General features: G+C 47.3%; 44 protein-coding genes, 1 tRNA gene, 1 pseudogene and 1 riboswitch (1 of these 47 running past the window's edge). Of the genes and pseudogenes, 23 read left to right on the top strand and 23 right to left on the bottom strand.

The features are described 5' to 3' along the window. A protein-coding gene (locus tag QUB39_RS21135; protein ID WP_333210653.1) for a hypothetical protein crosses the window boundary here: on the bottom strand, positions 1-142 show its 5' portion. The gene continues 2 nt to the left of window position 1, outside the view; 142 of the gene's 144 nt are visible here — the first part of the coding sequence; it begins with the start codon at positions 140-142; the stop codon is cut by the window's left edge — 1 of its three bases falls inside, at position 1. 270 nt (positions 143-412) lie between these two features. Between QUB39_RS21135 and QUB39_RS21130 the strand changes: the two genes are divergently transcribed. Both QUB39_RS21130 and QUB39_RS21125 read left to right on the top strand, forming a co-directional pair. Further along, the gene (locus tag QUB39_RS21130; protein WP_333055150.1) at positions 413-1,138 is read left to right on the top strand and encodes a hypothetical protein; all 726 of its coding nucleotides are present in this window, start codon (positions 413-415) and stop codon (positions 1,136-1,138) included. Then, the gene (locus QUB39_RS21125; protein ID WP_333055147.1) at positions 1,135-1,566 is read left to right on the top strand and encodes a type II toxin-antitoxin system VapC family toxin; all 432 of its coding nucleotides are present in this window, start codon (positions 1,135-1,137) and stop codon (positions 1,564-1,566) included. Before QUB39_RS21130 ends, QUB39_RS21125 begins: the two co-directional genes overlap by 4 nt. A 209-nt stretch (positions 1,567-1,775) precedes the next feature. On the opposite strand, the gene QUB39_RS21120 is transcribed toward QUB39_RS21125, so the two are convergent. Next, positions 1,776-3,059, bottom strand: a complete 1,284-nt coding sequence (locus tag QUB39_RS21120; RefSeq protein WP_333055143.1) for a sugar ABC transporter substrate-binding protein — start codon at positions 3,057-3,059, stop codon at positions 1,776-1,778. A 145-nt stretch (positions 3,060-3,204) separates the two neighbouring features. Then, positions 3,205-3,441: a hypothetical protein gene (locus QUB39_RS21115; protein ID WP_333055142.1), complete on the bottom strand. Its 237-nt coding sequence runs from the start codon at positions 3,439-3,441 to the stop codon at positions 3,205-3,207. Positions 3,442-3,615: 174 nt separating this feature from the next. Between QUB39_RS21115 and pilM the strand changes: the two genes are divergently transcribed. From pilM to QUB39_RS21080, 7 genes are all read left to right on the top strand, one after another. Next, positions 3,616-4,710, top strand: a complete 1,095-nt coding sequence (pilM, locus tag QUB39_RS21110; protein ID WP_333055140.1) for a type IV pilus assembly protein PilM — start codon at positions 3,616-3,618, stop codon at positions 4,708-4,710. Between the two features lie 413 nt (positions 4,711-5,123). Beyond that, on the top strand, positions 5,124-6,023 hold the full coding sequence (locus QUB39_RS21105) for a PilN domain-containing protein (RefSeq protein ID WP_333210656.1): 900 nt from the start codon (positions 5,124-5,126) through the stop codon (positions 6,021-6,023). Next, positions 6,020-6,814, top strand: coding sequence for a pilus assembly protein PilO (locus QUB39_RS21100; RefSeq protein WP_333055137.1), 795 nt, complete (start codon positions 6,020-6,022; stop codon positions 6,812-6,814). The genes QUB39_RS21105 and QUB39_RS21100 overlap by 4 nt, the downstream gene beginning before the upstream one ends. A 475-nt stretch (positions 6,815-7,289) precedes the next feature. Continuing rightward, positions 7,290-9,692 (top strand): AMIN domain-containing protein, encoded by a 2,403-nt coding sequence (locus QUB39_RS21095; RefSeq protein WP_333210658.1) that lies wholly within the window; start codon positions 7,290-7,292, stop codon positions 9,690-9,692. A 730-nt stretch (positions 9,693-10,422) separates the two neighbouring features. Next, positions 10,423-10,713, top strand: coding sequence for an HU family DNA-binding protein (locus tag QUB39_RS21090; protein WP_006634837.1), 291 nt, complete (start codon positions 10,423-10,425; stop codon positions 10,711-10,713). A gap of 15 nt (positions 10,714-10,728) precedes the next feature. After that, complete coding sequence (locus QUB39_RS21085; RefSeq protein WP_333210660.1) at positions 10,729-11,997, top strand: aminotransferase class I/II-fold pyridoxal phosphate-dependent enzyme; 1,269 nt, start codon at positions 10,729-10,731, stop codon at positions 11,995-11,997. 341 nt (positions 11,998-12,338) lie between these two features. Continuing rightward, complete coding sequence (locus QUB39_RS21080; RefSeq protein WP_333210662.1) at positions 12,339-13,832, top strand: NAD(P)/FAD-dependent oxidoreductase; 1,494 nt, start codon at positions 12,339-12,341, stop codon at positions 13,830-13,832. Between the two features lie 218 nt (positions 13,833-14,050). Here QUB39_RS21080 and QUB39_RS21075 read toward each other — a convergent pair whose 3' ends face one another. Next, entirely contained in the window at positions 14,051-15,316 is a 1,266-nt protein-coding gene (locus tag QUB39_RS21075) for an FAD/NAD(P)-binding protein (protein WP_445243126.1), read from the bottom strand. A gap of 367 nt (positions 15,317-15,683) precedes the next feature. Beyond that, entirely contained in the window at positions 15,684-15,812 is a 129-nt protein-coding gene (locus QUB39_RS21070; RefSeq protein WP_333055130.1) for a hypothetical protein, read from the bottom strand. A 428-nt stretch (positions 15,813-16,240) separates the two neighbouring features. Between QUB39_RS21070 and QUB39_RS21065 the strand changes: the two genes are divergently transcribed. Further along, positions 16,241-21,709 carry an AAA family ATPase gene (locus tag QUB39_RS21065; RefSeq protein ID WP_333210667.1) on the top strand — a complete coding sequence of 1,823 codons (5,469 nt, stop codon included), beginning with the start codon at positions 16,241-16,243 and terminating at the stop codon, positions 21,707-21,709. Positions 21,710-22,064: 355 nt separating this feature from the next. On the opposite strand, the gene QUB39_RS21060 is transcribed toward QUB39_RS21065, so the two are convergent. From QUB39_RS21060 to QUB39_RS21045, 4 genes are all read right to left on the bottom strand, one after another. Continuing rightward, positions 22,065-23,498, bottom strand: coding sequence for a transposase (locus QUB39_RS21060; protein WP_333055127.1), 1,434 nt, complete (start codon positions 23,496-23,498; stop codon positions 22,065-22,067). 456 nt (positions 23,499-23,954) lie between these two features. Further along, a tRNA-Ser gene (locus QUB39_RS21055) sits at positions 23,955-24,041 on the bottom strand. A gap of 60 nt (positions 24,042-24,101) precedes the next feature. Then, positions 24,102-26,732, bottom strand: coding sequence for a ComEC/Rec2 family competence protein (locus tag QUB39_RS21050; protein WP_333055126.1), 2,631 nt, complete (start codon positions 26,730-26,732; stop codon positions 24,102-24,104). Between the two features lie 238 nt (positions 26,733-26,970). Beyond that, positions 26,971-27,450 carry a DUF4079 domain-containing protein gene (locus tag QUB39_RS21045; protein WP_333055125.1) on the bottom strand — a complete coding sequence of 160 codons (480 nt, stop codon included), beginning with the start codon at positions 27,448-27,450 and terminating at the stop codon, positions 26,971-26,973. A gap of 373 nt (positions 27,451-27,823) precedes the next feature. Between QUB39_RS21045 and QUB39_RS21040 the strand changes: the two genes are divergently transcribed. Next, a complete protein-coding gene (locus tag QUB39_RS21040; protein ID WP_333055123.1) occupies positions 27,824-28,057 on the top strand; it encodes a hypothetical protein in 234 nt (77 codons plus the stop codon). Between the two features lie 96 nt (positions 28,058-28,153). Here the strand turns inward: QUB39_RS21040 and QUB39_RS21035 are convergent, their stop codons facing one another. The 9 genes and pseudogenes from QUB39_RS21035 to QUB39_RS20995 all read right to left on the bottom strand — a co-directional run bounded on the left by QUB39_RS21035 (position 28,154) and on the right by QUB39_RS20995 (position 39,150). Next, positions 28,154-28,492 carry a DUF1815 family protein gene (locus QUB39_RS21035; protein WP_015176985.1) on the bottom strand — a complete coding sequence of 113 codons (339 nt, stop codon included), beginning with the start codon at positions 28,490-28,492 and terminating at the stop codon, positions 28,154-28,156. A gap of 317 nt (positions 28,493-28,809) precedes the next feature. Then, complete coding sequence (gene radC, locus QUB39_RS21030) at positions 28,810-29,541, bottom strand: RadC family protein (RefSeq protein ID WP_333055122.1); 732 nt, start codon at positions 29,539-29,541, stop codon at positions 28,810-28,812. Positions 29,542-30,017: 476 nt separating this feature from the next. After that, positions 30,018-30,243: pseudogene (locus QUB39_RS21025) on the bottom strand (IS66 family transposase); the annotation flags it as partial. A gap of 335 nt (positions 30,244-30,578) precedes the next feature. After that, on the bottom strand, positions 30,579-34,196 hold the full coding sequence (gene uca / locus QUB39_RS21020; protein ID WP_333210671.1) for an urea carboxylase: 3,618 nt from the start codon (positions 34,194-34,196) through the stop codon (positions 30,579-30,581). A 313-nt stretch (positions 34,197-34,509) separates the two neighbouring features. Further along, entirely contained in the window at positions 34,510-35,151 is a 642-nt protein-coding gene (locus tag QUB39_RS21015; RefSeq protein WP_333055120.1) for an urea amidolyase associated protein UAAP2, read from the bottom strand. Positions 35,152-35,228: 77 nt separating this feature from the next. Further along, entirely contained in the window at positions 35,229-35,960 is a 732-nt protein-coding gene (locus QUB39_RS21010) for an urea amidolyase associated protein UAAP1 (RefSeq protein WP_333210675.1), read from the bottom strand. Positions 35,961-36,175: 215 nt separating this feature from the next. Continuing rightward, complete coding sequence (locus tag QUB39_RS21005; RefSeq protein ID WP_333055118.1) at positions 36,176-36,952, bottom strand: ABC transporter ATP-binding protein; 777 nt, start codon at positions 36,950-36,952, stop codon at positions 36,176-36,178. A gap of 176 nt (positions 36,953-37,128) precedes the next feature. Continuing rightward, the gene (locus QUB39_RS21000) at positions 37,129-37,980 is read right to left on the bottom strand and encodes an ABC transporter permease (protein WP_333055117.1); all 852 of its coding nucleotides are present in this window, start codon (positions 37,978-37,980) and stop codon (positions 37,129-37,131) included. Between the two features lie 102 nt (positions 37,981-38,082). Beyond that, complete coding sequence (locus QUB39_RS20995) at positions 38,083-39,150, bottom strand: ABC transporter substrate-binding protein (RefSeq protein ID WP_333210678.1); 1,068 nt, start codon at positions 39,148-39,150, stop codon at positions 38,083-38,085. Between the two features lie 144 nt (positions 39,151-39,294). After that, a riboswitch (guanidine-I (ykkC/yxkD leader) is annotated at positions 39,295-39,446 on the bottom strand. Positions 39,447-39,878: 432 nt separating this feature from the next. Between QUB39_RS20995 and QUB39_RS20990 the strand changes: the two genes are divergently transcribed. From QUB39_RS20990 to QUB39_RS20960, 7 genes are all read left to right on the top strand, one after another. Beyond that, positions 39,879-40,016, top strand: coding sequence for a hypothetical protein (locus QUB39_RS20990; RefSeq protein ID WP_333055115.1), 138 nt, complete (start codon positions 39,879-39,881; stop codon positions 40,014-40,016). 208 nt (positions 40,017-40,224) lie between these two features. Beyond that, complete coding sequence (atzF, locus tag QUB39_RS20985; RefSeq protein ID WP_333210681.1) at positions 40,225-42,039, top strand: allophanate hydrolase; 1,815 nt, start codon at positions 40,225-40,227, stop codon at positions 42,037-42,039. Between the two features lie 40 nt (positions 42,040-42,079). Continuing rightward, positions 42,080-42,826 (top strand): calcium-binding protein, encoded by a 747-nt coding sequence (locus QUB39_RS20980; RefSeq protein ID WP_333055113.1) that lies wholly within the window; start codon positions 42,080-42,082, stop codon positions 42,824-42,826. 227 nt (positions 42,827-43,053) lie between these two features. Further along, a complete protein-coding gene (gene truB / locus QUB39_RS20975; protein WP_333055112.1) occupies positions 43,054-43,995 on the top strand; it encodes a tRNA pseudouridine(55) synthase TruB in 942 nt (313 codons plus the stop codon). A 149-nt stretch (positions 43,996-44,144) separates the two neighbouring features. Further along, positions 44,145-44,375: a membrane protein insertion efficiency factor YidD gene (gene yidD, locus QUB39_RS20970; protein WP_333055111.1), complete on the top strand. Its 231-nt coding sequence runs from the start codon at positions 44,145-44,147 to the stop codon at positions 44,373-44,375. 216 nt (positions 44,376-44,591) lie between these two features. Further along, positions 44,592-45,806 carry a response regulator gene (locus QUB39_RS20965; protein ID WP_333055110.1) on the top strand — a complete coding sequence of 405 codons (1,215 nt, stop codon included), beginning with the start codon at positions 44,592-44,594 and terminating at the stop codon, positions 45,804-45,806. Between the two features lie 105 nt (positions 45,807-45,911). Beyond that, positions 45,912-46,910 carry a glycosyltransferase gene (locus QUB39_RS20960; RefSeq protein ID WP_333210684.1) on the top strand — a complete coding sequence of 333 codons (999 nt, stop codon included), beginning with the start codon at positions 45,912-45,914 and terminating at the stop codon, positions 46,908-46,910. 136 nt (positions 46,911-47,046) lie between these two features. On the opposite strand, the gene QUB39_RS20955 is transcribed toward QUB39_RS20960, so the two are convergent. From QUB39_RS20955 to QUB39_RS20940, 4 genes are all read right to left on the bottom strand, one after another. Then, entirely contained in the window at positions 47,047-47,619 is a 573-nt protein-coding gene (locus QUB39_RS20955; protein WP_333055231.1) for a Uma2 family endonuclease, read from the bottom strand. A 324-nt stretch (positions 47,620-47,943) separates the two neighbouring features. Beyond that, positions 47,944-48,273 carry a HesB/IscA family protein gene (locus tag QUB39_RS20950; protein WP_006630924.1) on the bottom strand — a complete coding sequence of 110 codons (330 nt, stop codon included), beginning with the start codon at positions 48,271-48,273 and terminating at the stop codon, positions 47,944-47,946. 145 nt (positions 48,274-48,418) lie between these two features. After that, positions 48,419-48,838, bottom strand: a complete 420-nt coding sequence (locus QUB39_RS20945) for a phosphomannose isomerase type II C-terminal cupin domain (RefSeq protein WP_333055108.1) — start codon at positions 48,836-48,838, stop codon at positions 48,419-48,421. Positions 48,839-49,162: 324 nt separating this feature from the next. Beyond that, on the bottom strand, positions 49,163-49,423 hold the full coding sequence (locus QUB39_RS20940; RefSeq protein WP_333055107.1) for a hypothetical protein: 261 nt from the start codon (positions 49,421-49,423) through the stop codon (positions 49,163-49,165). 412 nt (positions 49,424-49,835) lie between these two features. On the opposite strand from QUB39_RS20940, the gene gltB reads away from it, so the two are divergent. The 5 genes from gltB to QUB39_RS20915 all read left to right on the top strand — a co-directional run bounded on the left by gltB (position 49,836) and on the right by QUB39_RS20915 (position 57,389). After that, entirely contained in the window at positions 49,836-54,422 is a 4,587-nt protein-coding gene (gene gltB / locus QUB39_RS20935) for a glutamate synthase large subunit (RefSeq protein ID WP_333055106.1), read from the top strand. A 285-nt stretch (positions 54,423-54,707) separates the two neighbouring features. Further along, complete coding sequence (locus QUB39_RS20930; RefSeq protein ID WP_333055105.1) at positions 54,708-55,274, top strand: transposase; 567 nt, start codon at positions 54,708-54,710, stop codon at positions 55,272-55,274. A gap of 270 nt (positions 55,275-55,544) precedes the next feature. Beyond that, positions 55,545-55,775, top strand: a complete 231-nt coding sequence (locus tag QUB39_RS20925; RefSeq protein WP_333055104.1) for a type II toxin-antitoxin system RelN family antitoxin — start codon at positions 55,545-55,547, stop codon at positions 55,773-55,775. A gap of 28 nt (positions 55,776-55,803) precedes the next feature. Further along, positions 55,804-56,661 (top strand): hypothetical protein, encoded by an 858-nt coding sequence (locus tag QUB39_RS20920; protein WP_333055103.1) that lies wholly within the window; start codon positions 55,804-55,806, stop codon positions 56,659-56,661. A gap of 173 nt (positions 56,662-56,834) precedes the next feature. After that, positions 56,835-57,389 carry a GNAT family N-acetyltransferase gene (locus QUB39_RS20915; protein WP_333374808.1) on the top strand — a complete coding sequence of 185 codons (555 nt, stop codon included), beginning with the start codon at positions 56,835-56,837 and terminating at the stop codon, positions 57,387-57,389. A gap of 192 nt (positions 57,390-57,581) precedes the next feature. On the opposite strand, the gene QUB39_RS20910 is transcribed toward QUB39_RS20915, so the two are convergent. After that, the coding region (locus QUB39_RS20910; protein WP_333055230.1) for a photosystem II protein D1 at positions 57,582-57,671 on the bottom strand (90 nt) is incomplete at its 5' end.

Below are 57,671 nucleotides of genomic sequence, written 5' to 3'. Positions count from 1 at the left end.
AACACGAGTCAAATTTCTGAATATTTGAGGAATTCAGGCTGTATTCGTACAAATCATCAATTAAGCTGAATTGAGAAAGGCGATCGCACGGGATAAAGAAACCCGGTTCCTGGGATGAGCGATCGTTTTTATCAACAAACATTTACCTCTAAAATAGTCGAGATTGACTTATCCAGAGTTCTCCTCCGACTCCGCGTTGTGAAGAGGCGGTAATTTCATCATTCGATAATAACTTAAAAGCTGATATTTGCGTATATATGGCGGCACAGATTCCCATTATTTAATAATACGTCAAGTGGTCGAAAAAAGGAAGGGGCGAGAGCAAAAAAGATTAATGCCTAATGCCCAATGCCCAATGCCAAATTTTTGTTACAATACAAGTGAGTTTAGAAAAATTTAGAGATAGAAGTTTATGAGCAGCCTTATATCGGTGCAAAGGCTAATTGAATATATAGAAGCTTTGCCAGCCCAAGAGCAAACTTTACTATTTGACGAGCTTTTCAGGCGAAACATAATCAAGCAGCGTCAGGAAAACATCGATTCTACAGTCAAGGTAACTCCTGCCTCGGCGATCGGGCCAGTAATAGAAAAGTTAGGCCAGGAAAACACCAAGGAGAGAGTAAACATGGTCAAATTTCTTGACGCGCTTCGCAAAGCAGACCCGCTTATCATTGGAGAAAGAGAAAATCCGCGCCAGGAAAACACCAAGCAGACAGTCAAGACAAAAACACTGTTAACAGGTAACGCTACCTGCGACATTCGCGCAGCCGATCGCACTAACTTTGGGGGCGACCTCGACAGCTCAACTGCTCACATAATCATTAAAAACGAATCAGACACAACAGTCAGTGCAGCGTTGCTGGGATGGCCCGAATGCAAAGCTTTTGGCGAGACGCGATCGCAAGCACTGCAAAACCTTCACGATTTAGTAAATGCCCAGCTAGCCGAAGCAGAAATCGTCTCTGTCAAACTCACGAATAGTCGATCGAACAATCCTTGGGTGAGGTTAGCTGGTAAGTATGAAAACGATCCGTATTACGATGAGGTATTGGCACACATAGAAGAATATCGCCGCGAACTCGATGCAGAAACCGAAGCTTATTACAGTCAAATTGACGATGCGGTTGAGACAGAATGAGCCTATACATACTTGATACGAATTGTTTCTCCGATTGGCAAAAGAATGATCCAATGATGGTGCAGCGAATCGAGGTTAACGCAGAAAACCTTGCTGTAACTATCGTAACCGTAGAGGAAGTAATTCGCGGCTGGTTCGATTTTATCAGAAAGGCTTCGACATCTTCGCAAGCGGACAAATTAGTATGGGGTTACACCAGGTTATGGGATACATTAGATGATTTCAAAAATCTCAACATTCTGAAATTTGACCCGAATGCTTTCACTATTTACACTGAGTTACGCCGTCAAAAAATACGCATCGGCACGCAAGATTTGCGGATTGCTGCTATTGTACTTGCTAATAAGGCTATCCTCGTTACGCGCAACTACCGAGATTTTTCGCAAGTGCCTGATTTAGTGCAGGAAGACTGGACAATTCAACCTTAAAAACAAGGGGCGATTGCTAATCGTAAGGTGCGTCGCCATCGAATTTTTCGCGATGATTGGAAGCTCTGCGAGGCGACGCACCTTACATTTAAAGGCTGATATCTGCTTATATATGGCGGCACAGATTCCCATTATTTAATAATACGTCAAGTGACCTAAAAAAGCAAGGGGCGAAATAAAAAAAATCCCGCCCCAGCTTCACTTAAAAACTACCTTTGATCCCAAGCCTTAGCAGCATCAGCAACAGCTTGGTCTACCGACTTCTCATCCAACATTGCCGCCTGCAAATTGTCATAAATCGCCTTTTGCAACTTCTTAACATCCTTCAAAGGCGGAATCAATAGCTCAGCGGAAGTCAACCCAGAAGCACTAACAACCCGAGCTCGATCGGCAGCAGGAGCATCAGCAGAAACAGTCTTAAAATAATCGTCCTGCAAAGCCTCAACCGTAGAAGGCAAAACATTAGCAGCCTTAGCAAAAGCCAACTGATTTTGAGAATTAGTAACGTACAGAGCAAACTTGACAGCATCATCAGGGCGCTTGCTGTCGCGGGGCACAACCAAATTCATCACCGCCACAGTCTTCTTACCTGTTTCCCCCGTAATTTGAGGCGCAGCAGCCGAAACAGCACCAATACTCGGAGCATTCTCAGCAATCGCCTTCAAAAACTGAGGGCCCGAAGCTAAAAAAGTAGTTTCCCCAGCTTGATAAAGCTCGATCGCCCTGCGATGTCCCTGCACCAAAACATCCTGTGGCAAAAGTCCGTTATTGTACAAATCTACCCAATACTGAAAAACAGCTTTGCCCTTAGCAGTATTAAAAGCCGCCTTGCCTTTAGCATCCACCAAAGGTACACCCATTTGCACAAAAGATTGCAAAACTTCCGCCGAATCTTCCGGCACAAAAGTCACAAAAAAAGCAAACTTGCCAGTCTTCTCCTTCACCTGCTTCGCCACAGTTGCCAACTCGGCATAAGTAGCAGGAGGCTTAGCAATTCCAGCCTTCTTCAACAACTCCGTATTGTAAATTGTCACCCCAGTCGTGAGATACCAAGGAATGCCAAAAGTCTTGCCGTCGAGTACACTAGCTTTCCAGATATTTGGGAGATAGAGCTCGCGAACTTGCTGCGGAATTCGAGAATCCAAATCCAGCCAAGCATTGCGTCCCGCCAACAGCGAAGCAAAATCGGGATTTAGGTTCACCACATCCGGCGCATTTTTCGCCGAAACAGCCCCCAAAATCTTGCTTTCCATCGCCGACCAAGGAACGTCCACCCAACGCACCTTCACCCCCGGATTTTCCGCTTCAAAACCGGCGATCGTCTTGTTGAAATACTCAGTAAACTGAGGTTGAAGCTGCATAGTCCAGAACTCGATTTCCTGCGTATTATTTGCCTGGGAATTAACAGCCGGCTTGCTGCAACTCACCACCGCAGACAGCAGCAGCCCCACCAGCCCAAAAACAGCAAAAAGTTGCCAAGATTTACGTTTCATAGAATAAAATTTGAGAGTTATGGGAACCGTCATTCGATTTTAGATTTTAGATTTGAGATGCTTTCGATTGACTTGCGCGAGATAAATTCGGGGGACGCAAGGATTTTAGATTTGAGATGCTTTCGATTGACTTGCGCGAGATAAATCACGTGGCGGGTAACACCTTGGAAATTCGCTTGTCAGACAAAGGCACGCGCGGCGAAGCTATCCCGTAGGGAATCGCCCGAATCAAGCGCTCACGAGTCAGTAACAGAGTTTTGTACCTGGGTTCAGGAGCGAGATAGTCTGTTTTTGTGCAGAATCGGCGGGTTTTCGGTCGATCGAGCTGGAATTTATTGACATTCTCCGCAGAATAGCTATTGTCAAGTAAATTGGATAGCATAAAATCGGAACTAGCGATCGCGCAACACAGACTGAGCTGTGCAGAAGAAGGCGGGATACCGAGATTACAGCACTCTGGCTGCAGTTGGAAACCAACCCTCCAACACGCCTGCGCGCTGAATCAGGCTGGCCAACTACAAAAGAAAAAAATAGCAATTATCGGCGACCCAATCACATGGTTAACTTTTTCAAAGGTCTACTTTCCCAACGCCAGCCAGGAATCGGGATCGAAATAGCCCCAGACCGCATCAACATCATTCAGCTTGAAAAGAAAGCTCAGGCATTAAAATTAGGCATCCTAGCCTCAATAGAAGTTCCAGAAGACTATGTACAAGAAGGACAAATAGTCGATCCGCCGGGAATGGCAGAACTAATACGTACCGTCCTCACGGACAACAAAATCAAAGCCAAGCGAGTAGCCACAGCCATTCCAGGCCGCGAAGCAGTCATCCGCCTCATCCCAGTTCCCGCAGAACTCAACGAAGAAGAACTGCGGGATTACATGAACGCAGAAGCAGGACTGTACTTGCCATTTCCTAGAGAAGACGCCGACGTAGACTATCAAAAAATAGGCCTTTTTGTAGATGACGACGGAGTAGAAAAAGTGCAAGTCGTCTTAGTAGCAACCCGCAGAGAAGTTACCGACACATACATCGAAACATTCAAAGAAGCCGGATTGATTATAGACGTATTAGAAGTAACCAGTTTTGCCCTAATCCGCACCCTCAAAGAACAACTGCAACAATTTTCCTCCCAAGAAGCAGCAGTTCTCACCGCCATAGAATTTGACAGCACCGAGTTAGCTATAGTAGTGGACGGCATACCTCAGTTCAACCGTACCATCCCGATCGGCACCTACCAAATCCAGACCGCCCTCAACCAAGCCATGAACCTGCCACCAACCAGAGACACCAGCGAACTGCAAGGCATGACCCTGCCAGTCACAGATACAATGGGCGCATCGGGAGACGCCAATCCGGGAACAAATGCGATGATTAAAGTATTGGGAGAACTAGCAGACGAACTGCGCCGCTCAGTAGACTTTTACCTCAACCAGAGCGAAGAACTCGAAGTAGCGCAACTACTGCTAGCGGGTCCGGGAGCTGCGATCGGCAAACTCGACGAATTTTTTATGCAAAGATTAAGCTTGCCCGCATCTCAAGTCGATCCCATCGAAACCCTAGGAGTCGAAATCAGCCAAGAAATTACCCCAGAACAGCGAGCAGGTTTAGGAGTCGCCCTAGGTTTAGGACTAAGGGAGGTTATGTGACCTAACAGTTTTAGATGAGAGAAAAACCGATTTGAGAATTTGAGGTAAAAACCCCTTCCAAAAGAAGAAGGCAGAAAGCAGAAGGTAGAATATTGGAGGTAGAAGATAGAAGGTAGAAGGTAGAAGGTAAAAGGTAGAATATATCTGAGGTAGAAGCAGCCCCTTCCTTCAGTAAAAGGCAGAAAGTTGTTTCTTTCTTCCCTAAATAAATCCTTCACTTGTACCAGCAATCTTGGGTTCTGTCTAAAATCTAAAATTTCTAATTTAAATCTATAGCAACAGCCAAGACTGTTAGTACCTTCTTAATTGCTGAAACATTAGCGGTAGATCACTTTTTCCTTCTACCTTCTACCTTCTGCCTTCTGCCTTCTACCTTCTGCCTTCTTCCTTCTGCTATAAAACCGAGTGAAGCCATGTACAGCCTAGATATTAATTTTCTCAACGACCGTCCCGACTACAAACCCGTTGCAACCAAAAGCCCAGCTAAAAAAAGTTCCGGTGGAGCCAAAGACCAACTGCCCATATATGGGGCAGTGCTGTTTGCCTTTGGCATCAACGCCGCAGTCATGGGCGCCTGGTGGTGGGCGACTAAGGAAAATACCGACTTGGCCGCACAACAAGCAACCATCGACACAGAACTGGCCCTGTTAAACACTCAAGCCAACACCATCAAAGCCATCAACGCCGAAACCGACCAAGTTACCGCCGAATACAAAGCATTAGCTGGAGTATTCGACCAAATTAAACCTTGGTCGGCGATGCTGCAAGACCTCAGTGCCCGTACTCCGGCCGGAGTGCAAATTGGCAAAATCGAGCAAATCGACCCAAGTCCCTCCCCCGTTGCAGCACCTCCTCCTCCCCCCCCACCAACTCCCGCTGCTTCTCCGGGGGCGAGTCCGTCTCCAGCAGCCAGCCCCGCCCCGGCAGCACCTGCCGTCCCCGTCGTCCCGCAGCAGGCATCAAAAGTGCAAATTTCAGGGATAGCCAGTACCTTTGCTCAAGTTAACGACTTTATGTTGCTAGTCCAGCGCTCTCCCTTCTTCCTTAACACCGATACCAAACTGATAGCGGCCACATTAAAAAACAACCCCGCACAATTACAAGTGCGTAACCAAAACGCAGCACCAGCAGAACTTCCCAAACTGCGACCAGTGGTGGAATATAAAATTGAAACGACGCTCAGCCCGACGGGTGCCTCCGAGTTGCTCCCCGAGCTGCGAAGCAAGCAAGCAGACGGGCTCGCAATACGGATAGAAACACTTCAAGAAAAAGGAGTGCTAGAACCACAAAAAGGAGAAGTGAAAAAACCATGACAGCAGAGTTTATTTCTAGCGGACAAGCAGAAGATACAGGGGCTAAGGAAATATTCGGCATTAAGCTGACACCCCAAGTCCAAGCAATCGGCATCGCGGTTCTCGGGCTCCTGATTGCTGGCGGCCTCGGCTACCAGTTCGTACTTCCCGAATTCCAAAAAAGCGGCGAATTCAAGCAAAAACTTAGCGAAAGCAAGCAAACGCAAGTGCAATTGCAAACTCAAATTCAAAAAAAGGCAGAAGCAGAAGCCAAGCAAGAAGAAGCAAAACAGCGCCGGGCCAACGTCACGGCCATGTTTGCCAGCGACGCCAGCGCCAACACGCTTTTGCTTGACATGACCCAACTCGTTAATAGAATCAACGCCGGCGTGCAAGGAGATGACCTCAAGGCTAAAATTACCAAATTTGAGCCGGATATGCCGCCAGCAACAGCAACCGCCACGCCGGGAGCTCCAGACCCTGATATTCTGGCCGATAGCTCCTTCGGGGCGTCCCTGGCTGGCAAGCTCAGACGCAAAAAATTTAAGGTAGAGTTTGAAGGCACTTTTGATCAAACCCGCAATTTTATGCGTAACTTGGAGTTGATGCAGTCGCTGTTGGTAGTTAGGAATTTGAAATCTGAATTGCTAGCATCAAATCAGCCAATTGAAGTTGATTTTTTGAAAGGGAAAATAGTTCCTGTGGAGCAACCGCCAACTAAAATTAAAACTGCTTTTGACTTGCACGCGCTGCTGCCGCTAAAGCAAGAAGAAAAACCGCCAACTCCGGCTCCGAGTCCTGGTGCTAAGTAGCTATTATTTGGCAGATATTAGCTATTGTTCCCAACTCGCTATTTCACAAGAAGTCAGAAGGCAGAAGTTTGAAATGGAAAGATTGAAGGTAGAAGTCAAAAAAGTATGAAGGTCAGAAAAATATTTTTTAGATGGCAATCAAAAATTGGCTCTAAAATCTAATTTCTTCTAATACCAGTTTCAAAAAGTAATGGAACTGTATAGCAATCCTTGCAGGAGTCGTATTTTTTTTACCCTACCCCAAACCTCCCATTTGTAAGGGGAGGAAGTAAGAAATCCACAAATGATGCGAGGATTGCTGTAGGATAGCTTCTAACCCTTATGTCATCTGTTATTCCCAATCGAAAATTAAACATCGAAAAGGGCATAACTTCTTCCTTTAAAAAGGCTCGAAGCGAGAATATTTTAGTCAGTTTAGCAGCTAGCGACAAAAGACTGCGAACAACAAATAACAAATTGTAGTGGAGGAGAGAACGTGAAACAGCATCTACGGTTAAGTGGAGGACTCTTATGCAGCGTTGCAGGAGTTCTGATCGCCCAAGCCCCAGTCTTGGCATTGCCGACTCAGGTAACAGGAGTGCAAGTAAGTCAAGGTAATAATGGCGTAAATATTGTTCTGGCTACAGAAAAGGGCGATCGCCCGCAAGTTTTCGCCATCAATAACGGCAATACTTACCAAGCCACAATTATCAACACCCAGCTCCGCTTACCACAAGGCAACAGCTTCCGTCAAGATAACCCAGCTCCGGGAATTTCTTCAGTAGAAATCAGCCAGGTAGAGGCTAACAGCATCCGCGTTGTGGTAGCCGGCACCAACGGAGTTCCCAACGGACAAATTGTTCCGGGACAAGGCCAAAGCATCGTCCTCAGCGTTGCCGGACAGGGTGGCACAGCACAGTCTGCCCAAACTCCACCCCCGCCCCCTCCGGGACTGCCGCTGAGCCAAACAGCTCCCCCGCCGGCTCCCCAAGTCCGCACCTCGCAAAACCCAGGCGTGCTGCTGCCAAATCCCCAAGTTACTGTTACCAGAAACGATCGCCCGCCCCTCCCCAGCGAAATACAATCCCAAAGCAATCAGGCTGCGCCTTTCCAGCCGCTGGCCGTGGCTCCGCCCTTGGGAGATATCGCGGTGTCTAACATCGCCCCCGGCGTGGGAAATATTGAACTGAGTTCGGGAGAACGCATCCCCCGCTTGGTGCTGCGGGATGCCCCAGTCCGGGACGTTTTGGCTCTGCTGGCCCGCGCTGCTGGCTTGAACATTGCTTTTACAGGTGGCGGGGCCCCTGCTCAACCGGGGCAGCCCGCAGTGCCTGGTCAGCCAGGAGTATCGGGGTCAGATGAAGGGCCGAAGATTTCTTTGGACATCGAAAATGAGTCGGTCCAAGATGTCTTTAATTACGTGCTGCGGCTCAGCGGGCTGCAAGCTAACCGCCAGGGGCGGACGATTTTTGTAGGGACTAACTTGCCGATCGATTCACGCAATATTATCATTCGGACTCTGCGGCTCAATCAAGTTCGCTCTACAGATGCAGCTAACTTTTTGAGCGCTCAAGGCGCGGAAACTCAACTGCCGATTACTCGCGTGACTATTCAAAGCGTGGGCCAGGGAAATGCTGCGCGGGATGTGGAAATTCGGGAACCCGACATTAAGGCGATCGGCGCTAGGGAAGGCACGGGGCCGCTGTTGCTGAGGGGACTGTCGGTGCTGGCGGATTCTCGGCTCAATTCCATCACTTTGGTGGGCGACCCGCGCAAAGTGGACATGGCTGTGGCTTTCTTGACACAGCTAGATTTGCGCCGCCGTCAAGTCGCTGTCAACGTCAAGGTGATCGATATCAACTTGTCGGGAAACAACCAAACTAACACCAGCTTCTCTTTCGGGATTAATGACAGTTTCTTTGTCAATGACGGCGGGGCGGCGATCGTCAATTTTGGCGGCATCAATCCGCCCGATCGGACGACTGTAACTAGTGGCATAGCTAATCGGCCGATTATTGAGAACCGAGACATTCCCACAGAATTCAGGGACACGCCTTTCTACGATGCGAACGGCCGGCGTATCGTGCCGTTTACAGGTCAAGGTCTTGAAGGCCCCGCCAAAGGTGTGTTCCTCCAGCCGACAGCCCCACTTACTAATGACCCCAGGCGAGTTGGAATTACAGATTACATTCCTGGATCGACGACAGGCTCAGGAAGTGCAGACTTCGGCCTGTTCCCGCTGTTCCAATATCCAAGACGTTTTCTGTCTAACCTGCAAGCAAGTATTACTAGCCAGAATGCCAAAATCCTGACCGATCCGACTTTAGTTGTCCAAGAAGGGGAAACGGCGAATGTGGATATCACCGAAGAAGTGATTACTAACATTCGATCGGAATCGCAGACAACAGAAGGTCAAACTACCAGAACGGTGACGGCAGAAAAAGGCCAGGCCGGTTTGCAGTTGGGAGTGGCGATCGATCGCATCGACGATAACGGTTTTGTCTCTCTGCGAGTCAACCCAATCGTCAGTGCGATCGGCCCGGACAGACCCCTGAGCACTGGCGCAGGAGAAAATAACACTATCACCCTGCTGGCTCGGCGGTCTTTGCAGTCGGGGCTAATTCGCCTGCGGGACGGTCAGACTTTGATTTTATCGGGGATTATCCGCGACCAAGACCGGGTTACAGCGAGGAAGATTCCGATTTTAGGAGATTTGCCGATAATTGGTTCGCTGTTCAGGAGCACTGATAAGACCAACCAGCGGGCGGAAGTGATTGTATTGCTGACGCCGCAGATTTTGGATGATAGCGATCGATCGAACTTTGGCTACCAAAACAGCATCAGTCCCGACGCGCGCCAACTGTTGCAGCGCAGTCAGCCCGTCCAGCCGAGACAGTAGGAACGAAGGAAGAAGACATGGGTGTCAACTTTCCACGCTCTTTCCCCTGAGTCCGACAGTCCGACAGTCCGACAGGGGTTGAAACCCCTGCCTCAAAGAAGACAGTCCTCGCTCAAGAGGACTAAAGAACTGATTAGTCCTCTGCAAGACGACTATAAATTACTTTCAGTCGTCTGAAGACGACTTCAGCTATGAGACAGGGACTTCAGTCCCTGGCGGGTTTCGGGAGAATGAAACAGTCCTGGCCCACGGGGAAAAGAAAGGGGAAAGAAAGAAGGAAGAAGGAAAAAAGTTTTCCTTTAGCCCTTGACAAATTACATTTTATTCCTTCTATTTCTATTTTTTTGAGATTGCAAATCCACCGAGGCGAGAAATCTTGTCTCCAAGGTGGTATTTTTTTACCTAAATTTTGGGATTAATTACAAAAATTAGCCAGTTCCATATAAATTAAAGGTTCCACCGATCCATAACGGTCGGCAAGACTTTAGAATAATGCAGTGAAAATTAGATGCTGTGGGGTTTTCAGCAGTTAGAAACAAAAATTCCTTTTCTGACCAATTACCCTAGGGTAATTGGTATTCAGCAGGAGTTGTGATTCGGGGAAGCGGACGGGAGCAATCGGGAACCACCCAAACCTCCCAATCCACACCTCAATCCAGTTGATAACTCACAGCTAATAGTTGAACTAACTCTGTTTAACGTAATTTTGCAAATCGAGAAGGACTTCGCAATGAACAAAGGTGAATTGGTTGATGCAGTGGCGGAAAAGGCTAGCGTGACGAAAAAACAGGCAGATGCTGTTTTGAGTGCGGCCCTGGAAGCAATCATGGAAGCTGTCTCCGATGGCGACAAGGTGACGCTGGTCGGTTTTGGCTCGTTTGAGTCGCGGGAACGCAAGGCCCGCGAGGGTCGCAATCCCAAAACTGGAGACAAGATGGAAATCCCGGCAACCAGAGTTCCTGCATTTTCCGCAGGGAAGTTGTTTAAGGACAGAGTTGCACCGCCGAAAAACGCAGAATAGCTGGCAAACTGAGTCTTGATTAGACCTTTACACGGTGGGAATTTAGCTTGGGCAGCCGCACTGGCAGGCTGCCCTGCCTCTGCTATTGTCGATTTTTCTGCGAGTATCAGTCCTTTGGGCCCTCCTGAGTCGGCACTGGCTGCAATTCAATCACACTTGAGCAGTCTGACGGCTTACCCAGACCCAGATTATGGGGAGCTCAGGACTGCTTTGGGGGAGGCTTTGAATGTTGACCGGGATTGGATTTTGCCGGGGAATGGTTCGGCGGAATTGTTGACTTGGGCGGCTTGGGATTTGTCGAAGCTGGAGGGGACTTATTTGGTGACTCCGGCTTTTGGCGATTACTCGCGGGCTCTTTCGGCTTTCGGCGCGCAGGTGATCAAATGCCCTTTGGATCTTAAATCTTGCACCATTGTCAAGAATGGGCATCTTGCCCATTCCACAAGAGAGGAATTTTCTGGTGGAACAGGCATCTTGCCTGTTCCTAAACAAGTAATTGAAAATGGTGCAACATCTGAGTTGGATCTGAAATCGTTGGACGTTGGGGCAGGAAGCCGGTTAGTAACGGATGATTTGTCGGTTTCTAACGGTTCCCTTGTCTCCCCTTCTTTTCGTATCCCAGTTCCTCTGGCTCTCGATGCCCCCTCTCGACGAGGTTTGCTACTGAACAACCCCCACAATCCTACGGGTTTGCTGTTTGCTAGGGAGGCGATTTTGCCTTATGTGAAGCAGTTAGGTATGGTGGTGGTGGATGAGGCCTTTATGGACTTTCTACCGCCTTCTGAGCAGGAAACTTTGATCGATGCTGTTGAGGAGTTTCCGAATTTGGTGATTTTACGATCGCTCACTAAATTCTATTCTCTGCCGGGACTGCGGTTGGGCTGTGCGATCGCCCATCCCGATATTCTGCGCCGCTGGCAGTTACTGCGCGATCCTTGGCCTGTGAATGCTTTGGCTGCTGCTGCTGCTGCTGCTGTGGTTCGAGATGCGGCTTTTGAGCAGCAAACTTGGGATTGGCTGCCTGTTGCTCGCCGAGAGCTATTTGAGGGTTTGGCTAATTTGCCGGGTTTGCAGCCAATTGCCGGGGCGGCTAATTTCTTGTTGGTTGAGTCGTCGATGTCGGTTTCTTCGATTCAAAAAAGTCTGTTGGAACGACACCGGATTTTGATTCGGGATTGTTTGAGTTTTCCTGAGTTGGGCGATCGCTTTTTTCGGGTGGCTGTGCGCTCAAGGGCGGACAATCTGCGGTTGATTGCTGGACTTAAAGAAGTCATTAGTCAGTAGTCAGTTGTCAGTTGTCCGTTGATAAACCGATTTTATTGGTCGTTCGAGCGCACCTACCCAAGAAACCCGGTTTCTCTGATAAATCTTGGATTTTGCAGCGAAGTATCTAGGCAGAAACCGGGTTTCTGACCCCGCGCGCCGATCGCCCTAAACTACTAACTAATGACTACTGACTAATGACTAATGACTACTGACAATTCCCGCATCCAGGATACCCGCCACGTGATTCATCCGTCCCGAAATAAAAAACCTGTATCAGATGAAACTTGCCGAACGTATTTATCCGTGGTCAATGCTTCAATTCTAAAATCTAAAATCTAAAATCTAAAATCTAAAATCGATTGACTTCTTTATTTATGCTTGACTATGATTTAGTGATTATTGGTGGAACTCCGGCCGGACGTTATGCTGCTTTGACTGCAACTAATTTCCCGGCCCGCGTTGCTTTGGTGGAACCGCTAAGTAATTCCCAAGATTTGCCGAGTGGGGGGAAAGAGTCGATCGACCTTGGTTTGAGATACAGCCAAACTTTGAGGGAGGCTGCTCGTTTTGCTCAGCAGATCAGCCGCCAGCAGTTGGGAGTTCGCTGGGAAGTCGCGAATTCCTCTATGCCACTCAAATTGCGCTTTGACGGGGTTCTAAAGTGGGCAGATGATGTTGTTTCTAATTTGTCAGAAATTGATTCTCTCGGCCTTTTGGCTACTCGCGGGGTTGATGTTATTTTTGGCAGCGGCGAGTTTGTGGCGAAACCGGATTTGGCTTTTGTTGTGGGCGGGCGAAAATTGCGATCGCTCTGTTATTTGCTAGCTTGTCCAACTCTGCCGGCGATTCCCAATATTGAAGGACTTTCGTCTGCTGGCTTTTTTACTTCGGAAACTGTTGGGGAATTAGCAAAACTTCCCCAGTTGCCTAAAAGTTTGGCTGTAATCGGCGCAGATCCCAGCGGTGTCGAAGTGGCTCAAACTTTTGCTCGCTTGGGGGTTGCTGTCACTTTGGTGGTGAAAAGTTCGCACATTTTGGCTAAAGAAGACCGGGAGGCTGCTGGTTTGGTGCAAGCTGGAATGGAAGCTGAGGGAGTGCGGATTCTGACTGCTACTGAGGTGACTCAAGCTAGGGTGATTGATGGTAAAAAGTGGATTCAAGCTGGGCCAAGGGCGATCGAAGCTGAGGAGATTTTTCTGGCTGCGGGTAGAGGACACAATTTTTCTTCGTTAAATCTCGAAGCGGCTAAGGTTAAATTCAGCGATCGGGGGGTGATTTTAAATGAAAAGCTGCAAACAACTAATCACCGAATTTACGGGATCGGCGATGTTGCTGGGGGTTATCCGTTCCCTCACATCGCTAATTACGAAGCTGCGGTTGCTGTGAAAAATGCTTTGTTTTTGCCAATGTTTCAAATAGATTATCGCGGGATTCCTTGGGCGATTTTTTCTGACCCGCAATTGGCGAGGGTTGGCTTGACTGAAGCGCAAGCAAGGCGCCGTTTTGGAGATGATCTAATTGTTTGTCGGGAATATTTCAAGAATGTTGAAAGAGCTCAAATGTCCGGGGATACAACTGGTTTTTGTAAGATTGTCGGGCGTCGCAACGGGGAGATGTTGGGAGCGAGTATTGTGGGGCCGCAAGCTGCTGAGTTGATTCACGCGATCGCTTTGGCTGTGCGTCACGGGATGAAGGTTGAGGCGATCGCCCAACTTCCTTATATTTGGTCTAGTTTTTCGGAAATTAGCGGTCAAACTGCTGCTGTTTGGGAGTCGCAGCGCTTGGGCAGAAATACTTTTTCGCGGAATTTATGGGAGAATTTGTTTCACTGGCGCAGGTATTGGAATCAGTAAAGAAATCCAATGTTTGTAGTAGGATTTTTTGAATTTTATATGCTTAGCGCACAATTAAAAAGTAATTTGCTAATCAACTCACTCGGCCCTAAAATTGTGTGTCAATAAATAATATAACAAGGTGTTGACCGTTGCTCCCAGGTCGAGGGAAATATGTAATTTAAATGTACCACAACTTAACTAATAACTGATGACTACTCACTGAGAACTAATGACTGCTAACTAATTATTGCGGGCGAGAGTGCAATGCTGGATTTGACGATCGCCGGTACAATGCGATCGCACGCCATTCTCGCCCCAGAAAGGTTTCTGGCGACTGGCCCCACTTGCAGCGCCGCTAAACCACCAGTCAAAAATAATTCGCATCCGGGCCAACGCAGGTGTTTGTCTAAGACTGGCAAACCTTTAACTATTTCAATGGGATGCGTTTCTAGCATTTCTTTGAACATTGGTTCGGCTGCAATGTCTAGTTTGGTGCCGGTTGCTAGCCAAATTCGATCGACAAATAACGTCTCCCCACCGCTGCAATCAACAGTCCATCTGTTATTTTCCCACCGAACGCCAACAACTTCGCACTGTTCGTGAAATGTCAGTTGTTCGCTGTGGGAGAGCCTCCGCAACTGTGTCATAATTTCCGGTGTCATCGAGCCACCGTTGCGGGCTTGTTGAATGGTTTCCCAACGCGAATGGCAATCTGGTTCGGCGGCGAATCCTTTGAGGTATTTTGGCCCCAACCAACCGGGTTCGGCATCAAATAGTTTTTCTTGGAAATAGCGCCTAGTCATTAACAGGACTTTGGCTCCTCTGGCAATTGCTCCTACTGCTAAATGTCCGCTGGTTAGTCCGCCGCCGACAATTAATATTTGTTCTCCGTGCAATTGCAAATTTCGCAAATCTACTTGATGGGAGTGGCGAATTCTTTCGGGGGGATGCTGTGTTTGAATTTGATTTGCCCACGCTGGTAAATGCGGTTTTCCACTGCCGGCGGCGACGATTACTCGGCGGGCGATCGCACTTTTTCCGTCTTCAAACCACAGGTGGAAACGGCCGGATTTCGGCTGAATGCGGGTTACTTTTGCTTTGATAACTTGATCGCCCAATTGCCACCGTTTAATTGTGTCGCCGCAAAATTCCTCAAATAACCGACTTCCGGGCAAATCGTAGGGGGGAAACAATTCCGAGGAGCGATTTTCGGCAAACCTCCGCAATTCGTAAGGGTTGGGATCGGGGTGGTGCACTGCGGGCGATCGTAAATGCCCAATTTCTAAAGCTGCAAATTGCCTCCGCCACTGAGTCAGCCATTCGCCGCTCGGATCGAATGCTAAAAATTTATCCCGGAGGCTCTTGCGTTTTTTTAATATGTGTGCAGTAAGAGTCAGGGCGTGGGGCCCAGCGCCGATTAAAGCTAAATCAATTTGGGGCGGCGTGGCTTCTGAGTTCGCTTGCATGAGAATTGCTGATTTGCGAATGATAACAATTCTCATTATTATAGGTCGATCGAGCCTCAAGTTTACGTCTTTCGAGAACCAGCAGGATTTCTGTTCCGCAAAAAGAGACAGGATGATACGCAAAAGCTCAGAAACCCTCTTGATGAGAGGTTTCTGCCCCGACAGGGACGCACTGCGACGCTCAGAAACCGGGTTTTTTAGCTCACCGAAATGAAAACCGCGATCGGAAAGCGTCGGCATCGTCCGTTGGCGTAGCGATATAAGGGTCGCGAATTAAATAACTTACAATTTTAATTGTTATTGTGGGATGGGCGTCCCGCCCGTCCACTCATGACGGGCTATAAGAGCCCATCCCACTTTCAAGAGTGGAAGTTATTTAATTCTCATTCCTAAGTAAAACAACTTAGCCGACTGCCGATGTCATTTTCCGCTTCTGAACTTTGGCATTTAATACCTGATTTACTTCTGAGAGTTGGGCAGCTTGTTGTGGCATCTGGGCAAATAATTCAGCTTGCTCACGGGCGACTCCCAAGTGCTCCGCAATCTGACGCAGAAACTCGATTTCCTCTGCTTCCGGCTTTAAACCCTGAGCCGCCCGAATTGTAATGATGACATTAAATTATGATGTAAACTAGACATTAGATTTTCTAGGCGATCGCCTTCAAGCATCGGTTTCAAAAACACTCTTAAGTACCTGATTAGCGTCTTAAGTTCCTCTTCCATGAACTGCGGTTGTTCCATAAGCCTTAGCTAAGTCATTTTCTACTTAGTCTCAACTCAAGTATCAACAGCTCTTACATAAAATATTAAGTCGAGTTTTTAAAATCCCTCTTTCATAATTGGAATTTCCAAAATATGTTAAGAAAAATGTAATTAATGAATAGCAAGGCAGATAGAGGGAAAATAGTAGAAAGTAACTCTAAGAAGCTTCCGACTTGAAAGAAGTAGGAATACGTAGAAATGGCTAGCATAAAAAATCTTGTTCTAGGATATCACATTAACGAGCAAATATACGCAGGCAATCGAACTCTAGTTTATCGCGGTTGTCGGTCTTCAGATCGGCTGCCCGTAGCGATCAAGCTGCTGCGAAATGACTTTCCCCGCTTCAACGAACTGGTTCACTTCCGCAACCAGTACGTCATTGCTAAAAACTTAGATATCCCTGGCAGTGTCAAGGCATACAGCCTAGAGACTTACCACAACCACTATGCTCTGGTGATGGAAGACTTTGGCGGAATTTCCTTATGTAGCTACCTGGCTAATCTAGCATCTGAGAGCAACGAACCCCTAGAAGGCTTGCCCGTGAGCGAGTTTCTGCCTATTGCGATTCAAATTGCCAACTCCCTCGACGGACTTTATCGCCACCACGTCATCCATAAAGACCTCAAACCTGCCAACATTCTCATTAACCCCACCAGCAAACAAGTCAAGCTGATTGACTTCAGCATCGCTTCCCTACTACCGCGCGAAACCCAAGAAATTCAAAATCCCAACGTGCTTGAGGGCACTTTACCTTACATTTCTCCCGAACAAACTGGGCGGATGAACCGAGGCATTGATTACCGCACAGATTTTTACTCGCTGGGAGTCACATTCTACGAATTATTAACAGGAAAGTTACCATTCCAAACAGACGATCCAATGGATTTGGTACACTGCCACCTCGCCAAACAGCCCCTCCCAGCCTCAAGTTTAAACCAGAGCGTTCCATTGGTGCTGTCGGAGATTGTCAGCAAACTGATGGCGAAGAATGCTGAAGCTCGCTATCAAAGCGCCCTAGGACTCAAGTTTGATTTGGAAATTTGTTTATTCCAGTGGAAAGAGACAGGGAGGTTAACTAACTTTAAAATAGGGGAGCGAGATTTGTGCGATCGCTTCATCATCCCAGAAAAATTATACGGTAGAGAAACCGAAGTATTCTCCCTGCTATCGGCCTTCGAGCGCGTGAGTGGCGGCAGCACCGAAATGATGCTCGTTGCCGGTTTCTCCGGCATTGGTAAAACCGCTGTTGTCAACGAAGTTCACAAACCAATTGTGAGACAGCGTGGCTACTTCATCAAAGGCAAATTCGACCAATTTGCGCGCAGCCAGCCCTTCTCAGCTTTTGTACAAGCTTTTCGCGATTTAATGGGACAATTGCTCTCGGAAAGCGATGCTAAAGTTGAGGAGTGGAAGACTCAAATCCTGGCAGCATTGGGCGAAAATGCTCAGGTAATCGTTGAGGTAATTCCCGAACTAGAGCGGATTATTGGCTCGCCACCCCCGGCACCAGAACTCGTCGCCAGTGCTGCCCAAAATCGCTTCAATCGGTTATTCGAGAACTTCATCTCTATCTTCGCCACTAAAGAACATCCCCTCGTTATTTTCTTAGACGACTTGCAATGGGTAGACTCAGCCTCATTGAAGTTGATTCAACTCCTGACGAGCGATCGCGATCGGCGCTATCTCTTTTTAATTGGAGCGTATCGAGATAACGAAGTTTTTCCCGCACACCCTTTGATGGTGACATTAGCCGACATTCAAACAACCGGAGCTACGGTAAACACCATTACTCTAGATCCGCTTGAGCGCTTCCATTTGAATTGTCTGATTGCCGATACATTAGCTTGTTCTACAGCGTTGGCTCAGCCTTTGACAGAACTCGTTTATCAGAAAACCAAAGGCAATCCATTTTTTAGCACACAATTCCTCAAATCTTTGCATGAAGATGGGATAATTGAATTTAATTTTGCAGCTCGGTATTGGCAGTGCGATATTGCTAGAGTCCGAACCTTGGCTCTAACGGATGATGTACTAGAATTCATGGCACTTCAGTTGCGAAAGCTGCCAGCCCGGACACAGGAAGTTTTAAAGTTAGCTGCTTGTATTGGCAATCAGTTCGATTTGGCTACATTAGCAATTGTTGATGAGAATTCACCAACAGAAACAGCAACAGCTTTGTGGAAAGCATTGCAAGAAGGGTTGATTTTACCAGTTAGCGATGTTTATAAATTTTATCAAGAATGTGGTAACAGTTTATCAAAATCAATCACTGGAGAAGAATCTGAGCAATTACCAGTTAACAATGACCAATTAGTTAAATACAAATTTTTCCACGATCGCGTCCAACAAGCAGCCTATTCCCTCATTCCTGAAGACCAAAAGCGCTCTACTCACTTAAAAATCGGTCAACTGCTGTTAAAGAATACGCCCGAAGCCGATCGAGAAGAAAAAATGTTTGATATTGTCAACCACTTGAATATGGGAGTAAATCTAATTACCCACGAGCTAGATAGGGAGCAATTAGCACGGTTAAATCTGGTTGCCGGAAAGAAAGCTAAAGCTGCTACTGCCTATTCTGCTGCGGTTGAATATTTAAATATTGGCACAGAATTACTGGCAGTAAATAGTTGGGAGAATCAATACGAACTAACATTAGCGCTGCATACCGAAGCAGCAGAAGCGGCATATCTAAGCGGTGACTTTGACCGGATGGAGACATTAGCATCACTCGTGGAAAGCTGCGCCAAAACGCTACTGGACAAAGTGAAGGTATATGAAGTACAGATAGAAGCTTATATGGCGCAAAATAAGCTACAGGAAGCTCTGAATACAGGGTTGCCAGTCTTACAGCAGTTGGGGGTAGAGTTTCCCTCCGAGCCAAATTTCTCTGATATTGGACAGGCACTAGGAGAAACCGCGTCAATTTTGAGCGGAAAGGGAACTGAGGACTTAATCGATCTCCCTCTAATGACAGATCCTCAACAAATAGCAACTATAACCATTCTGTCAAGCCTATTTACTCCTGCCTACATAGCGCTGCCGCCACTCGCGCCTTTGGTAGTTTGCAAACAAGTCAATTTATCTGTCCAATATGGCAATGCTTCTTTGTCACCCTATGCTTTTGCCATATATAGTTATCTTCTCTGTGGCATGGGAGATATTGAGCGGGGCTATGAGTTCGGTCAAATGGCTTTACGTCTCTTGTCAAAGTTGGATGCCAAAGAAATCCAAGCCAAGACATCCGCAATGGTACATTCTAGTATTCAACCTTGGAAAGAACACTTCAGAAAGAGCTTAGAACCTTTGCTGTCAGATTATTTTTGTGGGCTGGAAACCGGAGAGTTAGAATTTGCTGGCTATGCTATCTTTCAATACAGTTATTACTCGTATTTTATTGGCAAGCAACTAACGCAACTCGAACGAGAGATAGCAAGCTACGCAGATGCCGTCACTAAAATTCATCAGGAAGCAGCACTTTCTTATCAGAAAATTTGTTGGCAAGCCGTTTTGAACTTGATAGGAAGAGCGCAAGACCCATGCCATTTAAAGGGAGAAGCCTACGACGAAGAGACAATGTTGCAACTGTATGAGCGAACCAATAACTACCTGGGGATTCATTACTTATACTTGCACAAACTTGTGCTTTGTTATCTGTTTGAAAATTACCCGGAAGCCTTAAAAAATATCGCTCAAATAGAAAGTTATTTGAGCGCAGCTTCAGGGCAGATAACTGTTGTCCTCTTCTATTTCTACGATTCTCTAGTGCGGCTGGCAGTGTATGCCGATACTCCACAGTCCGAACAACAGGAACTTCTTGACAGAGTACAAGCTAATCAAGAAAAAATCCAGAAATGGGCGCATCATGCCCCCGTGAATCATCTGCATAAATTCTATCTAGTAGAGGCAGAGCGGCATCGGGTTTTAAACCAAAAAATAGAAGCGCTTGAGATGTACGACAAGGCGATCGCCCTCGCCAAAGAAAACGAATACCTCAACGAGGAAGCTCTAGCTCACGAACTCGCTGCTAAATTCTATTTAGAATGGGGTAAAGAAAAACTGGCAAAACCTTATTTAATTGATGCTTACTATGCTTACGCTCGTTGGGGAGCAAAAGTAAAGATTGACCATTTAGAACAGCGTTATCCCCAATTGCTGGCTGTGATCCTGCAACAGGAGCGAACTCGCCAGAATCCGACCGAAACAACTCACACATCCAGCAGTGAATCATCCGTATCTAACACGAATAGAACAATTATCGGTAGCACTAGCAGTTGGGGCTTAGTAGATTTGCCGACAGTAATCAAAGCTTCTCAAGCTCTATCGAGCGAAATTAAACTCGATCAATTGCTCACTACCCTCATGCAAGTGGTGGTAAAGAATGCCGGAGCACAAACCGGAGCATTAATTTTGAATGAAGAGGGAAACTGGAGGATAAACGTCCACTGCACAAACCGCCAAGAGTGCCTTCTGCAATCAATGCCGGTTGAGGAGAGTGAAGTAATTCCTCTCACCCTGATCAACTACGTCAAACGTACAAAAGAAACCCTGATTTTTGATGATGCTAGCAATCAACCAAGATTTGCATCTGACCCCTACATAATCCACCACCAACCTCAAAGCCTGCTGTGCACTCCGATCAGCGAGCGAGGGAAAATGATGGGGATTTTGTATTTGGAAAATAATTTAGCAACCGGGGTATTCACGGGCGATCGCGTCGCCATCCTCAACATCCTGTGCTCCCAAGCAGCAATTTCCTTACAAAACGCCAGACTGTATCAACAATCCCAGGAATATGCCCAAAAACTAGAACAATCTATCCACGATCTCAAACAGATGCAGTTGCAATTGGTGCAGGGTGAAAAAATGTCTGCTTTGGGAAATTTAGTCGCAGGGGTAGCCCACGAAATTAACAATCCCGTAGGCTTTATCGCGGGAAATTTGCAACCGGCTATAGAATATGTGGGGGATTTATTCAATTTGATTGATTTGTATCAAGAAAAATTTCCTAATCCGGGAGGAGAAATTGAAGCAGAAATTGAAGATATGGACTTGGAGTATTTGCGAGAAGATTTGCCCAAATTGATTGGTTCAATGAAAGAGGGAGTCGATCGCATCCGCAATATCAGTACAAGTTTGAGAACGTTTTCCAGGGCAGATAGCGATCGACCAGTTGCTTTCAATATTCACGATGGACTTGAAAGCACTCTGCTAATTCTCAAGCACCGTTTAAAAGCCAGCGAGTTCCGCCCTGCCATTGAAATTGTGAAAGAGTATGGTAACTTGCCCCTAGTGAAATGCTTTCCTGGACAGTTAAACCAGGTATTTATGAATGTGCTGGCTAATGCCATTGACGCTCTGGAGGAGTCAAATAAGGGGCGCTGTTTTAGTGAAATTAAAGCCCTACCTAATCAAATCACGGTTCAAACTGCTCTGAGCGAAGACAACAATCAGGTTGTGATTCGGATTAAGGATAATGGAGTGGGGATGTCGCCCGAAGTCAAGGAAAACATCTTTAACCACTTATTTACAACCAAGCCTGTGGGTCAAGGAACCGGATTAGGATTGTCGATCGCCCACCAAATTGTTGTGGAAAAACATGGAGGTACATTAGTGGTGAATTCTTCTTTAGACCAGGGTTCGGAGTTTGTGATTTCTATTCCGGTGTGAGCCTTTTGTAGTAAGGCTTGAGGGCAATTAGCAGACCCTCGAAATGACAAGCCACGTTGTTAGAATAAACAGGAAACTGGGCACGGGGAACGAGCAACAGGCTAGGGGTTGTCGTGCTAGAAACTGGCGACTACGGACTTGGAAAACAAAGAATCGAGGCTAATTTTCCCATCATCAGCCCGCACCTTATTCGTGATTGAGACAGCGGTTTCCAACCGCCCGCTTTACCAACACTCTCCCCTTTTTTTGTGCCCGTTTTGAGTCAAGAGTTCCCTTGAGATTTTAAGCCTCTACCTTGCCGAAATGAAAGCAGCTATCATGCTACTCAGATTGTGGAGGTGAACTAACCTGACGGTCAACTGGGTACAGTTAGACCGCAGGCTTCTTTTTCCTTTTTTTCAAAGGCTTTTTTGAGTGACGGAGTTCCCCCGCCACTTTCATAACTCAGACCAATCTTTCTGACGAGTTTAGCTGAATTTTCGTCTCGATCTAAAGATTCCCCACACTGGCAAGAATGCCACCGTTCCGATAATTCTTTCGGGACTTTATTGAGGCAGTTCCAACAGTGCTGGGAAGTTCCCTTTGGATCAACAAATAAAACACTTTTACCTAGTTTCCAGGCGACATATTTCAGAACGTTGGCGAATTGCCCGTGAGCAGCATCAAGCATGGATTTATTCAAACCACTCTTAGCTGACTGACCGTTAGGCAAATAAACCAAATTACCATTCTCAATATCGGTCTTGGGCTTGGCACGTCTAGTCAGATTTTTGACACTCAAGTCTTCAACAACTAAAACATCACATTTACCGAATAACTCATGTGCAGTTTTGAACTGAAAATCTAATCGGGATCTAGCCACGAACTGATGGAGTTGGGAAACCTTGTCCTTGATTATTTTCCAAGGTTGAGAACCCTTGACTCTATTAGCTAACTTCGCTTGAAGCCTTGCTAATTTCTGAGCCGATTTCCTCAAAAATCTAGGATTCTCAACTCTTTCACCATTGGAAAGGTAAGCGTAATTAGTAATTCCCAAGTCGATACCCACAGTATTTTCATCAGTCGGTTGAATTTCTGCAACCGTTACGGGAACCGTCTTATCTTCTAGCGTCAAGGAAATATACCACCCATCCGCTTCTGAGATAACACTACCCGTCTTAACTTTGAACCCTGTTGGTATTGGGCGGTGAAAAACCATAGGTACTTGACCTATTTTGGCAAGGCTAATACAAATCCTATTTTGCTCATCCTTGACAATATTTAGGTTGTCTAATTGAGGATAAGTGAAGGATTTGTAGTAGGGTCGCCCCTTGAATTTAGGCTTGCCTCTACGATGGCCATTTTTGTCGGGCGTAGTAAAGTTTGAAAAGGAAGTTTCTACTCTGTTGACGACATCTTGCAAAACCTGAGAATCCAACACTTTATAATTAGGAAACAGCTTTTTAGTGTTTTTTATGTCAGCAAGTTGTATCGTCTGCCACTGTACATATCCGCCTTCAATGTTCGAGAAAACGTCACCTTTCCTGGTCAAAGGATTGCCTGATTCATCCTTCTTTCTGCCATCTCTAGTTTGCACTCTCGTCAAAGGAATATTTCGATAAATCTCCTCAACAGGGACTATCGAAACAATCAATGGGCAAGCGTTTATGGGCGTTCTCGTGGCTGACCACCACCTAAATCTTTCGCTGAGTCGGTAGTTGTACTGCCGGCGACAAAGTTCTAAGTGAGCCACAATCGTCGTTAGTTGGGCAATGGTTGGTTTGAGGCGGTATTTGTAAGTTAGTTGCATTTCTAAACTTCCTATTTTCGACCTTTGCATAGTATAGTTTATGTACGTCTAAAATGCAACACCAAATTACTATTTTAGCACTGGGAAGAACATCGAAAATCAAGATGCTCCCGAAGATTGATTCATAGTAGGCAAGTCTAATTGTCGGCTTCCGTTCCTCCATCCGACGAGCCTTTCATCACGCGGGCGTAATTCATTCGGGGTACTTCGCTTAGCGCTCAGATTCATCCCCTCTGAATATACGCCCGGGACTTCCCGGCTGGTAGTTAAAATAGATTTCGAGGCAATTTTAGAAATACTTTTGTCTTGACCGATCGCCCTGATGCGGTGTGGAGTGAAAGCAAAAAGTGGTATACAAGAGTGGTTTATATACCACTTTTGTATACCACTGCCGATAAATTGCACAGATGGCTAAAAAAGCGGATAGCCTCAAAGCCTTGTGGAGTAAGGGATGTACGGAGAGGGTGGGATTTGAACCCACGTTAGAGTTACCCCTAAAGTAGATTTCGAGTCTACCGCATTCAACCGCTCTGCCACCTCTCCAATTGATTTGAGATGTGAGCTAAAAGTATTTTACCGCACAGTGTGCCAGATTGTAAATCTTTATAAAAAAGAAGTTTGATTTTCTTCAGATTCCAAAGTGGTCTTAAATCCCCCTGCTGGAGTCCACTGGAGGGCTCCGTCGCGCCCTGTCCAGAAAATCTGGGTTTTGCTTTGGCGCAGTTGGGCTGCGGTTTCTGGGTCGATTTCGTCAGCAGAGGCGATCGCCACTTGTGGCCCAACTGCGCTTAACAACTCAGCCGTCAGGGCTTTTCCTGACCACCACAGCACTTGAGCCGGCTTCAAGGTTCCCGTTGCTGCCAATTTTTTTTGCGCTTCCGGTGTCATTTCACCGACGAGCAACCAAGTTCGATTTCCCACCAGGAATTCTACCACCGGAATCTCCGCATTCACCAACTGCAACCGCGTCGCACCCATATCAACTGTACTGTTAGTTTCTAAAGGAAAGTAAACGCCTTGGCGAGATTGCACAGCCGTCATAAATTCCTGATTGTTGCTACGGTAAATTTGTTTGGGAGCGTTATTATCATAAAAGGTTTTTATTGGCAAGCGTGCTAGTAATTTTCCCCAACCACTGCTCAATCCTAAATGACCGTGAGTGGCGATCGCAAAATTCACAGAATTAACTCCTTGCTGCTGCAAAAAAGGCAACACTGTAAACCTTACGGTATTTTCATCACCGCTATTAATTAGCGCCACTTTTCCCCTATCTTGAATTACTAAAACAGGTTCGCCAGATGTCGCCAGCAAAGTAACTTGAAATAAAGATGATTGAACGTGCCAAGCTGGCAAAACTATGATACTTATTCCCGCTACCAGCGCCAGCGGTAAAATCCAAGCAGATGAAAAACTCGGCAGCGCAATAACTCTGCTTTTCCCCTTCTTCCCTTTCCCCTTTTCCTGATTTTTTCCTCGGACTGCTTCCGGCTTCCGTCTTTTTTCTTCCTTCCTCCTTCTATCCGTTACATCCGTTACAGAATCCGTTGCCGAACTTCCTTCTTCCTTCTTCTTTCTTCCCCCGATCCAAACCCAGCAAATTAAACTGTAAAGCGCGATTAGCTGAAACACCGATACTTGACCGACAGCTACCGAATTACCGGGTAATTGCGAGAAATATTGGGCGATCGCAATTAACCCCTTTGCCGGATAGTCCAGCAGTTGTGCTAAAACACTGCCAGCGGGCGGAAAAATCAATCCAGCTAAAGCGCTAACCATCCCCCCAATACTCAAAATCCACAGCAAAGGAGCCGCAATAATATTAACTAAAATGCTGTAAGGTGATACCACGCTAAAAACGTAAAGTAGCAGCGGCAGCACCCAAACTGAAGCGGCGATCGGAACCACAACAATCGAAGCGATCGCAGGAGGCATCCAGTCCAATTTTGCCATCAGTGGTGGCGTTGTCACGATTAACCCCAAAGTTGCCAAAAAACTTAGTTGAAAACCTAAATCCCAAATCCACAAAGGGTTAACCAGCAGTAAAATAGTAGCAGCGATTAACAGCAATCCCAGCGGCTTAACTTGGCGGCTGAGCACCAAAGCAAATAGTGTTCCAAATCCCATCAAAGCAGCGCGGCATACTGATGGTTCAAAGCCAGTTAATGCCACTAGCAAAAATAAAGCACCGACGCCAAAACTAAATTGCAATTGTTTGGAAAAACGCCTGGTTAAAGCTAGAACTAAAGCCAAAACCATCGAAACTTGAGTGCCGGAAGCTGCGATCGCGTGGGCTAATCCAGCCTGCACAAAATAGTCGCGGATGTTGTAAGGTAAATCTACTGCTTGTTTGCCGAGGGCGATCGCACTGATTAGCGGGCCTTCGGGAACATTTAACTGCGATAGTTGCGATCGCACGATCCGCTGCCGCATCGCTTGAATTTTCGATGGCTGCATCCCGCTTGGTTCCAAGAAAGCAGCCGTTTGGCTGTTAACTCGATTTACATCCGCGATCGCCTTTTCTCTCTTCCAGTCAATTTGACGCCCTTTGAGCCCTACAAAAGCTCCTTCTCTGGCTAAATATGCTTGAAAATTAAAAGCCCCCGGATTCGACGGCGGCTGCGGTTTGTACAAGGAACCCACAACTGCGATCGTATTGTCGGCGTACAAACCCGTTGCTTGCAGCAGGGGCACTGTAACGTAGAGTTTGCCGGATACTGGGCGGTTTACGACTGCTCCTCCCTCGCCGCCGTTGATTTCGCTAACTAAATCTGTTTCTAGCCAAAATTGCGATCGACCCGATCGAGTCAATCGAGGCGTACTGACAACTCTACCGCGAACTGTCACTGCCACTTCTTGAGTGTTTCCAACCGCCGGAATCAGTTTGCTGATGTCATCTATTGCCGGTTGGGGCGATCGAACTGCAAAATAAACGCTAGCTAGAAATGCCAGCAAACCAGCAACCGCCCACACCCATTTCGCTCTCGGCAGCATCTCCAACAAACTCAACTCTTCCCTCGCATCTAAGGGTGCTTCAAGAGCATTTTCTTTTTGTCTGCTGCGTCTTTTCTTAGTAACTTTGACAGAATTTTTAGTATATTTTCGCAACAATTTCGGCAGGGCGATCGCTACCGTTATTCCCAAAGCAAGTATCCCGTATCTACCCCAAGAAACCGCTGTAGAAATCAATCCCAAAATGTAGGCAAGACAGAAAATGACACCCGTTGCTTGATTCATTAATTAGCAAGTAATTAGCAATTTTTACTGTCCAAAGTAGAGTTGGTTTCAGTCCAGAACACATAATATCAATTCCGGTTATATCGGAATGATTTAACCACAGAGAACGCAGAGAACGCAGAGGAAGAGAAGAGAGAGAGACGAATAATGCCGATGAAGAGAGGATTTCATATAACCTCTGTATGTAGGGTACACATTGCGACCCTACATATACTACCACTGCCTGATAAGTCTTCTTCTAAATAGACAGCCCCAATTTTAAACCGAAAGCCGCGTGCAGCACCATAAGTGCAAGGGCCGTCGTGCCTAAATAAGCGTGAACCGCGCGCAGTGCTAGCTTATTGCCCCCAAAACCCGTTAGCGAAATCAAGCTGCCAATAGCCAGCAAAACCAGCACTGCCGAACCCGTCCAAAAATGCGGACTTTCCATGACTGGCTGGTGCTGCATCACCAGCGACAGCAAGCCGCCTGTATAGCCCAAAGCTAGAAACAGAAACATCCACGGTGCAAGCTTGCGGTGATCCGAGCGACTTTTGAGTGCGACATCTTTATCGGTGGCCAAACGTCCCTGCCATCCCGTATACCCGACAAAACTGCCCATCGCCACTACCACGATCCCCATCATTACAGGGTGTCCCCAATGGGTAATTGGTTCGGGAATTCCTAGACTGCGAAATTGACTGGCGATGGGTTCTAGTAGTTCGCTTAAATTTACCATTTGATACTGACTCCAAACTTGGCGATAAATATTTTCGGACTAATCATTAAAATATTATAAAATATTAGTGTAGCAAGTGCGATCGTGCACTTCAAAGAGCCGTTTAACCTAACAGCCCAACATTGGCCAAAAGCCTAGATATACGCAAAACTTAGCCGGCTTGGGCCGGCTGTGAGATGTTTTACAGCAGTGATGCTGCTTCAAGTTAATTATTAGCCCGATCGGCTAAATCTAAGAGCAAAAATAAACGCCATTCGCCCGCACATCACACCCCGTGGGCTGCCTTTTGCCCAATCTTCACAGCCTCATCCTCACTCTGGATGTTAAATTATACCTGCCTGCTCAAAGTTAATTTCAATTCCTTGACTTTTGAATGCCCAAGGGGAAATTTAACATCGCAGCCGACGAGCCGTCACACTTCTACATTTTGCTAATCGTTCTCAAGGGAGAATCAACTGCTGAAAAAAAACTAGAGGTTCCAAGTTTGAGACTTCTGGCATCAAGTATGCCGTCTGCCCAGGCTCACTTCGATCGACCGATCGCTAAACAGTCTCAAGGCACCCTGATAGCACTCTTGGCTGTTGAGCAGCCATCGCTGTGCACCTAAATGAATCCTCCCAACTAACTCGCTGGGGATTCGGTTTTAGCAGACAAGCAGCCACTTTCTTGCGTCGCCTTCCTCGGAACCGTGCAATCGCTACACTCACTGGGCCGTCGCTAAAGTAGCTTCCGAAGGTTGGATTTGATACTTTACGAGATTTGCCAGTTCTTGTAACTGATTAATCGCTTCTGCACCTTCTAGTTTCATGAGTTCGCGGTCGTCCCGCATCTCAGTCCAAGTGATACCGTAATCTGACACTAAAAATCGAATCAGATGGTTGTCCGTCAAACTGACCATAAATGAGGCACTGTTCATCTGACCCCCGCAAGTGTAGCAGGATGCCAGATAACCCCGATGCTCTAGCACGATCGCTAAAGCTTGGAGGTTCATTACCAAATCTTGAACGAATTTACGGTGTTGTTCTGCAAGTCTCAGAAACACAGTTCTCCTCCTATCACCACACCGTGTATTTTACATCCCATTTAATAATTTCTTAATAAGTGGGTCTTTAGGTGCTGGTTCAGTATACGTTTAGTATGCTCAAAAAAAATCGGATTAGCGACCTCTTCAGCCTACGTATACTAGATTAACCGAGTTGCGATCGAAACGAAGTATCAGCAGCAACATTCACCCAAAACAGGCTCTCGCGGGGGACTCCAGCCGGAAAATTTGCCTGCTGTCAGGGCTGATTCAGCCGTTCGAGAGCCCAAAGATACAAATAACTAATGATAGTAATGAAATTAGTTAAGTAGAAGAGTTCAATCACCCTGGGGATACTCGTCCCAAAGCGTCGTCGTCTGCCGCAAGCTCCGAAAATCGCCATTCCCCAAAATCAAGTGATCCAGTAGCGGAATCGACAAAAACTGCGCTCCCGCCAGCAACTGTCGCGTCAAAGCAATATCCTCCGGGCTCGGTTCCACAATCCCCGATGGGTGATTGTGCGAGATAATCGCCCGCGTCGCCCCCTGGCGGATCACCTCGCGAAAAATATCCCGTGGGTGAGCCAAAGTTTCCGTGGCTGTGCCGATCGTAATTACCTGAGTACCCAGCAGCCGATTTTTCACATCCAGCAACACCACAGCAAAACGTTCCTGAGACTGCCACATCAAATCCTGACTCAGGGCATCAGCCGCCGCTTGGGGAGAGTCAACCACAGCCATTTCCGGCGGCCGCGACTGAAAAACCCGCTTCCCCAACTCCACCGCAGCCAAAATCGAAGTCGCCTTAGCCGGGCCAATCCCGTGAATCTGCGTCAACTCCTGAACGCTAATACTGCGTAGCACAGCCAGAGGATCGCGGGAATGCAAACTCAACTGATTTAAAATATACTGTCCAAGCCCTACGGCGGAAAGTTTGCCGGGGCCCTGACCAGTACCCAGGAGAATCGCAATCAATTCTGCAGTTGCCAAACTTTTCGGGCCACCCGCCATCAACCGTTCCCGTGGCCGTTCACTCGTTGGCAAATCGGCAATTCTCAAGCTGTAAGTCATAGCTGCACCCGCACCGCAAGCTCAACAATTAGACAATTTTAGCCGATCGATTTGTGTTCTTCAATTCGTACAATCACCGAAAAAAGCCTTCATCATTAACCGAGGCTGTTGGCAGATAAAATCTAACCCAGGGTTTCGCAAGCGATCGAGTCTCGATGTCGATCGACCTTAAACCGATCGCCCGGATATGCCTCTAACACTCGCTGCGCTTGGGCTTGAGTCGCAAATTGACACTCCCCACGGCTAGAAGCCAGGCCGGGCGGATTTATTCTGACCGGATGATTATATAATAGAACCGGCGCGAGGCTAGGGGACGATCGCCCGTTCTATCCAAACTCTGTGCATAGCTCCATGAATTTAATTGAAGCTATTATTGCAGTGTAAGGATTCAGGTCTGAAAAATGGGAATAAACGAGCGGCATAGGCAAGGCACAAGAATGTGCAGAAATAGCCTCACGGAAAAAAGCCATTACTCAACGAGCTTGAAAACGACAGGTTTGAATCACACGAGCGGAGATTAGCAGTTTCCTCAAATCGTTTCATCGAACGAGAGCCGCCAAAAACTTTCCGTTTAGTTACAGCTAGCCATAGAGAAAGTTCTGCTAAATTATTATCCGGAGACATCGAGGACTCATCCAGAAAATACCACCACTGTTTTGCTTTATCTGGTAAGTATTTGAGCAACAAACCTGCGGCATAACCCACAAGGATCAACCAAGTCACCAAAGCTTGATTCAATCTTATTTTGAAATCTTGATCCCACGAGTTGTAGGTAAGGATCGCGAATTAAATAACTTACAATTTTAATTGTTATTGTGGGATGGGCGTCCCGCCCGTCATGAGTGGACGGGCGGGACGCCCATCCCACTTTCAAGAGTGGAAATTATTTAATTCTCATTCCTAAGTATATCCTTTGTTTTGCGCCAGGACTCATGGGCGATAAGCTGTTCGGCATTTAAAAGACGATAGTAGTGTGCCTCATTACAGAAGTGTTTCCCGCATAAGCGCGTAAGTGTTCACTCCTGACACCAGAGGGATTAATTCGGTTGAATAGCCGCTAGAATTTGCCCTGCTGTCACCGTTTGCCCCTTTTCACAAAACAATTGAGCCACAGTGCCAGCAACATCAGCAGTAATAGCAATTTCCATTTTCATCGCTTCCAAAATTAACAGACGATCGCCCTCAGCAACCACATCTCCCACATTAACCAGCACCTGCCAAACATTAGCCGAAACGTGAGCGACAACTGCCTCACAGTCGATCGGCAAAGTAACCTCCGCCGCCGTGTCAGAAGCCCCATCCGCCGAGGATTCTGCGGCAGCTTCAGCGTCAAATTCCCCGGAGGCGGCCCAGCGATCGCGCTCTGCATTAAATGCGGTCTGCTGCTGCGCTTTAAACTCAGCCGCACTGTTAGCAATAGAATGCAAAAACTCATTGTATTCTCTCAAATTAAAAGTGATTTCCTCAACCTTTAATTTAAACTTACCTTCAATAAATTCTTCCCGACAGCGGTGCAATTCCTCATGAGAAACCGGATAAAATCGGATTTGGTCAAAAAAGCGCAAAAGCCAAGGTTTACCAGACTGGAAATCCGCCGTTTGTTTGAACCGATTCCACATTTGCACCGTGCGGCCGACAAATTGATAACCTCCCGGCCCTTCCATCCCGTAAACGCACAAATACGCGCCGCCAATGCCAACTGCATTTTCAGGAGTCCAAGTGCGGGCGGGATTGTATTTAGTAGTAACCAAACGGTGGCGCGGATCGAGGGGAGTTGCGACGGGCGCGCCTAAATAAACGTCTCCCAAACCCATCACTAAATAGCTAGCATTAAATACAATTTCTCTGACTTGTTCGATGCCCTCAAGCCCGTTTATGCGGCGAATAAACTCAATATTGCTGGGACACCAAGGTGCATCCGATCGCACAGACTGCATATATTTTTCAATAGCCAACAGCGTCGATTCATCTTCCCAAGATAAAGGCAAGTGCACAATTCGCGCCGGCACTTCCAAATCCTCGATCGCCGGAAGTTCCGCCTCCGCCGCAATCAGCGCCTGCATTAGCTGCTGTTGCGAAATCTGGCTGCCCTCAAAGTGAATTTGGAGCGATCGCATTCCCGGCACTAATTCGATAACACCCGGCAACGGATTTGCTTTCAACTGTTCCATCAATGCGTGCGCCCGAAAACGCAAATTTAAATCCAGCACCAACGGGCCGTATTCAACTAGAATATATTTATCCCCAGCTTGACGGTAAGTAACAGCAACCTGTCCCGGAGATTCTGGAATTTCGTGCAAAATTGGAGAAGCGGGAACTGCGGGCAATTCCGCCGAAGTTTCCCCAAAAACAGGCAAACAAAAAGTAGCAATTTGCCTATTTTGTGCTAATTCCCGCTGCAAAGCTTCAGCAAAACTCAAACAGTGAAAGCGAATGCTATCCCCCGGTTTCAGTTGCCCGATTTTCCACAATTCCGACTGCACAATAGTAGCAGGACAGACAAAACCTCCCAAACTCGGGCCGTCCAGACCCAGAATTACAGGCATATCGCCCGTAAAATCGATCGTGCCGATCGCGTAAGCATTATCGTGAATGTTAGACGGGTGCAAACCCGCTTCTCCTCCGTCTTGACGCGCCCAGGCGGGCTTCGGGCCGATCAGCCGAATGCCCGTCCGCGTCGAGTTGTAATGCACCTGCCATTCGGTGGAGAAAAACATTTCGATGTCTGACAGAGTAAAGAAATCCGGCGCGCCGTGAGGCCCGTACAAAACGCCGATTTCCCAATTATTGCTGTAGGTGGGAATTAGTTCCGGAGGCAAAGATAATTCCGCTGCCAGAGTTGCAGTTTGGTTGAGTTTTAACACATCTCCCGGACGTAGCGTGCGGCCCCCGTGTCCGCCAAATTTGCCCAGTACAAAAGTTGATTTGCTGCCCAAATAATCGGGGACATTAAAGCCGTGCTTTACCGCTAAATAAGTGCGGTAGCCGCCGCCTTGAATGGCTTTTAACTTGAGAATGCTGCCAGCTTTTACGGGAATTGCCGTCCAAAACGGCACCGATTCGCCGTTTAGCGTTCCCTTCATAATTGCACCAGTCAAACTAATAACTGTATCGGCATTAAAGCGCAGAGTTGGACCTGTAGCTGTGAATTCCAGTCCTGCTGTCGATTCGGGATTTCCTACTAAACGATTTGCCGATCGAAATGCGAGATGATCCATCGGCCCAGAAGGCGGCACGCCAACATCCCAATAGCCAATCCGCCCCGGATAATCTTGAATGCTGCTGTAGGTTCCCCCATCCAATACATCGATCGTTAAAGGTGCGTATTCAAAAGAGTTTAAAAAGCGCGTGCTCAGTTCGCCCCGGCTGAATCGGGAATCGTCCAAAATCTGGCGGAGGTAATCTAAATTAGTTTCAATTCCCGCTATTTCACTGGCATCTAAAGCAGCTTTGAGTTTTACGATCGCCTCTTCTCGATTATCCCCGCAAACGATTACTTTGGCTAGCAGCGGATCGTAAAAAGGAGTAACCTCCGTGCCGCTTTCTATCCAACTGTCGCAGCGGACGTTTTCGGGAAACGCAACTTGATTCAGCAACCCGGAACTCGGCTGGAAATTCTTGCCGGCATCTTCGGCATAAATTCGCACCTCAATTGAGTGTCCCTGCGGTCGATAGCGGTACTCTTCCAGGGGGAACAAATCTCCAGAAGCCTGTTTGACCATCCACTCAACAAGGTCGATGTTGTTGACAGCTTCAGTAACGCCGTGTTCAACTTGCAAGCGCGTGTTGACTTCCAAAAAATAAAACTGTTTTGCATCGACATCAAATACAAATTCAACAGTACCGGCTGACTGGTAATTTACCGCTTTTCCCAGCCGCACTGCTGCACTGTACAACAGATTTCGCTGTTCGTCGCTAATAGCAGGGGCGGGGGTTTCTTCAATTACTTTTTGATTGCGCCGCTGCACCGAACAATCTCGTTCGCCCAAGGCTATGACGTTTCCTTTGCCATCTCCAAAGATTTGGACTTCAATGTGTCTGGCTGTTTGAATGTATTTCTCTAAAAAAACGCCGCTTTGTTTAAAATTGCTTTGACTCAAACGCTGTACTTTTTCAAAGGCTTCTGCCAAATCTCGATCGCCAAAACAAGCCTGCAAACCGATACCACCGCCGCCTGCGGTACTTTTGAGCATCACCGGATAGCCGATCGCCCCAGCCGCTTTTTGGGCATCCTCCAAACAGGCTAAAAGTTCGCTTCCGGGAGTTAGCGGCACTTGATTTGCAGCGGCTATTTCCCGCGCGGTGTGCTTCAATCCAAAGCAGCGCAACTGAGTCGGAGTCGGGCCGATAAATGCAATATTTTCGCTTGCACAAGCTTCGGCAAATTCAGCATTTTCGCTCAAAAAGCCGTAACCCGGATGGATAGCTTGAGCTTTTGTTTGGCGCGCAACTTCGAGAATGCGATCGAACCGCAAATAACTCTCGGCTGCGGCGGCTGCACCGATACAAACAGCTTCGCTGGCGGCGAAAACGTGCTTGGCATGGGCGTCGGCTTCAGAATATACTGCTACCGAAGCAATTCCGAGGCGATCGAGTGTGCGGATAATTCGGCAGGCAATTTCACCGCGATTTGCAATCAAAACTTTGTTAAACATTTAGGGAATTGGGAATTGGGAATTGCTAATGGCAGGGGTTCAGAAACCGGGTTTTTTCCTAAATCTTGGTGAGGATACAAAAATCATCGCAGAAACCCGGTTTTTTGGACTTGGGGCAGGGGTTCAGAAACCGGGTTTCTTCCTAAATCTTGGTGAGGATACAAAAATCATCGCAGAAACCCGGTTTTTTGGACTTGGGGCAGGGGTTCAGAAACCGGGTTTCTTCCTAAATCTGGGTGAGGATACAAAAATCATCGCAGAAACCCGGTTTCTTGGACTTGGGGCGGGGGTTCAGAAATTAGATATTTTCAGATTACACAGAATCCCAAACAATCAACTGAATCGGCGTAGGATTGTAAGCATTGCAAGGATTGTTCATTTGCGGGCAGTTAGAAATAGCAACAAGCGCGTTCATTTCGGCTCGCAAATCAACTGTACTTCCCGGATCGGAGATGCCGTCAACAATTTCAAGCGTGCCATCTTCGCTAACCGGAACATTCATAAAAAAGTTGATATTGCTGACTAAATCTCGCTTACCCAAACCGTAGGGAAGAATTGCGGCAAGGAAATTTTCAACACAGGCGTGCTGGTATTTTTTATCTAGTCCAAACCGCACCGAATTGCTCTCGCAGCTACAGGCGCCGCCGGAGGTATCGTGGCGCCCGCAGGAGTCAGCAATTATGGTCATCATGGCTCGCCCTTCGTTGGAAATGAGTTGGCTGTTTGTAGTGACAAAGATGTTGCCTTGATTGACGATCGTATCGGGGGCGCTGTAGCGTTCGGAAGGGTCATCGGCATTGTAAACTAAAAAATCTACTGCTTGATTTCCGCCTAAATCTACAATACGAAGAATCTGTCCTTTTTTGATGACACGAGACCAGGGATGTCTGGCGGGTAAAACTTCGTTATAAATTGCAGTTTTTGGATCGAGAAGTTGTTGGGTAGTTGCAGTCATGGTTCACTTTTTGTGATGGAATAGCAGAATTTTTTACCGCCGATTGGTGCGGACAAGATTGAGTGCTGGAATCGGGTTTATTGCACGAACAAAGCATCGGTGTTGATGAAGCCGCGCACTGCTTCCGGGTTGGCGGTGCGGCACAAGTCGTCTGGTGCGGGTGCGGGGGATTTCACAATCTGAATTTGGATGGGTTTTGGATCGTAAATTGAACCCGGATGCAGGATGTGGGGACAGTTAGAGATAATTGTCAATACGTTCATTTCGGCTCGCAAATCGATAAAACTACCGGGTTTCTCGCAGCCTTCGCGATACTCCATCGTGCCGTCTGGTTTGACGGCAATGCGAGTAAATAAGTTGAGGTTGGGCATGATATCTTTTTTGCCCAATCCCCACCGACTTAGGGCTTTGAGGAAGTTGTCGCGGGAGTTTTTCCAGTCTCCTTCGCCGTATTTTTTGGCATTGCTAATGGCGTTGCTGCATCCTCCTAGCAAATCGTGACAGCCGGAGGTATCTTGGGTGATGGAAAATAGGACGCGCCCCATGTCTGTGTAGATGACCATGCCTTGTTTGAGAAAGGCGTTGAATTGAATTTTGGCGGTGTCTGCTGCGTTGAAACGTTCGATCGCATTGTCGGCGTTGTAGCACAGCATGGAAACGCCGCGAGAGCCTTCTAAATCGGTGATTCGCAGGGTGTTTCCCCGCTTGATGACTCCCGACCAGTACGCGCCGCCCGGTACGGTTTCTTCGATTAATACGAGGCTTGAATCAATTTGTGAGTTTTTGTCGATCGATGATAGTTGCACCATAAGTTCCTCTTGATGTATTTGGGTAGGTCAGCGAAACAAAATAATAGTATTTTGTAGTGGCAAAACTCACTTTCTCCCAAAGTAATATTTATCTCCACTGATATCTTGCACTATTTTTAAGAACAGGCAAGATGCCTGTTCCACAAGAAAATTTAGTCTTTGTGGAACAGGCATCTTGCCTGTTCCTAAAAGTGCAACTGCAAACCTATTTCTATTTAAGCAGCCATTGCAACTGCTTCCTGTCCGTGTTTCCGCATCAAATCCATGAGTTCGTCGCGGTAATCGTGGAATTTGGCGTGGCGTTTAACGCTGGGAGTGCGATCGGGCAAATTAATCGACATTTCCTTTCTCACTGTACCGGGACGAGCACCCAAAGCATAAATCCGATTGGAAAGAAACACCGCTTCTTCGACATCGTGGGTAATCATAAAGATTGTAATCTGAGTGCGGCGCCACAAATCGAGCATGAATTCGTGCATCGATTCTTTAGTGTGGATATCCAATGCGCCGAAAGGTTCATCCATTAATAACACTTTAGGTTCAGAAGCGAGGGCGCGGGCGATCGCCACCCGCTGTTTCATCCCCCCCGACAATTCCTTCGGCAGCGACGAAGCAAACTGCGTCAATCCTACCACATTCAAATAATAGCTAGCTTGTTCGCGCCGCTTTTTCTTGGAAACGCCTTGAAGTTTAAGGCCAAACTCAGCATTTTCCTGCACGTTCATCCAAGGATAAAGAGTGTAATGCTGAAATACCATACCTCGATCGGGCCCAGGCGAAACAACTTCTTTCCCATCAATTTTCACTTCCCCTGTTGTCGGCTTGTCCAATCCCGCAATCTGCCTCAACAGAGTAGATTTGCCAGAACCGGATGCGCCTACCGCGCAGATAAATTCGCCTTGCTTGATGGTCATATTGATGTCCTTGAGGACAACTAATTTACCCTTTTTTGTTTCAAAGTTTTTGTGCAGGTTGTTGATTTGTAGAAACATGAGTTTATCCTCTGTATTGTAAGTAAAAAAATGACACCATTCTGCTTTTTAACCTCTGCAGGACTTACGCACTCCGACAAAGAAACCGGGTTTTTTACCTAATATGCGGGCTGCAAGCTGTGTATTTTCGTAAAAAAAACCCGGTTTCTGAGCCCCATGCGTAAGTCCCGATCTGCTTACTGTTTCTGACTTGACCATTTACAAGAAACCCGCAGCAGATATTGAAAAAGCAAGTCAAAAGTCAGTCCGATCGCCCCAATGACAATCAGCCCCACAAAAATTTCATCGGTTCGGAGAAATCGACCTGCGACGCTGATCCGGCGGCCCAAGCCTTCGGTTGCCGCAATCAATTCCGAGACGATTACCAATTGCCAAGCCGCAGCCAAGTTGATGCGGCTAGCATCAAGAATTCCCGGCAAAACGTGGGGAAAAATAACTTGAGTGAGGATTTCCCAGCGATTCCCGCCCAACATATAAGTAGATTCTATCAAGTCTTTGGGAACAAACTTGACTGTATCCATCACCATCAGCGAATTGAAGAAAAATACGCCGATAAATATCAGCATTATTTTGGGTTCTTCGCCGATTCCCAAGTAGAGAATTAGCAGGGGAATGAACGCTGGTGCGGGCATATATCGCATCAAGCCGAACATGGGTTCTAGCAAGGCGCGAATACTGGCAAAACTGCCCATCAGCACACCAATTGGTATGGAAAAAACCAAGGCGAACAGAAAGCCCACTCCCACCCGCCACAAACTCGCTACCGTGTCTTTCAAAAGTTCGCGAGTGTTCCACAGCCTACCAAATGCCTCTAAAACTTTGCCGGGGGAAGGCAAAAATTTGGGGTCTACATCGGCGAAGGTTGTTACTAGCCACCACAGCAGCAGCGGCAGTGCGATCGATGTCACCGTTAACCCAATATTGAGGGGTTGTGGTATCTCTTCCGCAATCCGCCAGAAAACGGTGGGATTTAGGCTTTTTTGCTTGAGGTGGGATTGGATCGATCGAGGATCGGGATTTGGTGGCATGATTTAATTGCGGAATGATTGAGCGAGTAATTTTAGTAGCTTTTTGGTATAAATAATAAGGTGGAAACTTTGTTGTGTCTGCAAAATCGTAAATTTTGCCTCCTAGCTTTTACCTTCGGCATAAGCTTTGATAAAGCGATCGTCAAATAATGTACTGATATCTGGTTGGGTTTTTGCTAAATTTACATCTACAAGAAATTTAGTCATTTCGGCCGCCGCAAACTGCAATGATGTCATGTCATTTCCCGGTTGAAAGGCTTTCAAGTTTTCCTCTATCGTAAATATCTGAGTGCCGTTTTCATATTCTTTATATTCCTCAACGCTAACTCCGGCGCGGTTGGCGAGAATCTCGTAAGATTTCTCTTTATTGGCTTTCATGTATTCCAATGTTGCAAACCATGAATTGACCAGGGCTTGCACTCGATCGGGGTGTTCGCCGATAAACTTTCGGGTGAATACCAAGTGGTCAGAAATCGCCCCCGGAAAATCTTTGGAACTAAACAGTTCCTTGCTGTTCGATCGTTTTAATGCCTGGGTGGTAAACGGCGCAAATACTGCCACCGCATCGACTTGTCCTCCGACGAAAGCCGCCGCAGCTTTGCCGGTTTCCAGCGGTACAAATTGAATATCTTGCACTGATAAACCTGCTTTTCTCAGCCCTAACAGCAATAGAAAGTGATCGACAGTACCCTCCTCTGCGGCAACTTTTTTGCCTTTTAAATCGGCAACGGAATTGATGCCTTCGGCGACAATCACTTTGTCATTTCCTGTCGAGTTGTCGTTGACTAAAACAATTACTTGGTCGGCGCCGCCTGATATAGAGTTTACTGTATCGCCGAGGGTTTGGCTGTTAGCATCTATCTGTCCTGCTGTGAGGGTGCTGATCGATTCTAAGTAGCCGTCAAACCATTTTAAGTCTACAGCAACATTGTTAGCTTCAAATATCTTTTGTTCTTTGGCAATTTGCCAAGGAAACCAGCCGGGCCACGCACTGAATCCCAGGCGAACTGCGTTAGCACTTACTGAAGAAGCTGCTTCGCTTTCTGTGGTTGTTTTGATATAAATTGCCGGGTTGACGCAGCCGACAGCGAAAAACAAGGTGATGAAAAATAGGGCGCAGTAGGACAAGGGCGATCGCGTTATTTTTGGGGAGCAATATCGGATATTCATAGCATATTCTGGTTGCTGGTTAGAGGTGAATATGTCGATCGAGCTTTTGCACCTTCTTTGGCTTCCTTAGCTGCCGCAAACCCCCCTGATATACAAGGATAAAGCCCGAGAGCTAACGAACCGAGTCTTGCTGACCGATCGCGTTTCTCCCGGGCTTTTATCCCGCCGTGTAACTGGCTAGTGTTTCCCTAAAATTAAAATATTGGGGCAACCAGTCTGCTTCTCTCGGACCAGCACTTGAACTTTCTAAACAGAGTTAGAAACTGATTCAAATCGGAACCCTAGAAGCTGTTAAATTTTTTCGGTTTTTGTCTGTATACAGCACTTTTCAGGTAAGGTACCTAGCCCTTGTAGGGACACTCCAAAAGCCAATTGATTTCAACTTTCCACGTTAAACCCCTAGTCCGACAGGGGTTTCAACCCCTGTCTCAAAGCTAAAGTCCTCTGAAGAGGACTAATAAAAATTTTAAACTCATTAGTCCTCTTCAGAGGACTTTAACTATTAGACAGGGAATTCATTCCCTGGCGGACTCAGGGATTTATCCTAGACTGTTGATTGCTGCAATTCACTTACTTTTTTTAAAGATAAGCATACTGTAGCGTGCAATCTTACGAGATTGCTACGTTTCAAACCCTAACAGCAAACTTGATGCGAAAATGTGTAAAATGTTACAAAAAACCGTTTTTCTCGAAGTAAAATTAAAATTTTTGGAAGATTAAACCGGGCAATGAGATGGGGCGATTGTCGATCGCGAAGTTTATCTGCACAAAAAGACGAAACCAGCAAGGTCATGGTTGAAGATTTCTTGAGAAATACTTCGAGTCCTAGACTGGATGCGAGTACGATCGACAATGCGGTAAACTAACATTCTATTTGTTGTAATAACGATCGCCTAACACAGCCTGTGAAGTCAAATCCGTTAGCATTGGAATTATTCATCTCTCTGGGATCTCCCTCTGCGTTCTCTGCGTTCTCTGCGGTTAAATCATCCTCATATAACCAGAAATGATATGAAGTCAAATCTTCAATCTAAAATCTAAAATCTAAAATCTAAAATCGACTGACCGTGCACTATGGAAAAATTTAACTACAGCAACAGTCTCGACATTCATTCGCTGCTCGATCGCTACCGCACGGGATCGATCGCGCCTGCAGATGCGATCGCGAGCGTGTACGATCGGATCGAACGCTATGCAGATCCGGCAGTATGGATTTATTTAGCACCGCAGGCGGAAACCCTCGAACGCGCCAAAGCTTTGGAAAACCTAGATCCGCAACAATTGCCGCTCTACGGAATACCTTTTGCGATCAAAGATAATCTCGATTGGGCCGGCGTTCCCACTACAGCGGGATGTCCTGCGTTTGCTAGCACTCCAGCGCGATCGTCCGCAGTCGTAGAGCGTTTGTGCGCGGCAGGTGCGATCGCGATCGGCAAAACAAACATGGATCAATTTGCCACAGGATTAGTCGGAACCCGCACGCCCTATGGAGTTTGTCGCAATCCCTTCGATCGGCGCTACATTCCGGGCGGATCGAGTTCCGGTTCCGCAGCAGCAGTCTCCGCCGGATTGGTGAGTTTTGCTCTGGGTACCGATACCGCAGGATCGGGGCGGGTTCCCGCTGCTTTTACCAACATTGTCGGGCTGAAGCCAAGTTGCGGATCGATCGGCACTCGCGGCTTGCTACCGGCAGTGCGATCGCTCGATTGCGTTTCTGTGTTCGCTCTCACCTGTGCGGATGCGGCCTCGGTGCTGCAAGTAGCCAGCGGTTTTGACGCTGAGGATGCGTTTTCTCGCCACCCTGAAACGAAAGTTTTGCCGGATTTATCCCGCTTACGGGTGGGAGTTCCCGGAGACGGCGAACTCGAATTTTTCGGGAATGCAGAAGCCGAACAGCGCTACCGGGAGGATCTCGCGCGCTTGCAATCATTGGGCTGCACGATCGCACCTATAGACTTCAAACCCTTTGCGGATGCTGCCGAACTGCTCTACGGCGGGCCTTGGGTAGCAGAAAGGTTGGCCGCGATCGGCGATTTCCTCGACGCGCACCCAGATGCGATCGATCCGATCGTCTACCAAATTATCAGCGGCGGCAAACGCTACGATGCCGTCGCAGCCTACCGCGCGTCGTACCGGTTGGCCGAGCTCCGCAAGCAGGCAGAAATTCAGTGGCAGTCAATGGATGTGTTGGCGGTTCCCACAACAGGTACGATTTATACTGTGGCAGAAGTTGCAGCCGAGCCGATCGCGCTCAACACCAATCTCGGCCGCTACACGAACTTTGCGAACTTGCTCGATTTGTGCGCGATCGCAGTTCCCAGCGGGTTTCAAAGCAGCGGATTGCCCGCAGGATTGACACTGATGGCTCCTGCGTGGCACGATTTATCGCTCTGCCGCCTGGGATCTGCTTTCCACGCTAGCTTGGGGGGAACTTTGGGCGCAACCGGTCTGCCGCTGCCAACCGTCCCGGAACCCGCCAGCGCAGCAAAATCTTCTTCAGAAGAACGAGTCAAAATAGCCGTGGTTGGCGCTCATTTGAGCGGTGAGCCGCTGAATTATCAACTAATCGAGCTCGGAGGCATTTTGGTTCGCGCCTGCCGTACCAGCCCGATTTACAAGCTGTACGCTTTGACGGGTACTGCTCTGGGCAAGCCGGGATTGGTGCGTCAGATAGAGGGCGGTAGCGCGATCGAGGTGGAAGTTTGGGAGTTGTCGATCGCGGCTTTCGGCGGATTTGTCGCTAAAATCCCCCCGCCCTTGGGAATTGGTACGCTGGTGTTGGAGGACGGCTCGACGGTGCAGGGCTTTTTGTGCGAACCTTATGCTGTGGCGGATGCGATCGATATTTCTCATCTCGGCGGTTGGCGAGCTTATAACTTCCGGTTTTAAGTTAAGTTAGAATTGCAAATTTCTACCCATCTTCAGAATCATGCCATCAGCAGTGCCACTTGTACCAATTCCCGTCACAACCCCAACCCCCACCGGCGGCGGTACCCGTCCCGGAGGGGCCGCTGGTGGCACTCGCGGCACCAGCGGCCCCGACTCCCTCAGAGGTAGTGCGGGCGCTAACTTGATATTTGGTTTGGGTGGCCCTGACAGCATTTTCGGCTTAGGCGGAGACGATTCCCTCTACGGCGGCGACGGCGATGACTCACTGCTGGGGGACGTTGGCGATGATTTGCTGTTCGGCGGTGCGGGCCGCGACAGCGTTTTGGGCGGCGCCGGCGACGATACTTTCTACGGCGGCAAAGGTTCTGACTCAATGCTGGGCGACGTTGGCAATGATTTGCTGTTTGGCAACCAAGACACCGATACTTTGTTGGGAGGCGCGGGCGATGACTCGCTTTTTGGGGGTGCCGGCGATGACTCGCTGTTTGGTGGCATCGGCAATGACTGTTTATCGGGCGATCGTGGCCGAGATACTTTAACTGGCGGCACCGGAAACGATACTTTTGCGATCGGGCGTTTGGCAGACGGGGATGTGATTACAGATTTTACTGATGGTACGGATCGAATTCGCTTGACTGCCGGCCTTACTTTTGGCGAAATCACCATTTCCGCTGGGGCAGGAACTTCGCCCAGTACAATTATTCAGCTTACAAGCACCAAGGAAACTCTGGCTACTTTATTCGGAGTTGCCCGCACTTCTATCAGTCAGGCCGACTTTATTCTTTAATTGGGAATGGGGAATTGAGAATTGATAATTGGGCTGGCGGGTACTTTGTAGTTTTAAGTTTTCAATGTTTAACTTGTTAACTAAAAACCGCTTTTGCGTTGCAAGTAACGTTAGCTTTCGCGATGCGAAAAAAAGCAAACTCAAAACTTTTCATCTTCCATCTTCCCTCTTCCTGACATCCGTTATATCCGTTACATCCGTTACAAAATCCGTTGCCGAACTTCCTAATGACTACTGACGGTTTTCTCAATCTCAACAAACCTGCGGGCATGACATCTCACGACTGCGTGGGGCGAGTGCGCCGGCTATTGAAACTCAAGCGAGTCGGACACGGAGGAACCCTCGATCCTGCTGTGACTGGCGTTTTGCCGATCGCCCTGGGCAAAGCAACCAGACTGCTGCAATATCTCCAACACAATAAAGCTTACCGAGGCACGATTCGGTTTGGCTTAACTACTGCTACTGACGATTTAGAAGGAGAAATTATCCATTCTCGACCGGTGCCAGAGTTGAGTTTGGAACAAGTCCAAGCTGCACTCCCAAATTTCCTAGGAAAAATCGATCAATTTCCGCCGAGTTTTAGTGCGGTTCAGGTGGGAGGAAAACGCCTTTATGAGTTAGCTAGAAAAGGCGAAACTGTGGAAGTTGCTGCTAGGAAGGTCGAGGTTTTTCGGCTGGAAATCTTGGATTGGCGGCCGGGGGATTTTCCTGAATTGGATTTGTCGATCGCCTGCGGGGCGGGTACTTACATTCGGGCGATCGCACGGGATTTGGGTGCACTGTTGAATACAGGCGGTACTTTGGCTTGTTTGACTCGCACCGAAAGTAGCGGTTTCTCGATCGACCAAAGTCTGAGTTTTGAAGAATTAGAACTGCAATTGCAGGAGAATAAATTTTGCCCGATTTTGCCATCGGCGGTTTTGGGACATTTAGGTGCGATCGTCCTTTCCCCTGAATATACCAAACGCTGGTTTCAAGGACAGCGCCTCCCGATTCCCGAAACGTCGATCGATCCCTATGAGGAAAGTAGCAACCATCCCCCCCACAACCCAATACCCGAACATCCCTATCCCTTGCAGGTGTACGATCGAGACGGTAATTTTTTAGGTATCGGTCAAGTAGCCAACTCAGAGACAAGTACCATATTATCTCCTCAAATTGTGCTTTAAGTATCTAAAATAATAATGAAAAAAGGTATAATTGGTACAGAAAAAGTTGGCGGAACTCTAACCGCTGGGAATGCTCTCGATGCACCTAGCTTACAGCGATACCGGACGAGATTGGCCTATTAATCTAATCAATCGCTGAGGTAAAAATTGTGAAAATATTGCTGGTCGGATTAATCCGAGGCTACAAAATGGGAATTTCTCCTTACCTGCCTAACGCCTGTAGATTTCAGCCCACTTGTTCGCAATACGCGATCGAAGCAATAGAAAGATTTGGGCCGGCCCGTGGCAGCTCAATGGCAGTTAAGCGGATTTTGCGCTGTCATCCTTTTCATCCAGGGGGTTACGATCCAGTACCTCCTGCAGATAGCGAAGGCAATTAGTTATTAGTTAGAATCCCGATTTTAGTGATTAGTTAATAGGGCAAATAGCCGTTACATCCTCATGGCTAAAACTCCTGGGGGGAATCAGTCCCTAAGAGGGTTAAATTCTCACAATTAGTGGTGTTTTTTAACCCAAATTCAGTAAAATTACTGTTATCTTTCAAAACTCAGCAGCTATATAATGGTACAAACAGAGTACAGGGGATGCGAGTTGATATGTCTGCTACCGCAATCGGATACAAAATGTTGTCCCATACTCTGGCTGTACTCAGCCAGAAACAAGCAACGGGGAAACTGGTGTTAGAGCAAGGGGAACAACAGTGGCAACTTTACTTTTTTCAGGGTAGTTTGGTGTATGCCACGGGAGGATCGCACAGAGCGAGACGCTGGTACAGGGCGATCGGGCAACACTGTCGAAACTTTCAAGTGGATCTCAGAGACCTCAATGCTGGAGAACTGTGGGAATATCAACTGCTTCAGCGAGGGATAGCAGCCAGCGAAATGAGTCTGGAACAAGCTAGGGCGATCGTCCACACCAGCCTTTCGGAAGTGTTATTTGCTCTGATCGGTCAATCGGGTTTGCGCCGGGAGTGGCGTCCCTCCCAGAAATATTTTTCTACCATTACCTCTTCTTTGCTGCTGTCTTTAACAGAAGTAGAAAAAATTCTGTGTTGTACAGAAGAAATTTGGCAAAAGTGGAAAGCAATGGGTTTGTGGCTTGTAGATCCAGAACAAGCACCGCTTTTAAAACCGTCGGCCCAGTTGCAGCAAAATCGATTTAGTTCTAATTCTTTGATCGCTTTGGGTAACGTATTCAACGGCGAGAATACTCTTTGGGATATTGCATTTAAGAAAAAGCAGTGCGTGACAGTGGCAACTCGCGCTTTAGTTAATTACATCAAGCAGGGTTTAGTAAATTTCCGAACAGTACCAGACTTGCCGTCGCCTATAGAACAGTGGCGCCTGGCGGCGGCGATCGCAGGGCCGGGTCGCCCTTTGATTGCCTGTATCGATGACAGTCCGACAGTATGCGAATTTTTAGAGCAAATTTTATTGCCGGAAGGGTATCGAGTCCTAAAAATTCAAGATCCCATGCAGGGAGTGGGCCTCCTCGCCAAACAAAAGCCTGCTTTAATTTTTATGGACGTGGTGATGCCGAAGACAAGTGGCTTTGCTTTGTGCAATTTTTTGCGAAAGACACCCGCTTTTCGGGAAACTCCGATCGTGTTTTTGACCAGTCAAGACAGTATAATTGACCGCACGCGAGCGAAATTGACAGGTGCTTCCGATTTTTTGAGGAAGCCAGCCAATCCCGAACAGGTTTTGCAAATAGTTGACAAGTATTTGAAGGTAAAAGGCGATCGCTACCATTCAGCTATTCGCCCCCATGATTTACTGAACTCGCACCAACTTACCTTGGCAAATTCTTGAACCAAAATTAATGAACACAATAACCCCTTGCTGGGTGCGTCAGGAACTGACGCACCCTACACTCATTGTAAAATAAAGACGCAATCGAATTTAAGATAATTAATTATGAGTAATGTTACGATCGATCGCACCCCGCAGGTAAGCGTAGTAATTCCGGCTTACAACTGTGCTGCTTACGTCGGCCAAGCCGTAGATAGCGTTCTGCACCAAACCTATACTAACTGGGAAATTATTGTCATAGACGACGGTTCCAAAGATGACACTAGATTAGTTTTAGAGAAATATGGCGATCGAATTCGCTACATTTACCAACAAAATCGAGGAGTTTCGATTGCCAGAAATCACGGCATCGAGCTAGCGCGAGGAGAATTTATCGCCTTTCTCGATGCGGACGACTACTTTTTTTCCGACAAATTAGCAGCACAAATGGCTGTATTTGCAGCGCGACCAAATCTAGGAATAGTTCACAGCGGCTGGCGTCTAGTTAATAGTATAGGCGAACCGCTAAAAGATGTCAAACCCTGGCAAAATGTCCCTAAATTAGACTTAGAAATGTGGCTGCGGTGGAAACCAGTATTACCCAGCGCGATGGTATTTCGCCGTCAGTGGTTAGAGCGCGCCGGCGGATTTGATCCTCGATTTCCCCCAGCGGAAGATACAGATTTAGTGCTGCGTTTAGCCTTAATGGGATGCGAAGCAGAGTGGTTGCAGCAAGTAACTGTTTGCTACCGCCAGCACGAACAAAGCGCCATGTACAAAGGTTTACCGCAGGCTAAATCCCTCGCCGCAGTCATGGACAATTTTTTTGCCCGCCCCGAATTGCCGGATAAAATACGATTGTTGGAAAAGCAAATCAAGTACAGTACCTTAGTTTGGATTGCTTGGTATTTGTACCGCACCGGTCATTCTGTTGAGATGGTAGAGTTTTTGCAGCGTTCTTGGAATTATACGCCTTATTTGCCTGTGGAAACGGTAATTAATTGGGCGGAAGCTTTCGCCGAGTTTTCGCAGGATGCGGGAAATGAATTCGATGCAGATTTGTTAGCTCAATCTCCAGAGTGGGAGCAGTTAATGCAGTGGATTATTCTCGGTACGCCAGCTTGATTGAAAGCTTTTCCATTGCACTGATATCGTTTACGGTTGCATAGGAATTATTTAACCGCAGAGAGCGCAGAGGACACAGAGGAAGAGAAGAGAGGTTTTTCGCATTTCTGGCTATGTAAAATCTGCATAAACTTTATTAGGCTTCAGTTTGAGTTTCTGCTTCAGTAAAAATTGGCGGCCACAGTTCAGCAATTGGCAATTCCCAACCAGGGAAAAGTTCGGGGACTGTCAAAATATCTTCATTTCCCAACACAATCGGTTCACCTTCCTGACGATAAACTGTTACAGTTTCTTCATCTGGATCGATCAAAATTCCTACTTGCGCTCCGAGTTCTAGGAAATTCTGAATCTTTTTTTCTAGCGGTTTAATGCGATCGCTCTGTGATTTAATTTCTACTACTAAATCTGGGACTAATTCTCCGAAATAACGGGGACTTTGCCTGAGACGTGCGGCTCGGACAAAAGAAACATCAGGTGCTGTAAGGTTAGCATCAGGTAAGATAAAGCCGCCTGCGGAGTCAAAAACTCGACCCAAACGGCGGGGATTCACCCAAACGAAGAGAAAGGCACTCAACCGAATGCCAATTTCACTAGATACAATGTCTGACGGGCCCACAATGATAATCCTCCCGCTTTCTAGTTCAACTTGGTAGTCTTGACCGGCTTCTTTGAAGGTTTTTTGGACTTTTTCTAAGTCTTTGAGTGTCATCATACGATTTTAGATTTTAGATTTTAGATTTTAAGTTTTAAATTTTAGATTTTAAATTTTATAATTATCTGCAACTGACGCACTATAAATCATATTGGTTATTGCTTATTGTGTCAGGTGCGTCAATCTATTTTAGATTTTAGAATTGAAGAATTATCTGCAACTGACCAAGAATTTCTTGATGGTACCCGCCACGTGATTTATCCGTGGAATCAATCCAAAATCGCAAATCGCAAATCCTCAAGCCCCCGCATTTATCCGTGGGGTCGCCTCTAAAATCTAAAATCTAAAATCTAAAATCGATTGACGCACCCTACAGGTTGGTTATTCCTTAGCAGAAAAGGAGTTGCCACAGCTACAGCTTTGAGCGGCATTGGGATTGTGAAATCGGAAACCTCCGCCCATCAAGTCTTCTGAATAATCCAAGGTGAGCTCATTGAGATATTTTAAGTGCTGGGGGTCGATCGCAACTTCAATCCCCTCCGACTCGCATACAGCGTCTTCTGGGGCTGGCGCATCGTCAAATGCCATTGTATAAGACAAACCGGAGCAGCCGCTCGATTCCACGCCCAGACGAAATAAAGCATTGGGGTTCGGATGCTTCGACTTGAGGCGCGTTACTTCTGTTGCTGCTGTTTTGCTCAGATGAATCATTATGAGTAATTGGTAATTTGTAATTGGTAATTTGGGAAGTAATGTTGAGTTTTGAAAATGTAGAGTGCGCCTAGCCTTGCACCTTACCCAGAGAATGTAAAGTGCGCCGCAGCGCACCTTACCCCTATATTTTTAGCAACTTGAGTTACTTAGCCTTTTCTGTACGGGCATAATCGTCTTGAAAGCGTACAATATCATCTTCTCCGAGATATTCGCCATTCTGCACCTCAATTAAAACCAGAGGGATAACTCCCGGATTTTCCAGGCGGTGAGAAATGCACTGAGGAACGTAGGTAGACTGATTTGTAAACAGAACTTGTTCAGTTTCGCCACAAGTAACTTTTGCAGTACCTGAAACCACAATCCAGTGTTCGCTGCGGTGGTGGTGCATTTGCAGGCTGAGGCGGTGTCCAGACTTAACTTCGATCCGCTTAATTTTATATCCTGGGCCTTCTTCTAGAGTCGTAAATGAGCCCCAAGGCCGCAATTCTGTAGCGGCTATTCCGTTGGGTGCTGCAGGTGCGTGCAGGGTAGATACTTGAGAAATTTCTTGAATCTGAACCATGATTTTCACTCCTTGAGGATTGCTTGCGGAATCCTTTGGTAAACGACGTTGTGTTTTGAGATTAACTAATCTATAGTTAAAATCGAAGCCCACCTGCGGGCACTGGTTAGCCGACTGTAGAGTTTTGCAAGAGTTGCGCTCAGCCCGATCGACCTGCCTTAACAACCATAGCAAAACCAACATAGCTGTTGTCACCTGTTATTAGCTCGATCGCCCCAATCTACATCAAATCTTCATAGAAAGGGCGCTGGTTCTTGAATATTGATTAAAGGTGAATCCTAATCCAGCTCTTGAGACTGCTGCTGCAAAAATTCTAGCATCTGGTTAGAGACCCTCTGGGATGAAACCTGGTTGAATAGTTAGACTTGAATAAGTTTGGCTAAGTTCTGTGAAGCAGTGATAAGTAAACCGAACATCGTAGAGTTTTTTCAATTCTGCAACCAGCGTGGGAGAAAGCGGACGAAAGCTATCCAACCAGGCTTTGAGTCGATCGACTTTTTGCAATTTTTCAGAAAGGTTCATCGCGGATGAGAAGGCAAAATGCTGGTGGAGAATGTCACCCAGACGCTGAGGATACAGTCGCATTAACAATGCTATAAACTCATTTCTCAAGAACAGGCTTTCCGGCCTGTTCCACAGAGAGTAAATTTTGTGGAACAGGCATCTTGCCCGCCCTTGAAAAGCTTATTAACAATGGTGCAAGATGTGAGTTGGTATCGGAATTACTCATCTCTCTTCCTCTGCGCTCTCTGCGGCCTCTGCGGTTTAATAATTCACATAATTGAAGAGTCTTTAAGCATAAATATTTAGACCTCCGGGTTCCATAGTTAAGTGATCGGCTTTAACTATTTTTTTACTCGAATATAAAAAGCTGGGATTTTTTGGTAACTCTACCTAATTGAGTAGATCCACATATAATACATGATACTAGAGCGATCGGCATCCCACCCTCTACTCTAGATCGACATCTTTTCACCACTTTGAGAGACACATCAAAATGAACAGCAACGGACTGCCACAAAAACAAGGCTTGTACGATCCGCAGTTCGAGCACGACGCTTGCGGAGTCGGATTCATCGTACACATGAAGGGTAACAAATCCCACGAAATAGTCGAGCAGGCACTAACAATCCTGCTGAACCTCGACCACCGAGGCGCGTGCGGCTGCGAACCCAACACCGGAGACGGGGCGGGGATTTTGATGCAGGTGCCCCACAAGTTTCTCAAGAAAGTAACGGCGGCCCTAAACATCGAACTTCCCGAAGCCGGCGAGTACGGCGTTGGCGCGATTTACTCGTCGCCAAATCGAACTGAACGGGAAAACGGCAAACGCATTTTTGAGGAAATCGCCGCAGAAGAAGGCCAGGAAGTGCTGGGCTGGCGCGATGTGCCCACCGACAACTCGTCCCTCGGCGACACCGCCAAATCTAGCGAACCCTTCATGCAGCAAGTGTTCCTCCGGCGCGCCGCAGGTATTGACGAGGCGGCTTTCGAGCGGAAACTGTACGTCATCCGCAAACGGGCTCACAACGCCATCCGCAGAACTAACACAGACCCCTACTGGTACAATTCCACTCTCTCGTGCCGGACGATCGTCTACAAGGGTATGTTAATGCCGGTGCAAGTCGGCGATTACTATCCCGAACTGCACGACCCAGACATGGAAAGCGCTCTAGCCCTAGTTCACTCGCGCTTCAGCACCAATACTTTTCCGAGTTGGGAACGATCGCACCCTTACCGCTACATCGCCCACAACGGCGAAATTAACACAATGCGCGGCAACATTAACTGGATGCACGCGCGGCAATCGCTGTTCGAGTCGGAACTATTCGGCGATGACTTAAAGAAAATCCCCAATTTAATCAATATCGAAGGCAGCGACTCGACGATTTTTGACAATGCTTTGGAATTGCTGACTTTGGCCGGGCGTTCTTTGCCGCACGCTGTCATGATGATGATTCCCGAACCTTGGACAGCCCACGAGTCCATGAGTGACGAGAAAAAAGCTTTCTACGAATACCATTCTTGCTTGATGGAACCTTGGGACGGCCCAGCTTCGATCGCATTTACCGATGGTACATCGATCGGGGCCGTGCTCGATCGCAACGGTTTGCGCCCTTCCCGCTACTGCGTTACCAAAGACGACTTGGTAATTATGGCATCGGAAGCCGGAGTTTTGCCGATCGCCCCTGAACGAATTGTATCAAAAGGTCGCTTGCAACCGGGGCGGATGTTCCTGGTAAATACCGAGGAAGGCCGCATCGTCTCTGACGAGGAAATTAAAACCAAAATCGCCACAGAACACCCGTACCGCCAGTGGATCGACCAGCACATGGTCGAAATCGCCAAACTGAAAGATGCGCCGGCATTGGCAGAATCTCATCCCGAAACATTATTGCAGCGCCAAATGGCCTTTGGCTACACCTTTGAAGAACTGCGGTTGCTGTTAGCACCGATGGCAAAAGATGGCGTGGAAGCTGTCGGCGCGATGGGTGCGGATACGCCGCTGGCGGTGCTTTCCAATCGGCCAAAATTGCTTTACGAATACTTCCAGCAGTTGTTTGCTCAAGTTACCAATCCGCCGATCGATTCTATCCGCGAAGAAATTGTAACTTCTGCCGAAACTACGATCGGCGCTGAACGCAACTTGCTCAAACCAGAACCGGAAAGCTGTCATTTAATTGAACTGAAAACGCCAATTCTCAGCAATGAAGAATTAGCTAAGCTCCAACACGTAAATGAGGGCAATTTCAAGTCCGTCACCGTGCCGATTTTGTTTGACCCCAAAAGCGGCGTAAAAGGTCTAGAACAAGCCTTAGAAGAGGTTTTTGCAGCAGCAGACAGCGCGATCGCCTCCGGGGTGAATATCCTCATTCTGAGCGATCGGGGTATCAGTCCAGACAAAGCCCCAATTCCGGCGCTGCTGGCAGTTGCGGGCCTGCACCACCACTTGATCCGCAAAGGAACGCGCACGCGGGCGGGACTCGTGCTCGAATCCGGCGAACCGCGCGAAGTGCACCACTTTGCGACACTTATTGGATATGGTTGCGGCGCGATTAATCCGTATTTGGCCTTTGAGACGATCGCCGATTCGATCCGCGAAGGATTGCTGCTAAATGTCGAGTACAAAACAGCTTGCAAAAACTACATCAAAGCGGCAACAAAAGGTGTGACGAAAGTTGCCTCGAAAATTGGGATTTCTACAATTCAAAGTTATCGCGGCGCGCAGATTTTTGAGGCGATCGGCTTAAACAAATCCGTAGTCGATAAATACTTTGCTTGGACAGCCTCCCGGATTGAAGGCGTAGACCTCGAAGTCATCGCCCAAGAAGCTATTTTGCGCCATACCCACGCATTCCCAGACCGCCCAGCCAGCGGACATACTCTCGATGTCGGCGGCGAATATCAGTGGCGGAAAGAAGGCGAGGCGCACTTGTTTAGTCCGCAGACAATTCACGCGCTGCAAAAGTCGGTGCGCGAGGGCAGTTATACGCTTTTCAAACAGTATTCTGGGCTGGTAAACGAACAAAACCAGCAGCATTTTACCTTGCGCGGTTTGTTGCAATTCAAACAGCGGGAATCGATACCCATTGAGGAAGTTGAGCCGATCGAATCTATTCTCAAACGCTTTAAAACTGGGGCGATGAGTTATGGTTCGATTTCTAAAGAAGCCCACGAATCGCTAGCAGTAGCGATGAACCGCATTGGTGGCAAATCGAACACCGGTGAAGGCGGCGAAGATCCCGATCGCTACACTTGGACGAACGATCGCGGCGACTCGAAAAACAGCGCGATCAAACAAGTTGCTTCCGGGCGTTTCGGCGTTACCAGCTTGTACCTTTCCCAAGCGCGGGAACTGCAAATCAAGATGGCGCAAGGTGCGAAACCCGGTGAAGGCGGACAGTTGCCCGGTAAAAAAGTATACCCGTGGATTGCGAAGGTGCGAAACTCGACTCCGGGTGTGGGTTTGATTTCGCCTCCTCCTCACCACGACATTTATTCGATCGAAGATTTGGCCGAATTGATTCACGACTTGAAAAATTCCAACCGGGAAGCGCGGATTAGCGTGAAACTCGTGTCGGAAGTGGGAGTCGGGACGATCGCGGCGGGTGTTGCGAAAGCCCACGCCGATGTCGTGTTGATTTCCGGCTACGACGGCGGTACCGGCGCTTCGCCACAAACTTCGATCAAACACGCGGGATTACCTTGGGAATTGGGATTGGCGGAAACTCACCAAACTTTGGTACTCAACAATCTCCGCAGCCGGATTGTCGTGGAAACTGACGGTCAAATGAAAACCGGCCGCGATGTAGTAATTGCTGCCTTGCTGGGCGCTGAGGAATTCGGTTTTGCGACCGCGCCGCTGGTGACATTGGGCTGCATCATGATGCGCGTTTGCCACCTGAACACTTGCCCGGTGGGCGTGGCGACGCAAGACCCGCTGCTGCGGAAAAACTTTACCGGCGACCCCGATCACACGGTAAACTTTATGACTTTCATCGCGCAGGAAGTCCGGGAAATTATGGCACAGTTGGGCTTCCGCACGCTGAATGAAATGGTTGGGCGGACTGATGTTTTAGAACCTCAGCAAGCGGTGGAACACTGGAAGGCTAAGGGTTTGGATTTCTCGAAAATCCTTTATCAGCCGGAAGTTGGCGCGGATGTCGGGCGCTATTGTCAGATGGCGCAGGATCACGGTTTGGAAAAGTCCCTCGACATGACTGTGTTGTTGGATTTGTGCAAAGGTGCGATCGAAAATGGCGAAAAAGTCCACGCCAAACTACCGATTACCAATGTCAACCGCGTTGTCGGCACAATTCTCGGCAACGAAATCACCAAACGCAACTGGGAAGGTTTGCCGGATGACACGGTGCACCTGCACTTCCAAGGCAGCGCTGGGCAAAGCTTTGGCGCATTCGTGCCCAAGGGAGTCACCCTGGAGCTCGAAGGCGAAGCTAACGACTATTTGGGCAAAGGGCTCAGCGGCGGCAAAATCATCTTGTATCCGTCGCCAGCTTCTACCTTTGTCGCGGAAGAAAACGTGATTGTCGGTAACGTAGTGCTTTACGGCGCGACTGCTGGTGAGGTTTTCATCCGAGGGATGGCGGGCGAACGTTTTGCGGTGCGTAACTCCGGCGTTAACGCAGTAGTTGAAGGTGTGGGCGATCACGGTTGCGAGTACATGACTGGTGGCAAAGTTGTAGTTTTGGGCGAAACCGGGCGCAATTTTGCAGCGGGTATGAGTGGCGGCGTCGCTTACATTTTGGATGAAGCGGGGGATTTTGCTACTCGCTGCAATATGTCGATGGTGGATTTGGAAAAATTGGAGGATGTTGAGGAAATTAGCGATTTGCGGCAGTTAATTCAGACTCACTTTGATTTAACTGGAAGTGCGAAAGCATCGAAGGTTTTGGCAAATTGGGATTCGATGGTGCCGGTGTTTGTGAAGGTGATGCCGAGGGATTATAAGCGGGTGTTGCAGGCTATTGAAAGGGCGATCGCATCGGGTTTAAGCGGTGATGATGCGCTGACGGCTGCGTTTGAAGAAAATGCTCGCGATGTCGCCCGGATTGGCGGCAGCTAGTAAATCCAAGAAACCGGGTTTTTGCGATAATTTCTGCATCATCGCCGAGATTTTAGGAAGAAACCCGGTTTCTGACTCCCGCGCACAGAGCCCAAATCCCAGAAACCGGGTTTTTGCGATAATTTTGGTATCTCACGCCCGATTTAGGAAGAAACCCGGTTTCTGACTCCCGCGCACAGAGCCCAAATCCCAGAAACCGGGTTTCTGCGATAATTTTGGCATCTCACGCCGGATTTAGGAAGAAACCCGGTTTCTGAGTCGCACACGTACCATCCGATCTGCCAAATGCCACGTCGCCAAGTTATCTTGCAAGCGGGTAATTACTACCATATTTATAACCGAGGCAATAACCGTCAGCTTATCTTTTTTGAGCGAGAAAACTATATTTATTTTTTACGCCAATTAAGAAACCATCTGATTAATCATGGTGTCGATATTATTGCGTATTGTTTGATGCCAAACCACTATCATTTATTAGTTTACTTGAAAACCGATCGTTTTTCCAAGCTGATGCAGGCGTTTACTCTGTCTTATGTTAAGGCTATCAGTAAACGCTATCAAAGGGTGGGTTCATTGTTTCAGGGACGATTTCAGGCGATTCATGTAGAGACAGAAGAGTATTTATTACACTTAACTCGCTATATTCACTTAAACCCAGTCTCTGCTAATATAGTTGAAAAAGCCGAGAATTGGGAGTTTTCTAGCTATCAAGAATATATTGATTTGCGCCAGGGAAATTTACCTAAAATAGATGGAGTGCGAGCGAAATTTCAGTCAGCAGATGCTTATCGTTACTTTTTAGAAGATTCAACTAGCGATCGATTAATCCAGCATTTAACCTTTGAAGAATAGAAAGAAACCAAGAAACCGGGTTTCCGCCCCCAATCCCAGAAACCGGGTTTCTGCCATAATTTAAGCATCCTCACCGAAATTTGGTGAAGAAACCCGGTTTCTGACTCCCCGCGCACAGAGCCCAAATCCCAGAAACCGGGTTTCTGCGATAATTTTGGCATTCTCACCGAGATGTTGTAAGAAACCGGGTTTCTGACTCCATATCTCACGATCCATTGAGTTCTTTGATATCCTTGGAAACACTGTTATTTACAGAAAAAAAAGTAGACTATGAAAGCGATCGAAACCACTGGAACAATTGACGATCGAGGGATGCTGTGTATAGATAGACCCCTTACCCTTGTCAACCACAGACACGTTCGGATTATTGTCTTAGTGCCGGAAGACACTGATATCGATCCAGATGATAACCCCACTGAAACTGTCCTCGAAGGGCTTCAGCAAGGCTTCCATGAGGCAATTACCGGACAAACTCTCCCTTTGTCCCAACTGTGGAATTGATATAAAATTAGGGAAATCAACAAGCAAAATGATTCAATCCATACCGAAAATATCCATCAAACCTGGATACCGTCCCCAGTCAGATGATAAAACTCCTGAAGCTGATGCAATTGATTTTTACCTACTGCGACAACTCACCAATTCCCAACGGTGGCAAATGGGGGCAAAATTAAATCGTTGGGCAAAAACTGTTAGCTTGCGCGGGATGAAAAAAGCTTGTCCCTCAACCTACAAAGAGCGATTTGCTCGATCGATATTAGGTAGCAAGTGGTTGCCAATTTTAACCCCCACCAGTGAGCCCTCTATGTGGACGCAAGACCCCAGCGAAATTGCTAGACTGTTGCACCCAATTTTTGAAACATTAGGTGTCTCTTATTATATTACACGAGGCGTTGCCGCTTCTGTCTATGGCGACCCTAGAACAACACGCGATTTAGATTTAGTAATTGAATTGCTCCGGGACAATATTTTTCAATTAGTTGAAGCACTAGAAACGGCTGGTTTTTACTGCCCTCCGGGTTCGGTCAAAGATATTCAAGAGGGTAGAGGCATGGTGTTGAGCGTCACTCACATGACTTTAGTATTGAACGCTGATATTGTGCTGAATTCTAATACTGCATTCGATCGCTCAAAAATGGCAAGACGACGATTAGAAGCGCTTGACGAAGCTGGTGTAGAACAATTTTGGGTGGCTTCTCCTGAAGATATTGTGTTGGCCAAACTGCTCTGGCGGCAACAGTCTCAGTCTCAAAAACAATGGAATGATGTTTTGGGAATTCTGAAAGTCCAATCTGAGAATTTAGATCGGGGTTACTTAACAGGGTGGGCCCAACAATTGGGGTTGATTGATGATTTGAACCTAGCTTTTACTGAATCAGGGATTTGATGCGATCGCCCACAAGTGCAGACATACCTACAGTCATGATATTGTCCCAAGGATCTCGCCCCTAAAATATTTACAAAACTAAATCTGGTATGCGATCTATATCTAGCTGTTAGAATAGACAAACCTGAGCGTTAAAATCGCAAATGTATGACAGCGTTCCTACACACTATGCTATGGAATATCTAACTTTTAGGGAAGCCGATGGAGAGGACATACAGGCGATCGCCAATATTCACAATTCTCATGCGCGCGGTCAAAATACGTCGATCGAGCGCGGCTTTTTGCTAACACAAATTACTGAAGATGAGATTGTCCAAAGCTTAAATAATTCATGCAAATATTTTGTGTCAGCTAAAACCGATGGGGAAATTGTGGGATTTGTGGCTATATCACAACCCAAAATATCAGATGAAATCTTGGATAAAATTATCTGGAAAGATGAGGTTTTTAAGAAAAGAGTCACCAGCGATAGGCATTTTTATCTCGAAAGAGTAGCAACCAAGTTAGATTGGATGGGTAGAGGTGTGGCTCAATTTATGTATAACGAAATTTATCAAGTTTTTCCAACTTCATTGATTTCGCTGTTTATTGTTACCCAGCCAATAGCTAATACTCGTTCCCTAATGTTTCACCAAAAACAGGGATTTGAACAAATAGGAACTTTGCAAATTGACCGATTTCTAGATTTAGAAAATTATGAATGTATTGTGATGTTTAAAGAAACTTGAATTTATCATGAGTGAGTCTCCCACGAGAAGCCGACATCAATCCAGCCTAACAGGAATTACCAGAAGCGAGGGACTCGATATAACTTCCTTGGCTGCTGGGATACTTCGCCTCCCCGCAGGAAAAATATTTTTTCCCAAAACAAAAAGCGCCCCTATTTCTAGGAGCGCTTTTTGTTAATCAAAAGCTAAAACTTAGCCATTGATGGAAGGAGCAACCAAAGCTACAGGAGTGACTTCACTAGCAGCCAAGTCGAGTGGGAAGTTGTGAGCATTGCGCTCGTG

The organism is Microcoleus sp. AT8-B5, assembly GCF_036705565.1.
Classification (GTDB): domain Bacteria; phylum Cyanobacteriota; class Cyanobacteriia; order Cyanobacteriales; family Microcoleaceae; genus Microcoleus.
This window is presented reverse-complemented; position numbering and strand designations above follow the sequence as displayed.

What these genes read in the sequence shown, in the direction of transcription:
- QUB39_RS21125 (WP_333055147.1), top strand. Translation starts at nt 1,135, where the DNA reads ATGAGCCTATACATACTTGATACGAATTGTTTCTCCGATTGGCAAAAG.
- QUB39_RS20965 (WP_333055110.1), top strand. Translation starts at nt 44,592, where the DNA reads ATGTCTGCTACCGCAATCGGATACAAAATGTTGTCCCATACTCTGGCT.
- uca (WP_333210671.1), bottom strand. Translation starts at nt 34,196, where the DNA reads ATGTTTAACAAAGTTTTGATTGCAAATCGCGGTGAAATTGCCTGCCGA.
- QUB39_RS21040 (WP_333055123.1), top strand. Translation starts at nt 27,824, where the DNA reads ATGCCCAAGGGGAAATTTAACATCGCAGCCGACGAGCCGTCACACTTC.
- QUB39_RS21130 (WP_333055150.1), top strand. Translation starts at nt 413, where the DNA reads ATGAGCAGCCTTATATCGGTGCAAAGGCTAATTGAATATATAGAAGCT.
- QUB39_RS20915 (WP_333374808.1), top strand. Translation starts at nt 56,835, where the DNA reads ATGGAATATCTAACTTTTAGGGAAGCCGATGGAGAGGACATACAGGCG.
- QUB39_RS21065 (WP_333210667.1), top strand. Translation starts at nt 16,241, where the DNA reads ATGGCTAGCATAAAAAATCTTGTTCTAGGATATCACATTAACGAGCAA.
- QUB39_RS21000 (WP_333055117.1), bottom strand. Translation starts at nt 37,980, where the DNA reads ATGCCACCAAATCCCGATCCTCGATCGATCCAATCCCACCTCAAGCAA.
- QUB39_RS20925 (WP_333055104.1), top strand. Translation starts at nt 55,545, where the DNA reads ATGAAAGCGATCGAAACCACTGGAACAATTGACGATCGAGGGATGCTG.
- gltB (WP_333055106.1), top strand. Translation starts at nt 49,836, where the DNA reads ATGAACAGCAACGGACTGCCACAAAAACAAGGCTTGTACGATCCGCAG.
- atzF (WP_333210681.1), top strand. Translation starts at nt 40,225, where the DNA reads ATGGAAAAATTTAACTACAGCAACAGTCTCGACATTCATTCGCTGCTC.
- QUB39_RS20955 (WP_333055231.1), bottom strand. Translation starts at nt 47,619, where the DNA reads ATGACACTCAAAGACTTAGAAAAAGTCCAAAAAACCTTCAAAGAAGCC.
- QUB39_RS21010 (WP_333210675.1), bottom strand. Translation starts at nt 35,960, where the DNA reads ATGGTGCAACTATCATCGATCGACAAAAACTCACAAATTGATTCAAGC.
- QUB39_RS21090 (WP_006634837.1), top strand. Translation starts at nt 10,423, where the DNA reads ATGAACAAAGGTGAATTGGTTGATGCAGTGGCGGAAAAGGCTAGCGTG.
- pilM (WP_333055140.1), top strand. Translation starts at nt 3,616, where the DNA reads ATGGTTAACTTTTTCAAAGGTCTACTTTCCCAACGCCAGCCAGGAATC.
- QUB39_RS20945 (WP_333055108.1), bottom strand. Translation starts at nt 48,838, where the DNA reads ATGGTTCAGATTCAAGAAATTTCTCAAGTATCTACCCTGCACGCACCT.
- QUB39_RS21015 (WP_333055120.1), bottom strand. Translation starts at nt 35,151, where the DNA reads ATGACTGCAACTACCCAACAACTTCTCGATCCAAAAACTGCAATTTAT.
- QUB39_RS20960 (WP_333210684.1), top strand. Translation starts at nt 45,912, where the DNA reads ATGAGTAATGTTACGATCGATCGCACCCCGCAGGTAAGCGTAGTAATT.
- QUB39_RS21060 (WP_333055127.1), bottom strand. Translation starts at nt 23,498, where the DNA reads ATGCAACTAACTTACAAATACCGCCTCAAACCAACCATTGCCCAACTA.
- QUB39_RS20920 (WP_333055103.1), top strand. Translation starts at nt 55,804, where the DNA reads ATGATTCAATCCATACCGAAAATATCCATCAAACCTGGATACCGTCCC.
- QUB39_RS20995 (WP_333210678.1), bottom strand. Translation starts at nt 39,150, where the DNA reads ATGAATATCCGATATTGCTCCCCAAAAATAACGCGATCGCCCTTGTCC.
- QUB39_RS21050 (WP_333055126.1), bottom strand. Translation starts at nt 26,732, where the DNA reads ATGAATCAAGCAACGGGTGTCATTTTCTGTCTTGCCTACATTTTGGGA.
- QUB39_RS20980 (WP_333055113.1), top strand. Translation starts at nt 42,080, where the DNA reads ATGCCATCAGCAGTGCCACTTGTACCAATTCCCGTCACAACCCCAACC.
- QUB39_RS21115 (WP_333055142.1), bottom strand. Translation starts at nt 3,441, where the DNA reads ATGCTATCCAATTTACTTGACAATAGCTATTCTGCGGAGAATGTCAAT.
- QUB39_RS21100 (WP_333055137.1), top strand. Translation starts at nt 6,020, where the DNA reads ATGACAGCAGAGTTTATTTCTAGCGGACAAGCAGAAGATACAGGGGCT.
- QUB39_RS21120 (WP_333055143.1), bottom strand. Translation starts at nt 3,059, where the DNA reads ATGAAACGTAAATCTTGGCAACTTTTTGCTGTTTTTGGGCTGGTGGGG.
- QUB39_RS21105 (WP_333210656.1), top strand. Translation starts at nt 5,124, where the DNA reads ATGTACAGCCTAGATATTAATTTTCTCAACGACCGTCCCGACTACAAA.
- radC (WP_333055122.1), bottom strand. Translation starts at nt 29,541, where the DNA reads ATGACTTACAGCTTGAGAATTGCCGATTTGCCAACGAGTGAACGGCCA.
- QUB39_RS20930 (WP_333055105.1), top strand. Translation starts at nt 54,708, where the DNA reads ATGCCACGTCGCCAAGTTATCTTGCAAGCGGGTAATTACTACCATATT.
- QUB39_RS21075 (WP_445243126.1), bottom strand. Translation starts at nt 15,316, where the DNA reads ATGAGAATTGTTATCATTCGCAAATCAGCAATTCTCATGCAAGCGAAC.
- QUB39_RS21045 (WP_333055125.1), bottom strand. Translation starts at nt 27,450, where the DNA reads ATGGTAAATTTAAGCGAACTACTAGAACCCATCGCCAGTCAATTTCGC.
- truB (WP_333055112.1), top strand. Translation starts at nt 43,054, where the DNA reads ATGACTACTGACGGTTTTCTCAATCTCAACAAACCTGCGGGCATGACA.
- QUB39_RS20950 (WP_006630924.1), bottom strand. Translation starts at nt 48,273, where the DNA reads ATGATTCATCTGAGCAAAACAGCAGCAACAGAAGTAACGCGCCTCAAG.
- QUB39_RS20990 (WP_333055115.1), top strand. Translation starts at nt 39,879, where the DNA reads ATGAGATGGGGCGATTGTCGATCGCGAAGTTTATCTGCACAAAAAGAC.
- QUB39_RS21005 (WP_333055118.1), bottom strand. Translation starts at nt 36,952, where the DNA reads ATGTTTCTACAAATCAACAACCTGCACAAAAACTTTGAAACAAAAAAG.
- QUB39_RS20940 (WP_333055107.1), bottom strand. Translation starts at nt 49,423, where the DNA reads ATGCGACTGTATCCTCAGCGTCTGGGTGACATTCTCCACCAGCATTTT.